Origin of the sequence: Synechococcus elongatus PCC 11801 (assembly GCF_003846445.2) — a bacterium.
GTDB classification, from domain to species: Bacteria; Cyanobacteriota; Cyanobacteriia; order Synechococcales; family Synechococcaceae; genus Synechococcus; species Synechococcus elongatus_A.
This window is the reverse complement of sequence record NZ_CP030139.2, coordinates 1308383-1364248: the sequence shown is the minus strand read 5'-3', so window position 1 is coordinate 1364248 and position 55866 is coordinate 1308383. Positions and strand designations below refer to the sequence as shown.

At 53.5% G+C, this 55866-nt stretch carries 55 protein-coding genes (2 of these 55 only partly in view); 30 read left to right on the top strand and 25 right to left on the bottom strand.

Features of this window, described 5'->3' with window-relative positions; all coding sequences use genetic code 11:
- Positions 1-2: a 2-nt sliver of a lipid kinase gene (locus tag DOP62_RS06530; RefSeq protein ID WP_338440836.1), read on the top strand. It extends 949 nt beyond the left edge of the window; a 2-nt sliver of its 951-nt coding sequence is all that appears in the window; its start codon lies off the left edge, out of view; the stop codon is cut by the window's left edge — 2 of its three bases fall inside, at positions 1-2.
- Between the two features lie 49 nt (positions 3-51).
- Positions 52-396: a phage holin family protein gene (locus DOP62_RS06525; protein ID WP_208676270.1), complete on the top strand. Its 345-nt coding sequence runs from the start codon at positions 52-54 to the stop codon at positions 394-396.
- 18 nt (positions 397-414) lie between these two features.
- Here the strand turns inward: DOP62_RS06525 and DOP62_RS06520 are convergent, their stop codons facing one another.
- Entirely contained in the window at positions 415-1287 is an 873-nt protein-coding gene (locus DOP62_RS06520) for a branched-chain amino acid ABC transporter permease (RefSeq protein WP_338440835.1), read from the bottom strand.
- Positions 1288-1350: 63 nt separating this feature from the next.
- Here DOP62_RS06520 and DOP62_RS06515 point away from each other — a divergent pair, with 63 nt between their 5' ends.
- Entirely contained in the window at positions 1351-2496 is a 1146-nt protein-coding gene (locus DOP62_RS06515; RefSeq protein WP_338440834.1) for an NAD(P)/FAD-dependent oxidoreductase, read from the top strand.
- A 140-nt stretch (positions 2497-2636) separates the two neighbouring features.
- Positions 2637-3710, top strand: a complete 1074-nt coding sequence (locus DOP62_RS06510) for a Fe(3+) ABC transporter substrate-binding protein (RefSeq protein ID WP_208676274.1) — start codon at positions 2637-2639, stop codon at positions 3708-3710.
- Positions 3711-3807: 97 nt separating this feature from the next.
- Here the strand turns inward: DOP62_RS06510 and DOP62_RS06505 are convergent, their stop codons facing one another.
- The 3 genes from DOP62_RS06505 to DOP62_RS06495 form a co-directional block, all read right to left on the bottom strand.
- Positions 3808-4434 carry a Crp/Fnr family transcriptional regulator gene (locus DOP62_RS06505; RefSeq protein ID WP_208676276.1) on the bottom strand — a complete coding sequence of 209 codons (627 nt, stop codon included), beginning with the start codon at positions 4432-4434 and terminating at the stop codon, positions 3808-3810.
- A 101-nt stretch (positions 4435-4535) separates the two neighbouring features.
- On the bottom strand, positions 4536-5093 hold the full coding sequence (locus DOP62_RS06500; RefSeq protein ID WP_208676278.1) for a (2Fe-2S) ferredoxin domain-containing protein: 558 nt from the start codon (positions 5091-5093) through the stop codon (positions 4536-4538).
- Positions 5090-5350: an Asr1405/Asl0597 family protein gene (locus DOP62_RS06495; protein ID WP_208676280.1), complete on the bottom strand. Its 261-nt coding sequence runs from the start codon at positions 5348-5350 to the stop codon at positions 5090-5092. The genes DOP62_RS06500 and DOP62_RS06495 overlap by 4 nt, the downstream gene beginning before the upstream one ends.
- Before the next feature lie 234 nt (positions 5351-5584).
- Between DOP62_RS06495 and DOP62_RS06490 the strand changes: the two genes are divergently transcribed.
- Complete coding sequence (locus DOP62_RS06490) at positions 5585-6115, top strand: Dps family protein (RefSeq protein WP_208676282.1); 531 nt, start codon at positions 5585-5587, stop codon at positions 6113-6115.
- A gap of 180 nt (positions 6116-6295) precedes the next feature.
- Here the strand turns inward: DOP62_RS06490 and DOP62_RS06485 are convergent, their stop codons facing one another.
- The gene (locus DOP62_RS06485) at positions 6296-6769 is read right to left on the bottom strand and encodes a Fur family transcriptional regulator (RefSeq protein ID WP_208676284.1); all 474 of its coding nucleotides are present in this window, start codon (positions 6767-6769) and stop codon (positions 6296-6298) included.
- 100 nt (positions 6770-6869) lie between these two features.
- Between DOP62_RS06485 and DOP62_RS06480 the strand changes: the two genes are divergently transcribed.
- On the top strand, positions 6870-7196 hold the full coding sequence (locus DOP62_RS06480) for a hypothetical protein (RefSeq protein WP_261790025.1): 327 nt from the start codon (positions 6870-6872) through the stop codon (positions 7194-7196).
- 78 nt (positions 7197-7274) lie between these two features.
- On the opposite strand, the gene pcrA is transcribed toward DOP62_RS06480, so the two are convergent.
- A complete protein-coding gene (pcrA, locus tag DOP62_RS06475; RefSeq protein ID WP_208676288.1) occupies positions 7275-9659 on the bottom strand; it encodes a DNA helicase PcrA in 2385 nt (794 codons plus the stop codon).
- A gap of 210 nt (positions 9660-9869) precedes the next feature.
- Between pcrA and DOP62_RS06470 the strand changes: the two genes are divergently transcribed.
- From DOP62_RS06470 to DOP62_RS06460, 3 genes are all read left to right on the top strand, one after another.
- Entirely contained in the window at positions 9870-10322 is a 453-nt protein-coding gene (locus DOP62_RS06470; protein ID WP_208676290.1) for a hypothetical protein, read from the top strand.
- Positions 10323-10487: 165 nt separating this feature from the next.
- Positions 10488-10859, top strand: a complete 372-nt coding sequence (locus tag DOP62_RS06465; RefSeq protein ID WP_208676292.1) for a hypothetical protein — start codon at positions 10488-10490, stop codon at positions 10857-10859.
- 100 nt (positions 10860-10959) lie between these two features.
- A complete protein-coding gene (locus DOP62_RS06460) occupies positions 10960-11367 on the top strand; it encodes a hypothetical protein (protein ID WP_261790026.1) in 408 nt (135 codons plus the stop codon).
- Here the strand turns inward: DOP62_RS06460 and DOP62_RS06455 are convergent.
- On the bottom strand, positions 11364-12749 hold the full coding sequence (locus DOP62_RS06455; RefSeq protein ID WP_208676294.1) for an aromatic ring-hydroxylating dioxygenase subunit alpha: 1386 nt from the start codon (positions 12747-12749) through the stop codon (positions 11364-11366). The genes DOP62_RS06460 and DOP62_RS06455 overlap by 4 nt on opposite strands.
- A gap of 77 nt (positions 12750-12826) precedes the next feature.
- On the bottom strand, positions 12827-13315 hold the full coding sequence (locus DOP62_RS06450) for a hypothetical protein (protein WP_208676296.1): 489 nt from the start codon (positions 13313-13315) through the stop codon (positions 12827-12829).
- Between the two features lie 101 nt (positions 13316-13416).
- On the opposite strand from DOP62_RS06450, the gene DOP62_RS06445 reads away from it, so the two are divergent.
- Positions 13417-13626, top strand: coding sequence for a hypothetical protein (locus DOP62_RS06445; protein WP_208676298.1), 210 nt, complete (start codon positions 13417-13419; stop codon positions 13624-13626).
- On the opposite strand, the gene DOP62_RS06440 is transcribed toward DOP62_RS06445, so the two are convergent.
- The 4 genes from DOP62_RS06440 to apcB all read right to left on the bottom strand — a co-directional run bounded on the left by DOP62_RS06440 (position 13623) and on the right by apcB (position 17215).
- Positions 13623-14333 (bottom strand): class I SAM-dependent methyltransferase, encoded by a 711-nt coding sequence (locus DOP62_RS06440; RefSeq protein WP_261790027.1) that lies wholly within the window; start codon positions 14331-14333, stop codon positions 13623-13625. The genes DOP62_RS06445 and DOP62_RS06440 overlap by 4 nt on opposite strands.
- 147 nt (positions 14334-14480) lie before the next feature.
- Positions 14481-15635, bottom strand: a complete 1155-nt coding sequence (locus DOP62_RS06435; RefSeq protein ID WP_208676300.1) for a pyridoxal-phosphate-dependent aminotransferase family protein — start codon at positions 15633-15635, stop codon at positions 14481-14483.
- Positions 15636-15696: 61 nt separating this feature from the next.
- Positions 15697-16629, bottom strand: a complete 933-nt coding sequence (locus DOP62_RS06430) for an alpha/beta fold hydrolase (RefSeq protein ID WP_208676302.1) — start codon at positions 16627-16629, stop codon at positions 15697-15699.
- 76 nt (positions 16630-16705) lie between these two features.
- On the bottom strand, positions 16706-17215 hold the full coding sequence (apcB, locus tag DOP62_RS06425) for an allophycocyanin subunit beta (RefSeq protein ID WP_208676304.1): 510 nt from the start codon (positions 17213-17215) through the stop codon (positions 16706-16708).
- 395 nt (positions 17216-17610) lie between these two features.
- On the opposite strand from apcB, the gene glnA reads away from it, so the two are divergent.
- The 3 genes from glnA to DOP62_RS06410 all read left to right on the top strand — a co-directional run bounded on the left by glnA (position 17611) and on the right by DOP62_RS06410 (position 19850).
- Positions 17611-19032 (top strand): type I glutamate--ammonia ligase, encoded by a 1422-nt coding sequence (gene glnA / locus DOP62_RS06420; protein WP_338431743.1) that lies wholly within the window; start codon positions 17611-17613, stop codon positions 19030-19032.
- A gap of 220 nt (positions 19033-19252) precedes the next feature.
- Complete coding sequence (locus DOP62_RS06415) at positions 19253-19627, top strand: hypothetical protein (protein ID WP_261790029.1); 375 nt, start codon at positions 19253-19255, stop codon at positions 19625-19627.
- A gap of 19 nt (positions 19628-19646) precedes the next feature.
- Positions 19647-19850, top strand: coding sequence for a hypothetical protein (locus DOP62_RS06410; RefSeq protein ID WP_208676306.1), 204 nt, complete (start codon positions 19647-19649; stop codon positions 19848-19850).
- A gap of 86 nt (positions 19851-19936) precedes the next feature.
- On the opposite strand, the gene DOP62_RS06405 is transcribed toward DOP62_RS06410, so the two are convergent.
- Positions 19937-20362 (bottom strand): hypothetical protein, encoded by a 426-nt coding sequence (locus DOP62_RS06405; RefSeq protein ID WP_208676308.1) that lies wholly within the window; start codon positions 20360-20362, stop codon positions 19937-19939.
- A 421-nt stretch (positions 20363-20783) separates the two neighbouring features.
- On the opposite strand from DOP62_RS06405, the gene DOP62_RS06400 reads away from it, so the two are divergent.
- Together DOP62_RS06400 and DOP62_RS06395 are read left to right on the top strand one after the other, a co-directional pair.
- Complete coding sequence (locus DOP62_RS06400; protein WP_261790030.1) at positions 20784-21914, top strand: HlyD family secretion protein; 1131 nt, start codon at positions 20784-20786, stop codon at positions 21912-21914.
- A 37-nt stretch (positions 21915-21951) separates the two neighbouring features.
- Positions 21952-24165, top strand: coding sequence for a glycosyltransferase family 2 protein (locus tag DOP62_RS06395; RefSeq protein ID WP_208676310.1), 2214 nt, complete (start codon positions 21952-21954; stop codon positions 24163-24165).
- Between the two features lie 72 nt (positions 24166-24237).
- Here the strand turns inward: DOP62_RS06395 and DOP62_RS06390 are convergent, their stop codons facing one another.
- Together DOP62_RS06390 and hisF are read right to left on the bottom strand one after the other, a co-directional pair.
- Positions 24238-24555: a hypothetical protein gene (locus DOP62_RS06390; protein WP_208676312.1), complete on the bottom strand. Its 318-nt coding sequence runs from the start codon at positions 24553-24555 to the stop codon at positions 24238-24240.
- Positions 24556-24639: 84 nt separating this feature from the next.
- Positions 24640-25407 carry an imidazole glycerol phosphate synthase subunit HisF gene (gene hisF / locus DOP62_RS06385; protein WP_208676314.1) on the bottom strand — a complete coding sequence of 256 codons (768 nt, stop codon included), beginning with the start codon at positions 25405-25407 and terminating at the stop codon, positions 24640-24642.
- A gap of 164 nt (positions 25408-25571) precedes the next feature.
- On the opposite strand from hisF, the gene petP reads away from it, so the two are divergent.
- The 3 genes from petP to chlG are packed head-to-tail and all read left to right on the top strand — an operon-like array spanning position 25572 to position 27897.
- A complete protein-coding gene (petP, locus tag DOP62_RS06380; RefSeq protein WP_011244317.1) occupies positions 25572-25772 on the top strand; it encodes a cytochrome b6f subunit PetP in 201 nt (66 codons plus the stop codon).
- A gap of 31 nt (positions 25773-25803) precedes the next feature.
- A complete protein-coding gene (locus DOP62_RS06375; RefSeq protein ID WP_208676316.1) occupies positions 25804-26877 on the top strand; it encodes a Get3/ArsA fold putative tail anchor-mediating ATPase NosAFP in 1074 nt (357 codons plus the stop codon).
- Between the two features lie 15 nt (positions 26878-26892).
- Entirely contained in the window at positions 26893-27897 is a 1005-nt protein-coding gene (gene chlG / locus DOP62_RS06370) for a chlorophyll synthase ChlG (protein WP_208676318.1), read from the top strand.
- Between the two features lie 51 nt (positions 27898-27948).
- Here chlG and DOP62_RS06365 read toward each other — a convergent pair whose 3' ends face one another.
- Positions 27949-28620 carry a MarC family protein gene (locus DOP62_RS06365; protein WP_208676320.1) on the bottom strand — a complete coding sequence of 224 codons (672 nt, stop codon included), beginning with the start codon at positions 28618-28620 and terminating at the stop codon, positions 27949-27951.
- Positions 28621-29016: 396 nt separating this feature from the next.
- On the opposite strand from DOP62_RS06365, the gene DOP62_RS06360 reads away from it, so the two are divergent.
- On the top strand, positions 29017-31002 hold the full coding sequence (locus DOP62_RS06360; RefSeq protein WP_208676322.1) for an elongation factor G: 1986 nt from the start codon (positions 29017-29019) through the stop codon (positions 31000-31002).
- Positions 31003-31087: 85 nt separating this feature from the next.
- Positions 31088-32035: a glycosyltransferase family 2 protein gene (locus DOP62_RS06355; RefSeq protein ID WP_425336535.1), complete on the top strand. Its 948-nt coding sequence runs from the start codon at positions 31088-31090 to the stop codon at positions 32033-32035.
- 128 nt (positions 32036-32163) lie between these two features.
- Here the strand turns inward: DOP62_RS06355 and DOP62_RS06350 are convergent, their stop codons facing one another.
- Positions 32164-34554, bottom strand: coding sequence for a phosphoketolase family protein (locus DOP62_RS06350; protein ID WP_208676326.1), 2391 nt, complete (start codon positions 34552-34554; stop codon positions 32164-32166).
- 286 nt (positions 34555-34840) lie between these two features.
- On the opposite strand from DOP62_RS06350, the gene DOP62_RS06345 reads away from it, so the two are divergent.
- Positions 34841-36025 carry an acetate/propionate family kinase gene (locus DOP62_RS06345; protein ID WP_208676328.1) on the top strand — a complete coding sequence of 395 codons (1185 nt, stop codon included), beginning with the start codon at positions 34841-34843 and terminating at the stop codon, positions 36023-36025.
- An 8-nt stretch (positions 36026-36033) separates the two neighbouring features.
- Positions 36034-36672 carry a histidine phosphatase family protein gene (locus DOP62_RS06340; RefSeq protein ID WP_338431725.1) on the top strand — a complete coding sequence of 213 codons (639 nt, stop codon included), beginning with the start codon at positions 36034-36036 and terminating at the stop codon, positions 36670-36672.
- On the opposite strand, the gene DOP62_RS06335 is transcribed toward DOP62_RS06340, so the two are convergent.
- The 7 genes from DOP62_RS06335 to grpE form a co-directional block, all read right to left on the bottom strand.
- On the bottom strand, positions 36669-39380 hold the full coding sequence (locus tag DOP62_RS06335) for a bifunctional acetate--CoA ligase family protein/GNAT family N-acetyltransferase (RefSeq protein WP_208676330.1): 2712 nt from the start codon (positions 39378-39380) through the stop codon (positions 36669-36671). The two genes, DOP62_RS06340 and DOP62_RS06335, sit on opposite strands and share 4 nt — an antisense overlap.
- A 70-nt stretch (positions 39381-39450) precedes the next feature.
- Positions 39451-39873 (bottom strand): thiol-disulfide oxidoreductase DCC family protein, encoded by a 423-nt coding sequence (locus DOP62_RS06330; protein WP_208676332.1) that lies wholly within the window; start codon positions 39871-39873, stop codon positions 39451-39453.
- Positions 39874-39940: 67 nt separating this feature from the next.
- A complete protein-coding gene (gene rsgA / locus DOP62_RS06325) occupies positions 39941-40993 on the bottom strand; it encodes a small ribosomal subunit biogenesis GTPase RsgA (RefSeq protein WP_208676334.1) in 1053 nt (350 codons plus the stop codon).
- Complete coding sequence (locus DOP62_RS06320) at positions 40990-41241, bottom strand: sulfurtransferase TusA family protein (RefSeq protein WP_208676336.1); 252 nt, start codon at positions 41239-41241, stop codon at positions 40990-40992. The genes rsgA and DOP62_RS06320 overlap by 4 nt, the downstream gene beginning before the upstream one ends.
- Positions 41238-42368, bottom strand: coding sequence for a molecular chaperone DnaJ (gene dnaJ / locus DOP62_RS06315; RefSeq protein ID WP_208676339.1), 1131 nt, complete (start codon positions 42366-42368; stop codon positions 41238-41240). Before dnaJ ends, DOP62_RS06320 begins: the two co-directional genes overlap by 4 nt.
- Positions 42369-42514: 146 nt before the next feature.
- On the bottom strand, positions 42515-44482 hold the full coding sequence (gene dnaK, locus DOP62_RS06310; protein WP_208676341.1) for a molecular chaperone DnaK: 1968 nt from the start codon (positions 44480-44482) through the stop codon (positions 42515-42517).
- 105 nt (positions 44483-44587) lie between these two features.
- Positions 44588-45211, bottom strand: coding sequence for a nucleotide exchange factor GrpE (gene grpE, locus DOP62_RS06305; protein ID WP_338462949.1), 624 nt, complete (start codon positions 45209-45211; stop codon positions 44588-44590).
- A gap of 285 nt (positions 45212-45496) precedes the next feature.
- Between grpE and DOP62_RS06300 the strand changes: the two genes are divergently transcribed.
- The 4 genes from DOP62_RS06300 to DOP62_RS06285 all read left to right on the top strand — a co-directional run bounded on the left by DOP62_RS06300 (position 45497) and on the right by DOP62_RS06285 (position 50475).
- A complete protein-coding gene (locus tag DOP62_RS06300) occupies positions 45497-47497 on the top strand; it encodes a GspE/PulE family protein (protein ID WP_208676343.1) in 2001 nt (666 codons plus the stop codon).
- Between the two features lie 71 nt (positions 47498-47568).
- On the top strand, positions 47569-48657 hold the full coding sequence (locus tag DOP62_RS06295) for a type IV pilus twitching motility protein PilT (protein ID WP_208676345.1): 1089 nt from the start codon (positions 47569-47571) through the stop codon (positions 48655-48657).
- A 23-nt stretch (positions 48658-48680) separates the two neighbouring features.
- Entirely contained in the window at positions 48681-49913 is a 1233-nt protein-coding gene (locus DOP62_RS06290; protein WP_208676347.1) for a type II secretion system F family protein, read from the top strand.
- A 4-nt stretch (positions 49914-49917) separates the two neighbouring features.
- Complete coding sequence (locus DOP62_RS06285) at positions 49918-50475, top strand: hypothetical protein (protein WP_208676349.1); 558 nt, start codon at positions 49918-49920, stop codon at positions 50473-50475.
- Here DOP62_RS06285 and DOP62_RS06280 read toward each other — a convergent pair.
- Positions 50455-51687, bottom strand: a complete 1233-nt coding sequence (locus DOP62_RS06280; RefSeq protein ID WP_208676351.1) for an NAD(P)/FAD-dependent oxidoreductase — start codon at positions 51685-51687, stop codon at positions 50455-50457. The genes DOP62_RS06285 and DOP62_RS06280 overlap by 21 nt on opposite strands.
- 26 nt (positions 51688-51713) lie before the next feature.
- On the opposite strand from DOP62_RS06280, the gene dusA reads away from it, so the two are divergent.
- From dusA to DOP62_RS06260, 4 genes are all read left to right on the top strand, one after another.
- The gene (gene dusA, locus DOP62_RS06275) at positions 51714-52727 is read left to right on the top strand and encodes a tRNA dihydrouridine(20/20a) synthase DusA (protein WP_208676897.1); all 1014 of its coding nucleotides are present in this window, start codon (positions 51714-51716) and stop codon (positions 52725-52727) included.
- Positions 52728-53253: 526 nt separating this feature from the next.
- Positions 53254-53805: a dTDP-4-dehydrorhamnose 3,5-epimerase gene (gene rfbC, locus DOP62_RS06270; protein ID WP_208676353.1), complete on the top strand. Its 552-nt coding sequence runs from the start codon at positions 53254-53256 to the stop codon at positions 53803-53805.
- 416 nt (positions 53806-54221) lie between these two features.
- Positions 54222-55655: a hypothetical protein gene (locus DOP62_RS06265; protein WP_208676355.1), complete on the top strand. Its 1434-nt coding sequence runs from the start codon at positions 54222-54224 to the stop codon at positions 55653-55655.
- Between the two features lie 2 nt (positions 55656-55657).
- Positions 55658-55866, top strand: the 5' end (the start) of a protein-coding gene (locus tag DOP62_RS06260) for a PilW family protein (RefSeq protein WP_208676357.1). It continues 319 nt past the right edge of the window; only the first 209 of its 528 coding nucleotides appear in the window; it begins with the start codon at positions 55658-55660; the stop codon falls past the right edge of the window.

Genomic DNA, 55866 nt, shown 5'->3' with positions numbered 1-55866 from the left:
AACGGTTTTCAGCAATTCGCTACTCTGAATCCAGCAGTGAGACATTCCATCATGGATTTACTGGTGACTTGGCTGGTGACGGCCTTTGCCTTGCTGATTGTGGCTTGGCTGCCCACGGGGGTTGAAATTGAGGGTTTTGGCAAGGCCCTGATCGCAGCCTTAGTCTTTGGGCTGTTGAATGCTTTGGTCAAGCCGGTGCTCCAAATCTTGGCGCTGCCTTTCAACATCCTGACCCTGGGCCTCTTTAGCTTTGTCGTCAACGCGATCGTGTTTGCTTTGGCGGCAACCTTGGTGAGTGGCTTCAACCTGCGTAATGGCTTTTGGTCCGCATTGCTGGGCTCGATCGCCCTCAGCTTGGTGTCGCGCCTACTGGGTTTGCTGCTGCCGAGTTCTTAAACAGCGATCGCCTGTTCTTCAGCGAGCAAACAGTCCTTGGGGTTTGATCAGCAGCACGGCAATCAAAATCACAAAAGCCACAGCCAGCTTGTATTCCGCAGGTAGCCAGTAGGTGCTGAGTTCCTGCGCCAAGCCAAGAATCAAGCCCCCTGCGATCGCCCCATAGGGACTACCAATCCCGCCGAGGATGGCGCTGGCAAATAGCGGCAGGATCAAATTCCAGCCCATGGTCGGTCGCACAGCAGTAATCAGGCCATACAGTCCGCCCGCGATCGCAGTTAAGCCACCGGCAATCACCCAAGTCCAACGAATTACTGTTTCAACGGGAACGCCGCTGACTCGTGCCAGATCTGGATCATCAGCGATCGCTCGCATGCCCTTGCCGATCGCGGTGTGCTGCAGAACCAAATGGAGCAGAATCAAGGCTGCGGCTGCTCCAAGAATGACCAGCAGACTATTGAGGGTGATCCGCAACCCCAGCATGGTTAACGCTGGCTGAACGGCGAGCCGATAGGCTTGGTTGCCAGCGCCCCAAATCAAAATCACTAGATTGCGCAGCAACAGCGATAGACCAATCGTCAGGATGATCAATGTGGTGTTGTTCACCCGTTGCCGTCGCAGCGGTTCCCAGAGGATCGACTCTCCTAGTAAACAAAGAGCGATTGTGGCGATCGCCCCTAACGGCATGGCGACCCAAAGACTCAATCCGGTGCTGTTCGCGACAAGTGTGAAATAAGCACCGAGGGTTAAAAATTCGCCTTGGGCAAAGTTGGTCAGCCGCAAAATGCCATAGATCAACGTCAGTCCGGTGGCTGCAAGCGCCAGTAAGCTGCCGTTAGCCAGACCATTCACGGTGAGTTGAGCCAATTGGGCGAGGTCTGGGCTGGCCATCCCACGGTCAGGTGAAACGTCCTCCAAGTTTTATCATCAAGGCGCAGACAGAGGCAGCAGTCGATGGATTGGCTCGTCATTGGGGGTGGCTTGACGGGCGTGGCAATCGCCTATGAATTGCAGCGGCAAGGATCTCAGGTTCACCTCGTTGATCCGCAATTACCCGAGACGGCTGCCACTCGCTTTAGCTATGGCGGCGCACCCTTTTGGGCTGCCACCAGTCCAGCGCTCGCGGATGTCTTTACTGAGAGTCGGCGGATCTATGCCGAACTGAGTGCTGCGACGGGGCTGACCTTGTGCAGCGATCGCCAAATCCTGTTGACCTGCAGTGAGGGTGATCAAATTGCGATCGCGCAATCGCTGTTTGCCAACCTTGCCCAACCGCCGCAATTACTCGATCGCGCTGAAGCGATCGCCCAAGAACCATTACTCGCTGATGGCGAGACTGTGGCAGCCTTTGTCAGCCCGCATCCTATCTACGACCCAGAAACGGTTGTGCTGGCTTATCGCCAAGCCTTTCTGGCGATCGGCGGACAAATCAGCTGCGATCGCATTGAAGCCATTCAGCCTCAAGTTCAAGGCAGTCAGCGTACATATACCGCCGATCGCCTTGTGATTGCTGCCGGAGCTAGCAGTATCGCTTGGGCGCGATCGCTGGGTTATCGCTGGCCGCTCTATTTCAGCCATGCAGAAATTCTGGAAACGCCGCCGCTGGATTTGCGGCTCCGCGCGATCGTCATGCCTGCATTACAGCAACGATTCTCGCTGGAACGGCAAGCAGATCAATGGGACTGGGACAGTCCAGAAGTACCAGCAGAATTTGCCAGCATTCTGGATGCAGGAGCCGTGCAACTGAGCGATCGCCGCTATCGGTTGGGGCAAATCAGTCGCCTTGCAACCTGTCCAGAGGATTACTGCTCAGCAACTGAAAGTGAGCAGCAGATTCGTGTGGCTCTAGCCTCCGTTTTGCCAGCTGTTAGTGTTTTACCTGCCACTCGCCATCACTGCTATGTCAGCTTTAGCGCTGATGGCCTGCCCGTCGCGGGTCATACCCTCGAACATCCACAGGTCTATTGGTTCACAGGCTTTAGCGGCCCCTTTGCTTGGGTGCCCGGATTGGCCCGTCACCTCGCTTCAGTGTGGTCACAGTCACTAACGATCGATTCACTAGCCTGCCAAGTCTCTCCTCAGCGCTGGTCAATGGTCTGAGCGATCGCACTTTTTCCTCAGGTTTTAAGACGACAAGCATTGATAAAAGCAACAGTTCTTCGATACCAAGGGTGTGCCAGCACACCTAGGTCTGGCTGAGGTTTTTTTAGTGTAAAAACATCAAGTTTTTACGGCCCTTTATGCCTGAATCACTGTTCACCCGTCGAGACTTTTTACTGGGTGGTACAGCCCTCGCTGGTACCTTGTTGTTCGATAGCTTGGGCGACTGGCGTCGTCGCGCAGAAGCTGCCGAGACTGAAGTTAACTTGTATTCTGGTCGGCACTACAATACCGACAGCCAGATCTATCGAGAATTTACCCAAAAAACTGGAATCAAAGTGAATTTGATTGAGGGTGAAGCAGATGCTCTATTAGCGCGGATCAAGAGCGAAGGCAGCCGTAGCCCTGCTGATGTTTTCATAACGGTGGATGCTGGTCGGCTGTGGCAGGCAACCCAAGCGAATTTGCTCAGGCCATTGAGTCAATCGCAAGCGCCCAAACTGTATCAAGCCGTTCCCGCCAACCTTCGCGATCCACAAGGTCGTTGGTTTGCACTTTCCAAGCGGGCACGGGTGATTATGTATAACCGCGATCGCGTCAGTGCTAGCCAACTCTCAACTTATGAAAATCTAGTCAATCCTCGCTGGCGCGATCAAATCCTCGTACGGAGTTCTAGCAATATCTACAACCTTTCTTGGGTTGGAGAGATGATTGCAGCAGACGGTGCCGCTAAAACAGAGGCTTGGGCTCGTGGCCTCGTGCAGAATTTTGCTCGTCAACCCCAGGGTAATGACACGGCTCAAATTCTAGCTTGTGCGGCTGGGATTGGTTCATTGGCGATCGCAAACACCTACTATTTAGTCCGACTCTTCAAGTCAAGAAAGCCAGAAGAACGAGAAGCAGCTAAAAAAATTCGGGTTTTCTTCCCCAATCAAAAAGGTCGTGGCACCCATGTCAATATTAGTGGTGCTGGTATTCTCCGTACGGCACCCAATCCACGAGCTGCGCAACTCCTACTTGAGTTCCTGCTCAGTAGTCAAGCTCAGGCAATTTTTGCCCGAGGGAATGGAGAATATCCAGTTCTAAGAGGTGTTTCTCTGGACCCCATCTTGGCTGGCTTTGGCCGATTTAAAGAATCTACAATCAGCGCTGCTGTCTTTGGTGCTAATAATGCCCAAGCGCTGCAATTGATGGATCGTGCAGGCTGGAAATAAGGCACTGCCTGATCATGAAACCTCCTCCCAGCAACCCTGTGTAGGTCAACGATGGGAGGAGGTTTTTCAATGGTTAGTTTTAAGGGAAATCGCTTACTTAGATCTCAACAGGATCGATTGGTAAGAGTTGCGTGAGATCAGGGACTAATAAGCGTTGCCCACTAAGACGAATTAATCGTCCCTCTGCTTCAAACTGATTGATTAGTTTGGTAATCGTCACCCTAGTGCTGCCGATAATATCTGCCAGAACTTGATGGGTGAGGTGCAAGTCCAACATCCAACCATGCTCAGCTTGCAGACCAAAACGCAGGGTGAGCCAGTGCAGTAGGCGCAGCAGTCGACTGGGAACTCGACGCAGTCGGATGATGCTCAGGAGTTCCTCTACCTGCTGCAGTTGTAAAACGAGAGTACTGTCGAGGTTGTCGAGCGGATCGGCGATCGCGGTTGCAGTGACCGGCGTCAGACATTGCAACTCGTAGGGTTGCAGGCGTGAAAGCGAGCCGCCAATCCAGTCACCGGGACCCCAAATCCCTAACGTGATCAGCTCGCCAGCTTCATCCCAAGTGAGGCTGCGAACAAAGCCTGTTTGAATGCACCATGTCGATTGGGTTGGCAAAGAGGTATTGCGACTCCAGACTTGGATGCCGGCAGTAGCGGATCGCAATGGGACAACCTTGCTATTGGCGATCGCGGCTTTTTTCGGAGTGAGATGGCTGGCAATCATGATGAAAATTATTTTCCCAACAGCGGCTTGAGCGAAAAATTAGTCAGGTGAAACTTGAACAGAACTGAGAATTTGAGCAGACATGTGCAGGATGTAAAGACTCAGCTAACTGCCGCGATCGCAGCCGTGGCAATGCGCCAAGGAGCTAATAATTCAGAAGCTTCTTGGGGAGAAAGCTGCGACAGGATTTTGTTATCTGAGCTGCAACGGACATTGATGCCCTGCTTGCAGCGCCCTAAGCAACCGCTGGCGCGAACTTCAACAGCGCAGGTTTGTGCTTCAGCCTTGAGGCGATCGCACAACTCCAGCGCCCCACGGCGCCGACAGGTTCCCTTCGTGCAGACCTCTAAAACAGGGACTTGGCGCTGAGTGTTGGACTGAACAGAAGCTAGTGCGGGTAAACCAGCAGGGTCAAAGAGCACCCGTTCAGCCTTGAGCTTCGGAGGCAGTCCGAGTCCTTGAAAAGATTGCTGGCCTTCAATTCGCAGCGGCTGACCCATCGCGAGTTTCTGCCAAGGCAAACGGCGGAGTGGCTTGGCAAGCTTGAGGGTATAGCGATTACCACCCCCACTTTGGACTTCAATCAAGCGCACTTCGACTGTATCGGTCGGATCTGTTAGGCCCAGAAAGTAGCCTTCAAGATAGAACGGCAATTTCATCGTTGTTGCTCCTGATAGACCGGTAGTTGCCAACAACTCTCCAAAAAGCTGGATAGGCTAGGGCGATCGCGTTGAATCCATTGGCAAATGCTCCAGACTTGGATCGCTTGCAGTGGTGTTTCGATCTGAATTCGCAGGGGATGACAAGGAGTGCAGTAGCAGTCAAGCGCTAACTCACAACAGCGGTGATAGCAGTCCCAGCGAGTCGTGCTATCGAGATCGAGTTGAATCCAGTACAAAGGCTGACGAGAGTCCACAGTCTTGCCCCAATCACAATTTGTGAATCTAGAAATTGAAACTATTCAGCAATTAGCCAAATGAACAGTCCTGTCGATTGCCGAGGTAATTCAGGAATACTGCGCGATTGAAAGGGAAGGCCTCAAGGCACATCGATTCAATAGTTGAGAATGGGTTTCGCTCAGTGCCCAAAGCTTCTTTCCTAGCCTGTTTACAATGGCGCTATGCCCTGTTGAGACGAGAGTAGATCTGCCATGACAAACACAGGTTTGGTGCAATCTTTTAGCCAAATTGAGCCCAATGTCTTGGGTCTGGAAACGTCGGTAACGAGTCAGATTTGTGAAGGCCTGAACCGTGCCTTGGCCAGTTTTCAACTGCTTTATTTGCAGTATCAAAAGCACCACTTCACGGTGCAAGGTGCTGAGTTTTACTCGCTCCATGAGTTTTTTGAAGAAAGCTATGGTGCGGTGAAAGATCATGCTCACGACTTGGGTGAACGCTTGAATGGCTTGGGCAGCGTTCCAGTTGCCCATCCGCTCAAGTTGGTTGAGCTGTCCTGTTTTGCGATCGAAGACGACGGCGTCTTTAATTGCCGGACGATGCTGGAGCATGACTTGGCAGCGGAGCAGGCCATTTTGACGTTGCTGCGGCGCTTGACAGCTCAAGCAGAAAGTTTGGGCGATCGCGCTACCCGCTACCTGCTGGAAGGAATCTTGCTGAAGTCCGAAGAACGGGCCTATCACATTGCTCACTTCTTGGCTCCTGACAGTCTCAAGCTCGCCTAAGTCGCCATCAACTGAATAACTCTCAAGAACGGCAGCAAGCTTCGGCAAGCTGCTGTTTTTGTGGAGGTTACGGCTGTCAACAGGCTGGAAGGACATCCGCGATTCCACAGTTGAGAATTAATCCTAAGTTTTTGACTTAAGGGAGACTTTAACACGTTTTTTCAGTAGTGCAACTTATTCTCAATAAGCAGGCGCTAAGTTGCGACAAGCGGGGCAAATGCCAGCAATCAGCAGCTGACCATTCAGTAATTGAAAGCCGTGGCGAGCGCTAATGCCTTGGCTGAGCTGGACAATGCGATCGTCAAAAAACTCAGTCACCGCCTGGCAATGGAGGCAGGTGAGGTGGTGATGAATGCCCTCGCGATTCAGCTCATAGCAACGCTGTTTGCGATCGAGGGTAATGCAGCGGAGCCACCCAGCTTGGCAGAAGTTGTCGAGACTGCGGTAAACCGTTGATTTTGATAAGGGTTGCTGGCGATCGCGAAGACAGTGTTGCAAATCGAGGGCACTGAGATGTTCGCCCTGAGCCAGTTCCTCAAAGATTTCAGCAATCCAGTAGCGCTGCGGCGTGAGGCGATAGCCCACCTGCTCTAGGGCCTTGCGCAGTGCGGCTGCCCGGACGGCTGTGAGTGAGGAAACGGTCACTGCTGACATCAGTTGAAAGTTAGTTGCAACTAAAGCAGCGCCAACCTAAGATAAACAGAGTTAGATGTCAATAACAGCTGTCAGTAATTCTCAAGTCCAAGAGGTCTGCATGACTGTGTTGCCCAAGATCTCTCACTTCGGCGGTAATGCTCCGGTGCTGAACTGTGAGGCAGGGATTCGCCTAACGATCGCGCCGCTTCATTGCACGCTCTCGGTGCTGGAGTTGCCTTCGGCCATACGAGAAGCACTGCAGTTAAGACCGCATCAGCAGATCCAAGTTGAGGCGCGATCGCCCTTGGGATCTGTACTGGTGCGCATCCTGCCCGATCGCCTCATTTCACTCGGGCCCGATTGGGCTGCTGCGATCGCCGTACAAAGTCCTGAGTCGTCGATGAGTCTCAGTACAAGTGCTAGCCAGAAAAGTTCGATGAGCTGACCGGAGAGACAGAGATGCTCAGCTCACTGACTCATGCATCGCAACTTTCACGCGGATTGAAGGGTGAAACGGATTGGCTTAGCCGAGCGGTTCAATCGGTGCTAAGCGCGGATCCAGAATGCGCTGCCCCGTTGCACCACTGAACTGAACCACAATCGACTGGCGATCGCCCGCCCCAAAAATTCGGGTGACGCGACCAACGCCAAACTGACGATGTTGGAGGCGATCGCCCACTTGCCACTGGCGAGCAGGCTGTTGTGACTGGGCAACTGTGGCGGCATTTGCTGCGACGCGATCGCGCAAACTCGTGCGTCGTTCAGTCGTGGCTTGGGGGCTGATGCTGGGAATGGGTTGGTGGCGACTACGCGGCGACTGACCAACAATCAGTTCAGCCGGCAACTCGCTCAAAAAATTGGAGGGAATTGCAGGTTCGCGGCCGCCACCCCAAAGCCGACGAGCACTGGCATGGGTCAAAAACAGTCGCTCTTGAGCGCGAGTGATCCCGACATAGCAGAGGCGTCGCTCTTCTTCGACAGCGCGCGGATCGTCGAGTGAGCGGAAACTAGGGAAGAGTCCCTGTTCTAAACCAACTAGGAAGACAACAGGGAACTCCAGCCCTTTCGAGGCGTGAAGTGTCATCAAAGAGACTTGCTGATTCGCCTCTTTGCTGTCGGCATCTGAAGCTAGTGAAGCTGTTCCCAGAAAGCCAATCAGACTGGGATCGTCGTTTTCTTCTTCATATTGAATCGCTGCATTGACTAACTCTTCCAAGTTGCGGCGACGATCTTCATCTTCATCAGTGCCACTGCGTTGGAGCTCAGCAATATAGCCCGATTGTTCTAAGAGTTGGCGAATCAGTTCAGAAGGTCGGAGTTCATCGGCTTGGTTTTGAAACTGCTGAATTAAAGTTGCGAATTCAAGTAACCCTCTAGCTGATCGCCCTGCGAGGTTTTGCACTGTTTCTGCATCGCGCAAAATTTCCCAGAGAGGGACATTTAACTCCTGCGCAGCATCAACGAGTCGACCAATGGTAGTTTTGCCGACGCCCCGTTTGGGAACGTTGACAACTCGTAGCAGGCTAACCGCATCAAAGGGATTAGCGATCGCCCTTAGATAAGCCAAGATATCTTTGACTTCGCGGCGATCGTAGAAGCGCAAGCCCCCGATCACGGTGTAGGGAACATTCCAACGGACTAATGACTCCTCAAAGGCTCGTGATTGAGCATTAGTGCGGTAGAGAATCGCAAAGTCGCCCCAATTTAATTCAGGATTCTGTTGCTCAAGCTGACGAATTTGCTGAACCACATATTCGGCTTCCGCAATTTCATCATCGGCCCGATAGCAGGCGATCGCTTCACCACTGCCTCGGGTGGGTCGCAAAACCTTATCGATTCGCTCAGTATTGTTGCGAATTAGCTCATTGGCAGCCTGAAGAATGTTTTCAGTCGAACGATAGTTCTCTTCGAGTTTGACCATCGTGCGGGTGTCATCATCCGGCAGGCGATCGCCAAAGTCATCCTGAAAGCCCATCAGAATCGTGAAGTCAGCCGCACGGAAGGAATAGATCGATTGATCAGCGTCCCCGACCACGAAGACTGAGCGATGCTGCCACTGATCGAAATCTCTTGTTTCAGCACCGTTGGTCGTCAGCAGTCGAATTAAGTCGTACTGGGTGCGGTTGGTGTCTTGATACTCATCAACCAAAACATGGCGAAAGCGTTGGTGCCAGTAGGCTAGAACTTGCTCATTTTGTCGAAAGAGTTGAACTGGAATCAGCAATAAATCATCGAAGTCAAGAGCATTATTGGCAGCGAGCTGATCTAAGTAGCGGCGATAAACTTCCCCGATCACACGGCCGCGATAGTTCGGCTGCTGTCGTTCAAATTCATCGGGTGACCAACCATTGTTCTTTGCTGAGCTAATCGTGTAGCGAACAGACTTCGGTTCAAATCTCTTGGTGTCTAGATTGAGTTGATTACCAACAATCTCTTTGATTAAGCCTTGGACATCATTTTCATCAAAGATTGAGAACTGCTTCGTCCAACGACGGCCATTCGGATCACAATACTTGTCGATATCAAAGCGAAGAATCCGCGCACAAACTGCGTGAAATGTACCAATCCACAAATCTTTTGTGACTTCGCGATAGACGCGCGATCGCAGTTGGGTTTGCTCAATCTCCCGTAGCGTTGTGAAGGGTTGGCCATACTGCAATTCCGCCAGTTGTTGCGCGAACAGCCGTTCCAGCCGCTCCTTCATTTCCTTTGCGGCTTTGTTGGTGAAGGTCACCGCCAAAATATTTTCTGGATCGACGCGATGCTGCCGCAGCAGATGGGCAATCCGAAAGGTCAGTGCCCGGGTTTTGCCAGACCCAGCCCCGGCAACCACCAGCAGCGGACCGCTGTAGTGTTCGACGGCTCGACGTTGAGAAGTATTGAGCTGGCTAAGGAAGTCGCTGGACATTGCGCTCGCGAACAGGGCTGTTCCTCAGCCTATCGCCTCTGGTCATCGCTCCGCTTTCTGACTCGGGAGCGATCGCTCTGTGAGGGAGGTTGCGCCCTGTGATCAAAATCACAGCCATCACTGATTTCAGTCACGGCGAACGCTTAATGCTGCCGCGAGAGTGAGGACAACCTCTCTTGAGGTCTCGTTCCTTCGACTCCCTCAACAGCCATGACTTTGACTCCGAACGCCCCTTTCCCTGCTGTTGCTCAACTGGCTGCGATCGCGATCGGTCTGACGGGCGTGATGCTGCCTGTTCAGGCCTATCCAGCTTGGACCACGCAAGATGACTACGAATTTGTCCGCAGTTTCACGACTTCTTTTCAAGCGCAGATGGGTTATGCCCCCAGCGATAGCTTGGTGGCTTGGAGTTTGAACTGCGTTAAAACCAGCTACACCCAGTCCGTGGTGAGCGGCGTCAATCCCAATGTTGCGGTGAATACTGCGATCGCGGACTGCGGCCGTGCCCTCCAGAGTGTGGTGGGTAATGGCAACGGCGGCAACAGTCGGGGCAGCACCCTCTACAACTCCTCGGGGGATTCCAGCCTCTCGAGCGATTCCAATGGCTGCCTCTACTTCTCATCAGGATCCTTTTCCAGCTCTACCTCCTACTCGACCTGCTGATTACTAGATCCATCCCGTCATTCCACCCAGTTTTGGGGGTTCAAGACTGCTCTGGCAGTCCCTCTCGACTAGGCGTGATCAAAATCACAGCGGTGACTGATCTGGCTCACGGCGATCGCAAAGCCGACGCCCGACAGTAAGGTCAGTCGCCCGGAAGTCCCTTAAATGAAAGCCTCTGTAACCCCTGACTCGCGCATCACTCACTGGCTCAGCCAAGCTGCTGCGATCGCTCTCACAACAACTTTTGGGGTTTTGAATGGAGCCGCGATCGCCACCGCTTCAACCCCTTGGACCACTCAACAAGCCCAGGTATTTGCGACTGACTACACCGCAGCTTTTCAAGCCAGCCAAGGCTACCGCCCCAGTGCCACGTTGGTACAAGACACTCTTAATTGCATCCAGCAAGCCTACGATCGGCAGATTCTAAAGGGTCGAACCAGCAATGAGTCGCTAGACTATGCCACTGAGCAATGTCATCGCTATCTGCGCTATCTCGGCACGGATTTTGCCGGTGAAAGCGATCGCGCGGCTGACTAAGTCGATTTCATTTCAGGCTAGTGATGTCCTGCAAGTCTTCTGAGAAGACCAACAGTTGCCTGAGGCTAAAGGCAGCCTACTCTAGTCCTGCTCACGACCCTTGAAGATTGAGGTTTTGCTTCTAGCCATGGGTGCAGCACTGTATATCGTTCTTGAGCGTGACCTACCCACAGGCTACGCCGCGATGGATGGCAAAGCCCTTGCTCGCCATGCCGATCGCCTTGCAGAACTGGCGCAACAAGCAGGTGTACCGGACCTGATGACGTTCTGCAGCTTCGATGCGGATGATGACCTGTTTGAAGAGTTTGATATCGAGCCAGAACCGACGGTTTGGCATCCTGCCTCGGCGGGGCTGACAACGATTCGGGCGCTCCTGACTGCGATCGCTGCTGCTGGTCTAGAACCCGAACAAGCGCAGTGGGTCCAAGAGGATTTACAGGTCGCGCAAATCATTCTGGAGCAGGCGGAGCAACTCGGGATCCAATGGTATTTAGCCGTTGATTTTTAGGCTTTTTGGTTACGGCGCACTTGCCGAGGCCCTTGCTCAAAGCGTCGTTGTAACTGTTTCAAGCCCCAAGCGATCGCGGCGGCACCAAACCCCAAGCTAGCTAAGAGGATGACGGCGATCGCAGAAACACCAGCCACCGCCAAGATCGGAGCCAGCGTCCAACTGAGCGCTGCGATCGCGATCGCAGCGGTTTGTCCTTGTTTCGATCGTCGCCAAGCGGCGGCACAACTGCGACAGTGTAGCGTGTGGCTTTGATAGCGCTCTAGCAGTTCAGGAATGGAGAGACTCGTCGGGAGCGGTTCGTTTGGGAAAGGAACCCCAGCGTAGCGATCGACCCAGCGATGCAGCGCCAGCACAAAGCGATCGGCGGGTGTAGGGAGATAACACTGGCGGCTGTAGGTCGCGCTGCCGCCCTGCTGCTGAATTCGTCGTTCTTGGTGATGCAGAAAGATTTGGTCTTCTTCCAGCACCGTATTTTGCCCCAAATGCTGAAACCAAGTCGGCGTGATCCGCAGGAAAAAGCGAGGGATGGCGGACTTGAAGCGGAACGGGAAGCGCGCAAAAATCCGACATGCACCGGCGCGAATCGGCGTGGCATAAACCACGGTCATGGCTCGCCCGAGGCTGTCAGCTTCTAGGTCATGCCACATCAAGCTCGGCGCAATGAAAGTGGTGGATTGGGTACCGAGTTTGCCGCGTCGCGGTCCCTCGGGCCAAATGCCTTGAAAGCCATGGCGATCGCTCGCCACAATTTTCAGATCAGTCATCGGCCCGGCATTGGCGCGATTCCCAACGGAGCCATGGTGCGTAAAGGGTAGGTGGCTGGGATCGAGGACGTTTTCTAGCAGCGTCAACGCATCGTAGGGCAAGTCCCGAAAGGTATCGATGCAAACCCAGTTCTGATCTGTTCCCCACGGCTCGACCAAGGGCAACGGCACGCGATCGGCTCGTTCTGCGCTACCCGCATAGACAAACAGCAGTCCTTGAGCGGTTGCGGTCGGTAGCGTTTTGGCACAAGCGCGATCGCTGGTGTGGGCTTGCCCAGTCGTTGCTTGCTGGGGAATAACGGCGCAGTCTCCTGTCCCCGTAAAGGCCCAGCCATGATACGGACATTCCAGCCGGCCCTCGGCATCCAAGCGTCCTTCCGACAGGCGCACTTGTCGATGGGGGCAGGCATCCTCGAAAGCCCGCCATTGCTCAGCTGTCCGATCCCACCAGATCACCAGCTCGCGCCCCAACAACGTGAACGCTGTAGGGCGATCGCGATCCAGATCCCGTAGGTAATGGACGGGATACCAGGCTTCAGCCCAATCAAAGCGATCGCTGGCAGGCCCACCGGCGGGTAAGACCTGAGCATCGGCTAAACGCACGTCAGCAGTCATAGCGATCGCGGATCCGCTTATTGTTAAAACTTGTAACGGATCCTAGCAACTAAGCTCAGGCAGTTGTGGATAGCCAGCTAGTTGCAGCCAAACACCGTCAGGCTGTAGTCACTGCCGATTGCCCGTTCGCCCCCAACCACAACATTGACTTGATAGGGCGATTCGTAGGGACGACTGAACAGTTGAATATCGAAGGGAATACCTTGGGGCAGCTCGATCGATTGGTCGAATAATTTATCAGTGTTGCTTTCGTCGTACTTCAGATAAGCCCGAATGGTGTAGAGCTCCTGTCCGGCTGAGTCGCGGGTGCCTGAACCGACGGTTTTGGAGGTCAAGCTGACTAAAAACTGGCTGTAGCGACTGTCGGGCGGCACAAAAAAGTCGGTGTTCCAATTGTCGCGCACAAAGAAGACCGTATTGGGCGAAACTCGCTTGCTGACAATCGAACCCTCGCTGCCCACTGCTTTGAGCGGTACACATTGGGGTGCTGTTTGGGCGATCGCTAGCGACGGCCAGCCGAAACACAGCACGCCAGCAAGGGGGGCAAGGCGGGAGAACAAAGCCATAGCCAGAGTGAAGCAAGCGTCGCTATGAGGATACAGCACCTCCGCAACCCTGCTGCTGATGGCATACTGCTGGACGATTCTGATTCTGCGATCGCGATCTGATGTCTAAGCAGTTTGCTCCTCCTCGATCGGGCTGGCGATCGCACCGTCTGTGGCAGATCATTTTGTTTCTGCAAGTGATTAGCTGCCTTGCTTTGGCCTATCGCTACCAAGCCCTGCAAAAGGCGATCGCAACCCAACAGCAACAGATCCAATGTCTCGAAGCACGATCGCTCGATACCCGCGCCGATCTCAGTCTTTGCCGCCGCTAGGTTTTCTGGATTTGCTTAAGAGCTTCTCCGACGCGATGACAATAGGTAAACGTTGGTAGAAAATCAAAGCGCTCAACAATCAACCGATCTTCAACAAAAGCATTGAATAAGAGATCTAGCTCAGCGTTGTTGGTATCGTCCCAAATCATCAGAGATCCATGTTTAGCCAAGCTGTGACAGTTCATGAAATCAGTCGTTGCTGCTTGGTAATTGTGAGAGCCATCAATATGGAGGAGATCAAAATAGACTGCTGGATGTTCCAGCCGAAAGAGAGGGACAGTTGTGTTAGAGTCCCCCGGGATTAAGTCAATCCGATTGGCAAAGCGATCGGCTAAGACAGCAAAGCATCCTTCAGTGTAGCGATGCTCACAAATATCAAATGCCAGCAGCTTAGAGTCAGGATTCGCTAGCAGCATTAACGCTGCACTGTGGCCAGCGTTGAAGCCAATTTCTAGTATTTCTTGAGCTTCTGTGGCTGCGGAAAATAAGTTTATTCGCTTGTTTTCTAGCAGTACAGATGCTTTAAGGCTGAGGTGGTAGTAAAAACAATTACCTTCTAAAGGCTCGCCAGATTCAACAACTACATGATCAAGCGCTTTGAAGAGTTTTTCTTCCTCAGTGATAACAGTTCGATAGCGATTGATTGTTTGAGAGTCTAAGGATTGCTGTTCTGCTTTTGCTGCTTGTTTGCGATCGCACCAGAGCATGAGCTGGTGGGCAGCATCATAGTCTGGGATTTGCTTGATCAGGAACTGAGCAAAGTTCCTGCAAGCCTCAAGACCAAAGTCAGGACTTTGACTTAAGACTTGCAGAATTTGATCTAAGTCGAGACTGTCAGACACTAGTAGGACCGATTAAGAGCGGGGGAGAACATCCGCCAGAATGCTCAGCAAGCGATCGACATTCTCGCGGCGGCTGTTGTAGCCCATCAGGCCAATCCGCCAGACCTTGCCAGCCAATTCGCCGAGGCCACCACCCATTTCAATGCCGTGCTCATCCAGCAGTTGACGGCTGACGGCTTTGCCATCGACGCCCTCAGGTATCCGCACCGTGGTCAGGGTCGGTAGCCGATTTTCGACCGGAACGTGACAGGTCAGGCCCAGATCTTCCAAGCCTGCCCAGAGATATTCAGCGTTGTCGCGGTGACGCTTCCAGACTGTTTCGATACCTTCATCGGCAATCAGACGCAGCGCCTCACGGATGCCGAAGTTCATGTTCACCGGCGCGGTGTGGTGGTAAACGCGATCGCTGCCCCAGTACTGGTTGAGCAACGACATATCCAAATACCAGTTGGCAACTTTGCCCTTGCGGCGCGCCAGTTTTTCTTCAGCGCGAGGCCCCATGGTGAACGGCGACACGCCTGGCGGACAGCTCAGCCCTTTTTGACTGCAGCTGTAGGCCAGATCAACGCCCCATTCATCCAGCAGGGTCGGCACAGCGCCCAAGCTGGTAACAGTGTCGATCAGTAAGAGGCAGTCAAACTCGCGGCAGAGATCGCCAACGCCAGCCAGCGGTTGCTCAGCACCCGTTGAGGTCTCGGCATGAACGAGAGCAAGGATTTGTGGCCGGTGCTCTTCCAAGGCTTGCCGCAGTTCCACCAAGCTAAAGACATCACCCCAAGGCTTGTGAATGGTGCGAACATCAGCTCCGTAGCGACCCGCCATATCAACGAGGCGGTTGCCAAAATAGCCCATCACGCCGACCAGGACGACATCGCCCGGTTCAACGCTGTTAGCGATCGTGGCTTCCATGGCAGCACTGCCGGTGCCGCTGACCGGAATGGTCAGGCGGTTATCGGTTTGCCAGATGTAGCGCAGCAATTCCTGCACTTCGGTCATCAACTCAAGAAATTTGGGGTCAAGGTGACCGATGGGAGGCCGACTGATCGCTTCGAGGACTGCCGGATGGGCATTCGAAGGGCCAGGCCCGAGCAGCAAACGCTCCGGTAAGTCCAGCGGCTGGAGACGGACGCGGTGTTTTTCGCTAACGCTCGGAAGAGTGACGGTCATCGGGCAACCCTGCGGCAGATGAGAGAAATGCTTAGAGTCATTAAAGCTTGTTACAGGGTCACTACTGCACTGCGTCGTTGAACTGTTGCGCAGTGAAATAGTTGCCGCAAAAGTCATTCAGGGCTGCAATGAAATCTGCTGTCGATTCGTAGGGCAGGACGTTGCGCCCCTTCAAAATCTGGCCTTGATTGCAGGGCATCACCTCAGCGTAGGCCTGCAGGCGATCGCGGGCATCTTCAGTGCGGCCATCACGGCTGATGCTACTTGCACCCTCACCAAAGAGTAGGAGCGTTGGCTGAGGAATTTTGGCAAGGCGATCGCCCCAACCCTGTTGCCAGTTGCGACTCAGGAAGGCATAGACCGCATGACGTGAGGCTTGTTTGCGGCTGCCTTCCGCCAAAAGCTGCATCCATTCACGATCGATCTGCTCTGCTTGGGCAAACAGTTGCCGCCGCGAGAAGCGCCGTAGGAAAAAGGGCGATCGCGCGTATTGAAAAAAGAGCCAGCCCAAGGGCGAGCAAAATAAACGCCAGAGCCGCCGCTGCTGCTTGGCAGTTTGTTTCCGCTCAATGACGCGCCAAGCCGGTGGCCCCGAGAATACCAAGCCCTGTACCCAGTCTGGAGCGGTTTCAACAAGGGCAACTGCGGCGGGCATCAAAGCACCTTGGGCAACCACGATCGAGGGCTGCTGAATTTCGACGCGGAGGAGATGTGAGAGCTGGGCTGCCCAATCTTGGGGACTGTAGGGACGCCGTGCCATGTCGCTATCGCCGCAGCCTAGGAGATCGGGGACAACGAGCGGGCGATCGCTTTGAGCGCACCAAGCCAAACAGAAGCGCTGCCAAAAACGCCGCCATAAGCCGACGCCAACCGGATGAATCAGTAACAGTGGTGTTTGACCGGTCGTCAAATCGCCCCAGATTTCATAGCTGTAGCGATCGCCGCTGGGCAACTGTCCATAACGAACTTGAGGCGTGATAGCAGTCGTGGTCATCAATCCGCTCTAACGCTAGCAGGGCAAGCGATCGCCTGCCCTGCTAGTTTCTATCAATCCGTTCTAACGCCGTGGCTTAGATGTCTTGCTCAGCCAAGTTGCGGCTGAGGTGGTCGAAGGGAACATCGACAAAACTCGCCGAAGCGATGCCGGCTTGTTCAACCAGTTCCCGCACGCGATCGCGCAAAATCGTGATGCCGCGAACCGTCGGGCCGCTAGGAACACCCAAAGAGGTATAGGTTTCCCGCAAACCTTGGAGGACGCGCTCATCAAGGACTTCAGTGTTGCCCGCTACGAGTGCATAGGTGGCATAGCGGAGGTAGTAGTCGAGGTCGCGCAGGCAAGCCGAGTAGCGACGGGTGGTGTAAGCATTGCCACCGGGACGCAGCAGTTCGGGGACTTCTTCAAACAATTGAGCACTGGCTTGACGCACAAGGTCAGCAGCATTGGCGTTAATGATTTCTGCTGCTCGCACGCGGGCGTTGCCTTCGGCAAAATAAGCCCGGAGACTATCGACCGCATTGCGATCTAAATACTTACCAGCTAAGTCGTAGCCGGCAATCAGACTGCTAACCGCATCCCGCATGAATTGCGCTCCCGAGTGCTGACAAAACGATTCTGATGTCGCTCGAATCGAGCCAGGGAATTTCAGAAAAAAGCCTATCACGCAGCCTTTACAGGGCCACTACTCAGGCCGGTGCAGGCCGCTTGCCTGCAAGATTTCGTTACCAAACTTCACAGATTGGCACTTTCCAAGCCGGATCTGATCAGGGCCATTTTTTGTGTAACAGCGGTTACAAAAGTGCCTTGGTGGGCTACCTAGGATGTGGGTGGTCAGCAACATTGATTGCCAGTTCCCGGTTGTGATCAGGCTGCGATCGCAAGAACGCCGTTGCCACGGTTTGGCATTGAGCCTTTCCAACCCTAGGGTCTGCTTCGCTGAGCCGTACTATCCAGAGCCTTGACAAGGAGTTGTCGCTCATGCCTGAGACCGCTCAAGAGGTCCTTCAACTGATCCAAGAGAAGGGGATCCAGCTTGTCGATTTGAAGTTTATCGACATGCCGGGAATTTGGCAGCACTTGACGCTGCACGTTAGCCAAATCGATGAAAACAGCTTTGTCGAGGGCGTGCCCTTCGACGGCTCCAGTATTCGTGGCTGGAAAGCGATCAACGAGTCGGACATGGCGATGGTGCCCGATCCGACCACGGCCTGGATCGATCCGTTTATGAAAGAGCCGACGCTCAGCATGATTTGTACGATCATCGAGCCTCGGACAGGCGAATTGTACGAGCGCTGCCCGCGCGCGATTGCTCAAAAAGCGGTGGACTACCTCAAAGCCAGCAACATCGGTGACACGGCTTACTTTGGTCCTGAAGCAGAATTCTTCATCTTCGACGACGTCCGCTTCGACCAAGCAGAAAACAAGAGCTACTACTACGTCGATTCGATCGAAGGCCGATGGAACTCGGGCCGCGAAGAAGAAGGCGGCAACCTCGGCTACAAACCTCGCTACAAAGAGGGCTACTTCCCGGTTGCTCCGACCGACACCAGCCAAGACATGCGTAGCGAAATGCTGCTGACTATGGCTGAGTGCGGCGTGCCGATCGAAAAACACCACCACGAAGTGGCGACCGGCGGTCAGTGCGAGCTGGGCTTCCGCTTTGGCAAGTTGATCGAAGCTGCTGACTGGCTGATGACCTACAAATACGTGATTAAAAACGTCGGTCGTCGCTACGGCAAAACGATCACCTTCATGCCCAAACCGCTGTTCAACGACAACGGCTCTGGCATGCACACCCACCAGTCGATCTGGAACGAGGGTCAGCCCCTGTTCGCAGGTGACCAATACGCTGGCCTAAGCCAAATGGCGCTCTGGTACATTGGCGGTATCCTCAAGCACGCTCCAGCACTGTTAGCCTTCACCAACCCAACCACCAACTCCTACAAGCGCCTCGTACCTGGCTTTGAAGCGCCGGTCAACTTGGCCTACTCCCAAGGCAACCGCTCGGCTTCCGTGCGGATTCCGCTCTCGGGCACCAACCCGAAAGCGAAGCGCTTGGAATTCCGTTGCCCTGATGCAACTTCGAACCCCTACTTGGCGTTTGCAGCCATGCTCTGCGCCGGTATCGACGGGATCAAGAATCAAATCGATCCGGGTGAGCCGCTGGATGTCGACATCTACGACCTCAGCCCTGAAGAGCTGGCTAAAATCCCCAGCACTCCGGGTTCACTAAAAGATGCACTCAAAGCGCTGGAAGCCGATCATGACTTCCTGACTGTGGGCGGTGTCTTTACGGAAGACTTCATCCAAAACTGGATTGAGTACAAGCTCGATAACGAAGTCATCCCCATCAGCCTGCGTCCGCACCCCTACGAATTCGCGCTCTACTACGACTGCTAATTCGTTGATTGGCGCGATCGCGCTTTAGCCTGATGACAGTAAGGGCTGTTCCTTGGGGAATGGCCCTTCTTCATGGGTAGCAATCGAACCAATCCTTATCCCAACAGAGGGATTAGGAAATCAACAGAGTTTCAGACCAGCGATCGCAGAATTTTCGCTACCCCGTCACAGAGAGGGACTCGCCTTCTACAATCGTTAGCAACTCTTTTCGGCTGTCTCTATGTTCCGCGCCTGCCTCTGCTTGCTTTTGCTGCTTGGGTTACTTTTTCCCCGTCCTGCAGCGGCGGCAGAAGTGCTGAGTGTGCGCCAAGGGGGATTGCTTCGGATTGGCGATAGCAATCGTAGTTACACCGTGCAGATCGACTGTGTGCAACCGATTGCGGGTCAAGAAGTCGCGCTGCGCGATCGCCTACAGGCTTTGCTTCCTCGTCGCACGCGCGTGAACCTACGCCCCAATGGTTTAGATCAGGAAGGCCGCGTGGTTGCTACCGTTTATCGGTTGCCAGATGGCCTGAATGTGGGTGAGCAATTACAACAGGAACAGCTAGCTACCCTATCAGACCAGTGTGCAAGTGCCACGGTTAGCCAACGCTAGGAGTTGAACAACAAAAACGATGGCTAAGAATACCTACGCTCGCATTATTACGGGCGTACCACTTCTGGTTGGCACGATCGCATTTACCGCAGGAGGTATTGCAGCTCTACGATCGGAAGCTACATCTTCAGAAGTGGGGGCGATCGGCTTGATTATTGCTGGGTTGTTAGCGATCGCCACAATAGGAGTCTGGCGTCAGTCAGATGACTCAGCTGCGGATTGAAGCCAGCAGGTAGTGCTTATAGAGCCTCGTGTTCTATTTCGTTGTTTCCCCTATTAAGGGTTGCTCTATCTAGCATCTAAAGTTAGCTAGTGTAGTTGGGCTTTGGAAGAAGAGTTGAGGATGTGAATGACTTGCTCTGCATATCGACGGACATAGGCTTTTTCAGAAGTCAAAGCTGCGATCGCTGCAGCGTGCATTCGCTTTGGATCGAGTCGGATTGCCATCGACAGTTGATCGATAAATTGCTCTGAGAATCGTCCATCAATGAGACGTTGGATAACGGCATCGATCATCTGGTCACAGTTTTCGCGTGCCGGAGGGTGGTTTTTGAAGTGTCTGCATAGTTTGGCTCGCGCACGATTGTGCCATAGTCCAAAGCTTTCATGAGCGACGAAAAGAGTCGCCTTCGCTATTGCATCACTATTGCCGGCCTTGACTTCTTCAATCAGTTGATAAAGGTCAATTTTTGTCAGCTTGCTGAGCCATAAGTTATTTCTTGAGGCTTGCATCATCAAAGTGCATTCAGAATGGTACTGACATTGCTCACTAACCAGTGCTGTGGCTCCGCAATCTCTGTAGTTAAATCTTGTGATGACTCTAAGCACTTAGCAATACAGTTAATGGTATGTATTTTTACCTATAACTCAAGTGATGTGGATGCCTGCTCACTACAGCACTATGCTTCATAAATTGAAAACATCACAAAGAAATATAAATTGTATTCAATGTTTCTTGCATTCTAAAGGCGACCTCACTAGTTTAGGATTGTCTGTTTTTAAAAATTTCATTTAAATTGTGTCTGAATCTACAATCGAGCCTCAAAAATCTAAGAGTGTCCTAACACCCCGGCTACCTTCCTCACTAGATCGGCGAACCTTTTTTCGTTATGCACGGATTGCTCTTGGTGTAGGTCTTATCTCATTAGCTGCTTATGTGCTTTGGTTGAGAAATAGTAGTGTTTCGAGTCGAGTTGGCTATATCAATGGCACAGTCATTAATCTATACGCCCCTATTCCTGGAATTGCTCAACTCGATCCTTTAGAGCCAGGTCAAGCCTTACAAAAGGGGCAAGTGCTCGGTGCCATTACCAACGATCGCAATCCACAATTAGAGACTGATCGCCAAAATTTAGTCACTCGACTGGCGCAAGCAGAGGCAGAACGTACCGCCCTTGATATGCAAATTGCTAGCCGCGAAGCAGTGCGGTCGCAACTTCTCAGCAAAGCCAGCAGTCAGCAACAACTCGAAGAACAATTTTTTCAGCAAGGGTCTGAACGCACTCGTAATGAACTGCGTCAAGCACAAGAGAGCCTAGCCTTCGCCAAAATTGAAGCCGATCGCTATCAAAGTCTGGTCGAAAGCGGTGCTGTTTCCCAACAACTTGCAGACGCCGCAATTTCACGAGCACGGGAGGCGCAAGCTGTTGTAGCAGCCAAACAAAATGAGTTACAGCGTCAACAAACAGCTTTAGCAGCCATGCGTCAAGGGTTGCAGTTAGACGCTGCAAGGACACTCAGTATTCCTGAAATACGACGTCTGGATCTTGAAAGCGAACTGGTTGACCTCACCCTCAAACGTCAGACGGTGAGTGCAACAATCCAAGAGATTCAGCAAGAAATTAAGAATCTTCAGCAGCAGCTAGAACTCCAGAAGAAAGCATTGATTAAAGCCCCGATTGAGGGGGTTGTTTGGTCGATTACCAATCGTACGGGTCTTCTGGGTATCCCACTGACTGCAGGTGATCCACTCTTAGAAATGGTGACTTGTGCAGATACGTGGGTAACAGCGCTAGTTTCAGAACGCGATCGTGGACGGCTCCGAATCGGCCAACAGGCAGAGATTCAATTACTTGATGGCACCAATACCAATATTTCTGGCAGGATTCGCTCCATTCGGGGTGGCCCCGGCAAAGTAACAGCAGGAACCGATGTTGCGGTTCCTCCACCTGATCTTGTCCGGAATGAAGTAGAAGTCCAAGTCAGTCTTTTAGAAAAACCTTCTGTACTGGCTGCTGGTAACTTCTGTGGCATTGGCCAAAGTGCCACTGTGAATTTCTTGCCTTAATGCTTCATGCCTATTGCTGCTCTAATCAGGGTGTCTCATGCAATTAAAACGGCTCCAGAAACTGGCTCCGGAAAGTACATTTTTGCTATTGGCGCTTTTGGCACTTCTGATTGTTCTGCTATTGCAAGCAGATTGGCAGAACTGGCTTGCGAATCTCATTGGCCTTTGGTATGCGGGACAAGCCGAGTTCAAGCCAGAAGGAACAACACTCGAAAACCTGCTTTATCCAGCGTTTGTTTGGCTAGGGATTACCTTCCTACTCAAAGAACTCTCCCCCAAACCCACCTTCTGGCCTCGGCTGATTACGAGTGTTGGTATTGCCATCCTCGGAATTCGCTATGAGCTTTGGCGCTTCTTTGGCAGCCTGAATCTTGATGATCCACTCAATGGAACACTGTCAGTTCTGCTCTTCTTCGCTGAATTATTGACTGTCATTAATACGATCGCATTTTTTCTCCACACAATATTTAGCCTCGATCGCTCACAAGAGGCCGATATCCTTAGCCAGGCTGTCATTAGCCAAGCCTATCAACCTAGTGTTGACGTGATTCTACCGACCTATAACGAAGGGGTTGATATTCTGCGGCGATCGGTCATTGCCTGTCAGGCAATGGACTATGCCAACAAAAAAGTCTTTCTCCTTGATGACACTCGTCGTCCGGAAGTCCGTGCCCTCGCTGTAGAGCTCGGTTGTGGCTATTTCGATCGCCCGGACAACAAACATGCCAAGGCTGGCAATATTAACCATGCACTTCCTTCCTTATCCGGAGAACTGTTGGTTGTCTTTGATGCTGATTTTGTCCCTAGCAAAAACTTCCTCATTCGGACCGTTGGCTTCTTTCAGGACCCCAAGACAGGGTTGCTACAGACTCCCCAGCACTTTTTTAACGAAGATCCAATTTCAATCAATTTGGGCTTAGAAGGAGTCCTTAACAACGAGCAGACTTTATTTTTTCGGTTTATCCAGCCTAGTCGAGACTACTTTAATTCGGTTGTCTGCTGCGGTACCTGTTTTGTGATCCGACGATCGGCACTGGATGAGATTGGAGGGATCCCAACTGAGAGTATTACGGAAGACTACTTCACCTCCATTAAGCTGCAAACCCATGGCTATCGAGTCAAGTATCTGAATGAAGCACTAGCAGCAGGTCTAGCACCAGAAACGATTAGTGCTTATATCAATCAACGTCTGCGCTGGGGACAAGGAACACTTCAGTCTTTATTTACAGATTCTAACTTTCTCAAAGTTCCCGGTTTGAAGTGGCAAGAGCGACTATCTCAGTCCCTCAGTATTATCTATTGGTTCTTATCGATCCCCAGAATGATCTTTCTTATCATTCCTCTTGCCTTTCTCCTGTTTGGCTTAGCTCCCTTGCGAGCCACAGTCAATGAGATCCTCTATTTCTTCCTACCGTACTATGTGGCGAATATTATGGCTTTCTCTTGGCTGACGGAAGGACGGAGATCGGCATTTTGGTCTGATGTCTATGAAACAATTATTTGTGTGCCGATGTCGATTACGATTCTGCGAACTTTAATCAGCCCAACGGGGAAGCCCTTTAAGGTGACACCAAAAGGGGATACAAACTCTGATGGAATCACCATCAACTGGGCACTGATTACGCCACTATTAACCGTTATGCTTCTCTCAGTAGTTGGAATTCTGCTACGAAGCTCAAGGTTGCAAGAAACTAATGTTAATCCTGACAGTTTGGCGATCAACCTTGTTTGGGCTGTTTATAACCTCTCGCTCTTATTGATTTGCATTTTGGTTGCGATTGATGTGCCCCAACGTCGCCATACTCGCTTTCTCCGCGCAGAACCCTGTGAGTTATGTTTAGGTGCAGTTGTTTTTTCTGGTGTGACTGAAGATCTTTCAGAAGAGGGTGGGCGAATCTTGCTCACACGTTTTGAGGGCTTGGTAAATGAAGAAAGTGAAGCACCTCAAACAACTTTGGAAGGGCTATTTCGCTTGCGATCGCCCAGTCCACTGGCTGATATGCCAATTCATGCAGAAGTCCGCTGGCACGATCGCCGAGCCTTAGCTGCTTTGCGCTATGAAGCTGCAGTAACGGAAGTGGAGGTGCGCCTCTATTTCTCGAATCTCACCCTTCCTGAGCAACGCCGTTTGATTCCTTATCTCTACTGCCAGCTTGGGCAATGGCAAGACTTACAAGTCCCTGAATTTAAGACAGCTTGGGCGATGCTAAGCTCTGTGTTTCGGCTGCATCCACTTGCTAATAGTCGTTGAAATTAGTGCTTAAGAGACAATGGGTGCATTTTTCTGGATCGGTAATAATGCAACCCTAAGTTTCTAGAGAGCTTACTGAGCCGTGCTAAGCAGAGGCTCTTGCCAAAACTTGGTTTGTGCAGAGCCGTCTAAGCTGGTCGGCTGGTTCAACTCTGTCAGCCAGCCTAGGGATTCATCGCTCCAATCCGGCGCGATCGCCTGTTGTCCGGAATAGCCGAGATAACCCATGTAGCTGTTCATCAACATGTAGACCGCGACCAAGGCTGCGGCTGCTGAAGAGACGAGAAACCCTGCCAACATCAGTGAGAATTCACGGCGATCGATCGCTTGCCGCATCAGCTGCAAGGCCCACATTACAAGGGCAATGACAATCAGCAGGATCAAGAACATTCGGCCACAGGGGGCAAAGGGGCTGGGTTCGCTGTTAACTATTGTAAAGTTTTTCCCAGATTTGGGCCCTTTTCTGGCTTTTTCTTAAGGTCTTGTGGGGATTTGAACTGATCGCAGGTGATCCTTAATTTCAGCAATGGTGAGCTGGCCGTAGTGCAGCAGCGAGGCTAGGAGTGCGGCTTCAGCATGGCCGGTCCGAAAGGCTTCAGCGATGTCTTTACAAGTACCCGCACCACCAGAGGCAATCACAGGAATTTCAACGCGATCAGCGATCGCACGGGTCAATTCCAAGTCATAGCCTGCCTGAGTACCGTCGGCATCCATGCTGGTGACGAGCAGTTCCCCTGCACCGTTACGAGCGACGGTCTCCGCCCAAGTCAGGGCATCAATTCCAGTGTTTTCACGACCCCCCCGCACATAGACATCCCAGCCCGGATTGTTGGGGTCTGTGCGACGGCGGGCATCGATCGCCACCACAATGCATTGACTGCCGAAGCGATCGCTGGCGCGACGGATGAGATCGGGGTCCCGCACAGCGGCAGAGTTGATGCTGACCTTGTCGGCACCAGCCCGTAACAGTTGCCGGATCGTCTCTAGGTCATTGATGCCGCCACCCACCGTTAAGGGGATAAAGACCTGTTCAGCCGTGCGATAGACGACATCCACCAGAATTTGGCGTTCCTCGTGAGTCGCGGCGATGTCGAGAAAGACCAGCTCGTCTGCGCCAGCCGCATCGTAGGCCTGCGCTAGTTCGACCGGATCGCCAGCATCGCGCAAATCGACAAAGTTGACCCCTTTGACAACACGCCCCGCTTTGACATCGAGGCAGGGCAAAATGCGCTTGGCAAGCATGGGGTCCGACTACAGGAGCAACTTCTTTCCACTCTACGGTTTGTGCTTGCGACTGCGATCGCTCGGCTGTGGGTCGATGACGAGCGGGGAGTCCTCACAACCAGCCGTGTCGGGGGAAACAGGCTGATAGACTGAAAAGCGGCCTATGTACAGACGACTCAACCATGGAGATTGGACAAAAAGTTCGGGTTCGCCGCATCCGCGATCGCGTGCCTGCAGAATTGGTGAGCCGTTTGCAGCAATCTCCGGTCGGCGTAATCAAGGCATTCAAAATCGTCGATGGCAAAGGTCTGGGCGTGATCGTTCAGTTTGGCAACGACTTCAGCACTTGGTTCTTTGAAGACGAAGTCCAACTCGAAGCCTAGGGGCTAAGGCGCAAGGTCTGAGCAGACCAGCATGACTCAAATTCTTTCCTTTCTGGGTAAGGGCGGTAGCGGCAGAACGACAGCGGCGATCGCCCTTGCTCGTCAGTCTGCTGCAGGTGGTGCTCGGACTCTAGTGTTGAGTCTAGGCAGCGATCCCTCACCGGATATGCTGCTTGCGCAGGACTTAGCTGCAACCCCAACCGCGATCGCTCCGAATCTAGAAGCCGTGCGAATGCCGGCAACTGCGGCGATCAATCGGGGCTGGGAAGAATTACAAACGCTGGAAGCGCAGTATCTCAAGACGCCGTTTCTGCGCAATATCTACAGCTCAGAGCTGGCCTTACTGCCGGGTTTTGAGCCTCTGCTGTTGCTGACTGAACTGCGGCGTTGGCTGGACCAGGGCTACGACCGAATTTGTCTGGATGGCCTCTCGAGTCCAGAACTGCTCCGCCTTTGGGGTGTGCCTGAAAGTTTGGATTGGTATGTGCGGCGGTTTCGCGGTGCGATCGCCGATTCCGAGTTTGGCCGCAACCTGGGCCCCTTTTTGCCAGCTCTATCTGCCGCTGTCTTTAGCGTTGGCCTGAGCATTGATGATTGGGGCCCGGCAGCCCGACTGTTGGAAACAGCTTTAGAACAGGGGCGATCGCTCTTGGCAGACCCACTTAAAGCGATGGCCATTTTGACGACGCGCAGCGATCGCGTCTCGCAAGCGGTGGCCTTGCAGTGGTGGGGAGCTGCTCAACCAATTGGTTTGCGTGTCGGGGCCGTACTGGCTAGCGAGACTCCTGTGCTGGACGATCTGAAACGAGACTTTGCGCCCTTGCCAGTCTTTGCGCTCAGTTCAGCCGCGGCAGATTCGGTGTTGCCCAGCTTTGATGTGTTGAATCGTGCTCCTGATCCCCTCACCATTGATTTGCAGGCGCGCCAGATTAAGCTTTTCCTGCCTGGCCTAGCGAAAGAGTCTGTCAAACTATCGCAGTCAGGCCCGGAGATTACGATTGAAGCCGGCGATCAGCGGCGCAATCTGCGATTGCCGGTCGCTTTACAGGGACGGGCCGTTGCGTCGGCTCGCTTCCAAGAGCAATCTTTGATCCTGTCCTTTTAGTAATTAGCGGTCACGATGTCTGAGCAACCTGTTACGCCACCCGTCGCTGAAGACGTTGATAGTGGCGCCAAGGCGCGCCAGCTGCTCGGCATGAAAGGTGCCCAAGCTGGTGAAACGTCCGTTTGGAAGATTCGGCTGCAATTGATGAAGCCGATCACCTGGATTCCCTTGATTTGGGGGGTGGTCTGTGGTGCGGCGGCTTCCGGCGGCTATGAATGGCGCTTCGATCACGTCTTGATTTCAGCCGCTTGCATGTTGATGTCGGGGCCGCTGCTGACGGGCTACACCCAGACGATTAACGACTACTACGATCGCGAGATTGACGCGATCAACGAGCCCTATCGACCGATTCCGTCTGGGGCGATTTCTCTCGGTCAGGTGCAAGCCCAAATCTGGGTGCTGTTGCTGGCCGGCATTGCGATCGCCTTTGGTCTCGATCGCTGGGCAAATCACGACTTTCCGATCATCACGGCACTCGCGATCGGTGGATCGTTTGTTTCCTACATCTATTCCGCCCCACCGCTGAAACTTAAGCAGAATGGCTGGCTGGGCAACTATGCATTGGGCGCGAGTTATATCGCGCTGCCTTGGTGGGCGGGGCAAGCCCTATTTGGCCAACTGAACTGGACGATTGTGGTCGTCACTTTGGTCTATAGCTTGGCCGGACTCGGGATTGCGGTGGTCAACGACTTCAAAAGTGTGGAAGGCGATCGCGCCTTAGGTCTGAAGTCTTTGCCAGTTTCCTTTGGGATTCAAACCGCCTCTTGGATTTGTGTGCTGATGATCGATCTCTTCCAGTTGGCTGCAGCTGGCTATCTGGTTGCGATTGGGCAGAATCTTTACGCAGCCATTTTGGTCCTGCTGATCATCCCTCAAATCACGTTCCAAGACATGTATTTCCTGCGCGACCCGCTAGCGAATGACGTCAAATACCAAGCCAGCGCTCAGCCGTTCTTAGTCCTCGGCATGCTGGTTACGGCTTTGGCGATTGGTCACAGCACGATCACCACGATCTTCTAGTCCTCGTTTCTGCCTGAATCAGTGAATTGAGTCCCTGGGTGCGTCATGCATTCAGGGACTATTGATAATGGCGCGATTGATGAGGCCGATAGTGGCTTCGCTAAGGCCATTCAAGATGAACTGAACCCCGATCGCAGCTAGCATTAACCCCAATAGACGAGAGGTAATCTCTAAACCGAGATTGCCGAGAATTCGCTCAAACCAATTGGCAACGGCCAGCGTCAACCAACTCAGAATGCAGATCGCAATTACTGCCATAATTAAGCCCAAGTTGGTCGGAAGGTTATTGGCTAAGTTGCCATAGAGGATAGCTGTGCTAATAGAAGCTGGCCCCACAAAAATGGGAATTCCTAAAGGGATAAAAAAGGATTGATAGGCTGTTTCAGCACGACGAAAAGCACTCTTGCTGCTAACGTCCGCCAGTTTTTGATGTGCTTTCGTGCGTTCGCCTTGAATCATATTGATGCCAATTAACAGCAACAGAATTCCACCTGCAATCCGAAAGGCAGCTAAGGAGATCCCAAAGAAACGGAGAATTGCTGTGCCGCTGAGCAGAAAAACCAGTTGAGAAACAAAAACTGTGAGCACCAAAAAGAGTGCTAGTAGGCGTTGAACTGATGGCTTTTCCTTGCCAACGTAGCTGATGAAAATGGGGAGATTGCCCAGGGGGTTGGTGACTGCAAAGAGTGCGACTGCAAAATTCAGCACTAAGGGCCAATTCATAGCAGCTTTGGCGGGGGTGATAGGTTCAAGCGCTGTAAGACTCCGATCGCAAACTGCAGTGTGGGAAGCGAGGCAGTCGCATCACTTCCTGTTCTACTCTGCCATCAATCCCTCAATGGGTTTCTGCAGAGCCTTGATGCACCGCGATCGCTCGGCCTAGCTGTTCTGATTGCCCAATAATCCTGTTCCGGACAGCACAGTTCCCGCCTGAGCGAAGAACAGAAGAAAAGCTTTCAGTCACGTTTAGGGCGTAGCGATCGCCCTACAGTGCTATCAGAGCGCGAGCCCTCAGGTGCGCTCCCGGATGCTGATTTGCCCATCTGCACGCTTCCTTGGCCGGAGGTCGAGCCACCTGCACTCTGATGATGGCTGCTAGCACAGCAGCAGGGGAGCTCTATGCAAGATCACAAGCTGGGTCGCCGCAACATTGCGATCGTGGGGCCCTACGGCTCTGGTAAAACCAGTCTTTTAGAAAGTTTGTTGGCGGACCTTGGGGCGATTAATCGGCCCGGCCGCGTCGAAGCTGGCAATACGGTCGGGGATAGTTCGCCGGAAGCGCGATCGCGGCAAATGACCGTTGAGATCAACGTGGCGTCCACCGCCAGCCTGACGTTTTTGGACTGTCCTGGCTCCGTGGAGTTTCAACAGGAAACCTGGAACGCCTTGATTGGAGTTGATGGGGCGATTGTTGTCTGCGAGGCTGATCCCGATCGTGCCTTAACCCTCGCGCCGATCTTTCACTTTCTCGACAGTTGGGAAATCCCCCACTGCGTCTTTATCAACAAGCTCGAACGAGCGACGGAAGCGCGTTGGCAAGCCACCCTCGATAGCCTGCGTAGCTGCTGTAGTCGGCCACTGGTGGCGCAGCAGTATCCCTTGTTCCAAGGCGATCGCGCCGTCGGTTTTGTCGATTTGATTTCTGAGCAGTCCTGTTCCTTTGGTGAAGCCCTTAACTTGCCGCTGTCGATGGCGGAGACCGCAGCCCGCAACACGCTGCTAGAAACCTTGGCCAACTACGACGATCACCTACTCGAAGAATTGCTCGAGGAAATTGAGCCGCCCGTTGAGGAAATCTTGGACGACTTGCGCCAAGACGTCAGCGCCGATTTGATCGTGCCGGTGTTGACGGGAAGCGCTCAGTTGCACTGGGGAATCTCAGCACTATTAGCAGCGCTGCAGCAGGAAATGCCCACGCCGGCTGAGACGGTGCAGCATCGCCGCCTGATTCCTTGCGATCGCCCAGTGGCGCAAGTCCTGAAAACCTTCTTCCATCCCCAGGCAGGCAAACTCTCCCTCGTCCGCCTCTGGCAGGGGGAACTGCAAGAGGGCGACACCTTAGACGGCGATCGCCCCAGTGGCATCTACCGACTGATGGGTGATCAGTTGCAATCGGTGCAACAGGCTCACTGTGGGGAAATTGTCGCCTTGGGCCGGATGGAATCAGCCCTGACGGGCGACAGCCTCGGCTTGGATGCCGTCGATAGTCCGCTGCCACGGGTTGCGATCCAGACGCCTGTCTATGCACTCGCGCTTACCCCCGAGCGGCGCAGTGATGAAGTCAAACTCGGCCAATGTCTGCGCCGCCTCCAAGAAGAAGATCCCTCGCTGCAATGGGAACAGCACGGCGACACCCACGAAGTCATCCTTTGGGGGCAGGGGGAAATTCATCTGCAAGTAGCCCTCAATCGCCTGCGCCGCAAGTACAACCTGCCGATGACCACCCATCTCCCGCAGGTGCCGTTCCGCGAAACGATTCGCAGTGCGGTCAGTGGCGTCCATGGCCGCTACAAACATCAAACCGGCGGCCATGGCCAGTTTGGCGATGTCTATCTCGACATCCAACCGCTCCCGCGTGGTGAAGGCTTCCGCTTCCAAGAAACCGTTGTTGGCGGTGTGGTGCCCCGCCAGTACATTCCTGGCGTCGAATCAGGAGTGCGCGAGTTCCTAGAACGCGGTCCGCTAGGTTTCCCCCTGGTGGACGTGGAAGTGACGCTGACCCATGGGTCTTACCACAGCGTTGATAGCTCTGAGCAAGCTTTCCGGCAGGCAGCCCGCTTGGCGATGCAGTCCGGAATTCCGGCAGCAGAACCGCTGCTGTTGGAACCAATCTTGCAGGTGGAACTATTTGCACCAGCTGTATTCACGTCCGCCATGCTGCGGTTGCTCAGTGGTCATCGTGGTCAAATCCTTGGCTATGAGTCCTGCGAGAATCGCGAAGGCTGGGATCAGGTCAGTGCCTACCTGCCTCAAGCAGAAATGCAAGCCCTTGGCATTGAGTTGCGATCGGTGACTCAGGGCGTGGGCTTCTTCCACTGGCGGCATAGCCATCTCGCGGAGGTTCCAGAGCGGTTGCAGCAACAGTTACTGAGCGATCGCAGCTAGCAGACAATTCAGCGATCGCCCCGAAGAGCGACCCGGCTGCCTCACGCCTCGGCGATAATAGGCAGGAAAAGCCGGGCGCTCTATGGTGTTTTTTAGCGTCGTTATCCCCACCTATAACCGTCGTCCCATTCTGGAAAAATGTCTGCGCGCCCTTGAGCAGCAGCAAATTCCGGCTGAGACAGCGATCGCGGGCTATGAAGTCGTGGTGGTTGATGACGGATCCACGGATGGCACGGTGGACTGGCTGAAAGCGCAAGCGGCGGAGTTTCCCCACGTCCGTCTGTTTGAACAAGATCATCAAGGCCCTGCCCGAGCGCGCAATCTGGGTGTTCAGCAAGCCCAAGGCGACACGATCATCTTTATCGATAGCGACTTGGTGGTGACGCCGCCCTTCTTGCAGGCCCACGCCACCGGACTGGAGAAGGGGCGACAGCGGCTCGGCAGCGATCGCTGCTTTACTTACGGCGCGGTGATCAATACTTGCAACTTTGATAATCCGACTGCGGAACCCTTCAAGGTCACGGACTTTTCTAACGCCTACTTTGCAACGGGCAACGTCGCGATCGCCCGTCACTGGCTAGAAACTGCCGGTCTGTTTGACACTGCATTTCAGCTCTATGGCTGGGAGGATCTGGAGTTAGGCGTTCGCCTCAAAAACCTAGGGCTGAAGCTGATTCGTTGCCCAGAAGCTGTGGGTTACCACTGGCATCCACCCTTCAGCTTGGAGCAAATTCCCAAGCTGATCGACCAAGAAGCCCAGCGCGGCCGCATGGGAGTGCTCTTCTACCAGAAGCACCCGACCTGGGAAGTGCGGCTAATGATTCAGATGACCTGGCTGCACCGCCTGCTCTGGGGCACGCTTTCGCTTGGTGGCCTCTTGAATGAACGGACGCTGCGACCGCTGTTGGCCTGGTTGCTGAAGCGCGATCGCCCGCAACTGGCACTGGAAATCGCCCGCATTTTCTTGAACTGGTACAACGTCCGCAGTGTTTACGCTGCCTATCGGGAATCCCAAGGTTTAGCTTCTTCCTAAGCCGCGATTGCGCCTGATTTTTACTGGAATACGGTTGCTATCAGCACCATCAAAAAAGCCCTAGCTTTCCTCTCAATTGAAGTGAGCTAGGGCTGTTACTTTGAATCGCTATCGAGAAGGACAGCTACCTAGAAAGGCCATTGCCACTGGTTGATTTCAGGGCGATCGATCCCTTCTTGATAGGCGTATTGGATGTGGTCGTGGATTTGATCCTTCAGCCACTCTTTGACATGAGCACCGCGATCACGCAGGTGCGGCACGCGATCGATCACATCAATCGCAATGTTAAAGCGATCGACTTGGTTGCGAATTGCTAGCTCCAACGGCGTGTTGATGTTGCCAACTTCCTTGTAGCCGCGCACGTGCAGATTGTTGTGATTGCGACGACGATAGGCCAATTTGTGGATTAGCCATGGGTAGCCGTGGAAGTTAAAGATAATTGGCTTATCGACCGTAAATAGGCTATCGAAATCACGATCGCTGAGGCCATGGGGATGTTCCGTGTCCGGTTGAAGACGGAATAGGTCGACCACGTTGACAAAACGGATTTTGAGATCAGGGAAATGCTCGCGCAGCAAGGCAGTTGCCGCTAGAGCTTCGAGGGTGACGACATCGCCACAACTAGCGATCACGACATCGGGAACAGAACCTTGATCATTGCTTGCCCAATCCCAAATACCAATTCCTTTAGCACAGTGGCGGGCAGCAGCTTCAGCATCAAGATACTGAAGGTGACTTTGTTTATCCGCCACAATCACATTGATATAGTCAGTGCTGCGCAAACAGTGATCAGCCACTGAGAGTAGACAGTTTGCATCGGGTGGTAGATAGATGCGGGTAACTCGTGCACTCTTATTCGTAACCAGATCGATAAAGCCCGGATCCTGATGGCTGAAGCCATTGTGGTCCTGCCGCCAAACTGTTGAAGACAGCAAGATATTCAAGGAAGAAACAGGAGCGCGCCAAGAGACTTCGCGCTTGCTGACATCCAACCATTTCGCATGCTGATTGACCATCGAATCAATTACATGAGCAAAGGCTTCGTAGGTGGCAAAAAAGCCGTGGCGACCCGTGAGCAAGTAGGCTTCGAGCCAACCTTCGAGGGTGTGTTCACTCAGAATTTCCATGACCCGGCCGTGATCGCTCAGATGGCCACCATCTTCATCCTCGGGAATGCGATCGCCCAGCCACACTTTCGAGGTGACTTCATAGACTGCATCTAGCCGGTTCGAGGCTGTTTCATCAGGTCCGAAAAGGCGGAAGTTATCGGGATTGTGGCGAATCACTTCGCGCAGGAATTGACCGAGCGGGCGCGTCGAATCTGCGCGGCTTTTGCCCGGTGCAGGCACAGCCACTGCTTGATCGTGGAAATCTGGCAGGGTCAAAGCACGCCGTAGCAACCCGCCATTGGTCACCGGGTTAGCGCTCATGCGCCGATCGCCCAGTGGCGCGATCGCTTGCAGCTCGGCTGCCGGTGCCCCCGTGGCATCAAACAGCTCTTCGGGGCGGTAGCTGCGGAGCCAGTCTTCCAGCAGCTTGAGATGCTCGGGATTGGTGAGGACATCGGACATCGGCACTTGGTGCGATCGCCAAGATCCTTCAACCACATGGCCCTTAATCGTGGCGGGACCCGTCCAGCCCTTGGGTGTGCGCAGCACAATCATTGGCCACATCGGGCGATCGCTACTCTGACCCGATCGCGCCGCTGCTTGGATCGCCTGAATCTTTTGCACGCAGGTGGCGAGGGTGCTGGCCATCACGCCATGCAGAACGGCGGGATCATTGCCTTCCACGAAAAATGGTTCGTAGCCGTAGCCGACGAACAGGCTGCGCAGCTCCTCATGGGAAATGCGCGACAGTAAGGTCGGGTTGGCAATTTTGTAGCCGTTGAGGTGCAGGATCGGCAGCACTGCCCCATCCTGAGCCGGATTCAGAAATTTGTTGGAATGCCAAGAAGTGGCCAGCGGGCCGGTTTCGGCTTCTCCATCGCCAATCACGCAAGCCACAATCAGGTCGGGATTGTCCAACGCGGCACCGAAGGCATGGGAGAGGCTGTAGCCCAGCTCGCCGCCTTCATGGATCGATCCCGGTGTTTCCGGTGTGCAATGGCTGCCAATGCCACCGGGGAAAGAAAACTGCTTGAAAAACTGCTGGAGTCCGGCGACCGACTGCTGGCAGTTGGGATAGACCTCGCTGTAAGTCCCCTCGAGCCAAGCATTCGCGAGTAGAGCGGGTGCGCCGTGTCCTGGCCCTGTGACGTAGATCAGGTTGAGATCCAAGAGGCGGATCAAGCGGTTGAGGTGAACGTAGACAAAGCTCAAGCCGGGATCGCTACCCCAGTGCCCTAACAAACGCTGTTTGATGTGTTCGGGCCGCAGCGGTTCTTGCAGCAGCGGATTATCGCGCAGGTAAATCTGACCGACGGACAGGTAGTTGGCGGCTCGCCACCAAGCATCGATCGCGGCCTGTTCCTGCGGACTGAGCGTGGCAATATCCGTTGCTGGCAAGGTACTAGTCATCACTGACTCAACCAGAATGAATGCTATCGCGATCCCGAATTATTGATTTCTTTTGACTGCGATCGCGGCAGAATTCTGCAGTGTCGCTCAATCAAATCGGGACGGACTGTTAAAACCCTATCGCAAAAATAAAAATAGCAGCGATCGCTGAAAGTAGCTGATTTATCAGCATTTTCAAGGATTATCAAAACTGAAATTTTTTAGTGATCATTGAAGATTAATGTGATTCAGCGAACATGCTGTTGTTGCCTTTGACTGTTGAAATTTCTGCAAGGAGTACTGACGATTGCAACTACTAACCTTCAATGCGGGTTCCAGTAGCTACAAATTGTCAGGGTTTGAGATCACGACGGCAGCAGAGCCGATTGATCCCTTCTGGCAGGTGCAAATTGACTGGCAGGTCGATCAGACCGCAACGCTCACTCAGTCGGATGGTTCCGTTCAGGTTCTAGGGTCGAGCGATCGCACGGCTTGGCTTGAAACAGCGTTAGAGACCTTGCCCGATCGCAGCGCGATCGCGGCGGTGGTGCATCGAGTGGTCCATGGGGGGCAGCAACTGCAAGCTCCGATTTTGGTCACGTCTGCGGTCAAGGCAGCGATCGCCCAAGCTGCAGACCTCGCCCCTTTGCACAATCCTCTCAACTTGGCGGGAATCGAGTTGATGGAGCAGGTGTTTGGCTCAGCGATGCCCCAGATTGCTGTGTTTGATACGGCCTTTCATCAGCAAATGCCGGTGGCTGCGGCCATCTATGGCGGTCCTTATGCCTGGTGGGAGCAGGGGTATCGCCGCTATGGCTTCCACGGCATCAGTCATCAATACTTAGCGGAACGCTGTGCCCAGTTGAGCGATCGCCCTCTCTTGGATCTGCAATTGGTGACCGCGCATTTAGGCAATGGGTGCTCGTTGGCAGCAATTCGCAACGGACACAGTGTCGATACCAGCATGGGCTTTTCACCCTTAGAAGGGCTGGTGATGGGCAGTCGTAGCGGCAGCGTTGATCCGGGTTTACTGCTGCAGCTCTTACAGCAGCCGGATTGTAGTCCTCATCAGCTCAGCACGGTCTTGAACCAACAGTCGGGGCTGCTGGGCTTGAGTGGTCGCTCCAACGATGTGCGGGAGTTGGCGATCGCGGCGGAAGCCGGGGATCAGCGATCGCAGTTAGCGTTAGCGGCGTTTACCCACAGTCTGCGGCGACATCTTGGGGCGATGTTGGCCAGTCTGGAGCGGCTGGATGCGCTGGTGTTTGCCGGTGGAATAGGCGAAAACTATCGGGCATTGTGGCCGGTGGTCTGCGAGCACTTTGCGGGCTTGCCGATTCAGCTCGATCCCCAAGCCATGGCCGCCACAGGCGATCGCTGCATCAGTAGTCCAGACTCCGCGATCGCGGTCTGGGTGATTCATAGTCGCGAGGATTGGCAGATGGTGCAGTTGACCTTGCCTTTGCTGCGATCCCCACAGTCTTTCACTTGAGGTTTGGCATGGTTTTGAGACTCTACCTAGTTCGTCACGGCGAGACGGCTGCCAGCCGCGAAGGTGGCTACAGTGGCAGCGGCAATCCGCCCCTGACAGAAGCGGGGCAACAGATGGCTCAGGCTTTAGCGGACACCTATGCCGATTTGGATTGGCAGGCTGCCTACGTTAGTCCGATGCTGCGGGCTCAGGAAACGGCTCAGCCGCTCTGTCAGCAAGCCAAGCTTTCAATGCGGATTCGGGATGGGCTGCGCGAAATCGACTTCGGTGTTTGGGAAGATCGCACTCCCGATGAGGTGATGGCCAGCCACCAGCAAGACTATCTGCATTGGCTGGCGGAACCGGCCTGGAATCCACCCACGGGTGGCGAAAGTGCGGTGGTGGTTGCCAGTCGGGTCAGCCTCGTGATTCAAGAAATTACTGAGACGATCGCGGATGGCAACGTTCTGGTTGTCTCCCACAAAGCGACGCTGCGAATTCTGCTCTGCAACCTACTGGGGATTGATCTGGGGCGCTACCGCGATCGCATTGCCATGCCGGTGGCCTCGCTCTCGATTTTGTCGTTTGATCAGCACGGCCCCTGTCTGGAACGCTTGGGCGATCGCAGTCATTTGCCGCCGGAGTTACGCGATCGCGCTGGCACCTAAGCGACTGGCACAGGATCCTGCAGTGGTAGTTGTACCTCCACCATCTCCTCACGATCGCGGCTGAGGCTAAAGCCAAGCTGCTCGGCGAGGTGAATCATGGCGCGATTACTCTGCAGAATCCAGCCGATCAGGCGATCGCACCTTTCTGCTCGGCCAATGGCGATCAGGTGGCTCAAGATCTGCCGACCTAACCCTTGATCCTGATAGGCATCGCTGATTGTGATCGCAAACTCGCGATCGCGACTGCCATGAATGGCACTGAGGCGACCGATGCCGATAATCTGCGGCTGGCCGTTCTGTTCTCGCTCGGCCACGATCGCCATCTCTTGGTCGTAGTCGACAAAGCAAACTCGGGTCAGACGCGTATGACGGATGCGGTGATCCAGCTTGATCAAATGAGCGTAGCGACGATAGACCGTTTCCTCGGAAAGGCTGCGATGAAAGTCCACCACTAATGGTTCATCTTCCGGTCGAATTGGCCGCAGTTGGACAGTCTGGCCATCCTTGAGCTGTACGCGGGTTTGGTAGTGGCTGGGATAGGGCCGAATCGCCGCCCGTGGTAAGTCAGCGCGATCGCAGCTCGCTGGATGTAAGACAACACGGGCATCCAGGGCCAGTAAGCCGCCACCCGGTGTCGCCAGCAGAGGATTGATTTCAATTTCGCGAATGCGGGGTTGTTCTAAAACGAGACGACTGAAGCGGACGAGCAGAGCCTTCAGCGCCTCAAAATCCACCGCTGCTTGTCCCCGTACGCCTTGTAGCGCCGTCCAAATCCGCGTTTTTTCCATCAGCCGTTCGGCCAAGGTCGTATTCAGCGGCGGCAGCCCTAAGGCTCGATCTTCATAGACTTCCACCAGTCGCCCACCGCTACCAAACAGCAGCACCGGCCCAAACTGAGGATCGAGGGAAGCGCCGACAATTAGCTCATAGCCTTGCTGCGCGATTTGGGGTTGGATGCATACCCCCAGAAAATCCGCTTCGGGCACACGGCTCTGAATCGCTGCAAAGGCTTGCTCCACCGCGATCGCATTTTGCAGATTGAGCTGCACCCCGCCGACATCGCTCTTGTGGGTAATGGTGTGGGAATGCAGCTTGGCAACGACGGGATAGCCATAGTCTGCAGCGATCGCTACGGCTTCTGCAGGAGTGGTTGCAATCACCCCCGGAATGGTCGGAATGCCGTAGGCCGCAAGAATCTGCTTGGATTCCAGTTCTGATAGCAGCGTGCGATCGCTGGCAAGGGCGGCTTCTAAAATTGCCTCCACTCGCGCTGGATCCTGCTCGGGATCGGGCACGAGTGTCGGAGTTTCATACAAGCTGTTGAGGTTGTCGCTGTACTGCCAGAGCAGATTGAAAGTCCGAGCGGCTGCATCGGGATAGGCAAACGTGGAAATATGAGCGCGATTGAGCAAGGCTTCCCCTGCAGCCACGCGATCGCCCCCCATCCAGCTCGCCAAAATCGGCTTGGCAGACTGGGCAGTGTAGTCGGCCAGGGTCTGGGCGATCGCCGAAGGATCGGTCATGGCTTGGGGCGTCAGAATGACCAGCAGACCATCGCTGTTAGGGTCCCCAGCAGCAATTTGAATCGCCTCACCGTAGCGATCGGCAGTGGCATCGCCCAAAACATCGATCGGATTACCATGGCTCCAATGGACTGGGAGCACGCGATCGAGCGCTGCGATCGTCTCAGGAGCTAAGGGCGCTAAGCTGCCACCGCCTTGAATCAGCGCATCGGTTGCCAGCACACCCGGGCCACCGGCATTGGTCAAAATTGTCAGGCGTCGCCCTTTTGGTCGCGGTTGCTTGGCTAGCACCTCCGACATGCTGAACAGTTCATCAATGCTGTCGACTCGCAGGACGCCGCAGCGCTGAAAGGCCGCATCAAGGACTGCATCACTGCCAGCGAGGGCACCCGTATGAGAGGCAGCTGCTTGGGCTGCCGCCGCCGTCCGTCCTGCTTTGATCACGATGATCGGCTTGCTGAGGGCGACTTCGCGCGCCGCAGAGAGAAACGATCGCGCCTGCCCGATCGACTCCATGTAGAGCACGATGCTCTGGGTATGGGGATCGTCGCCGAAGTAATAGATCAAGTCGCCCCAGCTGACATCTAGCATCGAACCGATCGAGACAAAGGCGCTGAAGCCAACATTTTCGCGGCGGCTCCAATCCAAAATCGAGGTGCAGAGTGCTCCGCTCTGGCTGATGAAGGCAAGATTCCCTGGCTGGGCAGCACCATCGGCAAAGGTCGCGTTCAATCCTGTCAGCGGATTCATCAGCCCTAAACAGTTAGGGCCAATCAACCGCAAGTTGCCTTGCCGTGCCAGTTGTTGAATCTCAGCTTCGAGGGCTTGGCCGGCGGGGCCAATTTCTTTAAAGCCAGCCGAAAGCACGATCGCGCCACGAATCCCCAAAGCCACACAGTCGGCAATGATCGCCGGCACCTTGGGAGCTGGAATGGCAATCACCACCAAGTCCACGGGTTCTGGCAGAGCGCGCAGGTTGGGATAAGCCTGAATGCCGAGAATGCTCTCCCGTCTTGGATTGACTGGGTAGACGGTGCCCCCAAACGGTGACTGGATCAGGTTCCAGAGGAGTGTGCGCCCGACACTTCCGGGTTTTTCGCTGGCCCCAACAACTGCTACTCGACGAGGTCGGAAAATGGCATCGAGCGGATGGGGCTGGTGGCCAAGAACATCGTGAAAGGCCATGACGACTCCCGTACTCTGTTCCCAGCCTAGGCAAGGAAATGCCTGAATGCAGTATTCACGACGGCTTCTGCTAACTGGAGACTCGACAGCGATCGCTACACTGACGGTTCGCAGCCAAGGTGGCCAAATCAGGTCGGCCAGTCAATGCCAGACGGCGTTCGGCCCAGAGACTGTAGACCCAATCAATTAGCGATCGCAGTAGTGGCCAGCGTGTCGGTGCGTAGATCCAGCCCAGTCCGATCGCGGCATAGAGCTGTCGGAATACTTCTACATCCTGCAGAATCGCACCGTCATTTCGAATGGCATGGATGCGTCCCATCGCTTGCTCGTAGCTGATCCCCGCATAGCGCTCGGGGTCATAATCCGGCGCATCAATATCGACAAACTGGATGCGGTTCTGGCGATCGCGCCGCTGCAAAAAGCGCACCTCGCGCAGACAGAGCGGACAGCCACCGTCGTAGAGCAAGGTGTACTGCCAAGTCGAGCCAGTCATGCCGCGCCAGGAATCGAAAGGATGGCGCGATCCTAACGAATCTTCAGACTTCGCCTTGATCGGTTACTCAGTCTTCTAGCTCGGCGTTATGGAGCGCTTCGGCGACAGTCTGATGCTGTGATCGCCGCGAATCTCGTCGATAGCGCCGACTTTGCAGCTTGGGTTCATAGCGGAGCTTGCCCCCATCGGCACTTTTGCGCTTGAAGCCAATCTCCTCTTGATTACTACGGTTTTGTTGCTGGGTTTGGGCAATCGCTTCTTCCAGCAGGCTTTGGTAGTGGACATAACGCTCCCAATCGCCACGGATGCAGCAACCGGGTTCTTCCAAATGGCGGCAGTCTTGGAATTGACAGCTGACTTCGGCCAAGCGCTGGCGAATTTCTGGGAAATACTGTGCCAACTCGCGATCGCTACAGGTCAAATCCGGCTGGTTAAAGCCCGGACTATCAGCGAGCAGTCCGCCTTGGGGCAACTCAAACAGCTCAACATGTCGTGTCGTGTGGCGACCTCGTCCCAGCTTGCCTGAGACCTTAGCGGTACGCAGTTCGAGATCGGGAATCAATCGATTGATCAAGCTCGACTTCCCAACCCCTGAGGGACCCGCCACCACGGTGGTGCGTCCTGTGAGCTGCGCCAAAAGCGATGGCCAGCGCTCTGGTTGATTTTGGCTGAGCCAAAGCGGTTGGTAGCCCCACTGATCTAGGCGACTTTGCCACTGGGCGATCGCTTCAGAGGTCACCAAGTCACATTTGCTCAGACAGAGCTGAACCTGAATACCAGTGCTTTCCGCCGTAATCAAAAAACGACTGAGTTGCAACGGATCCAGATCCGGTTCAGCAACTGCAAACACCAGCAAAATCTGATCGACATTGGCGATCGCCGGGCGATCCAGTTCACTCCTCCGGGGTTCAATCGCCGCGATCGCACCTCGTTGCCCCTGCCAGTCGGGTTCTTCTACCCAAACGCGATCGCCCACCATGACCCGCTGTCCTGTTTTCAGCAGGCGACTACGGCGGGTGCAGAGCAACAGCGCAGGGTGATCAGCCGGAGGGTGGTGAAGTTGTACGCGATAGAAGTTCGCTTGAACAGCCACCACTGTTCCGGCGAGAGCAGCAGTCATGCGATCGGTTGCTCCGGCGATCGCACCCAGAGCCGCCGATGAGGCTGTTCCGTTTCAGGGGGCAGCAATTCGACTCCGTAGCCTTCTAGTCGCAGACTATCGGGCACTTGCTCTACGGGTTCGCCTGCATCCAACCAGACTTCCAGCAAGCTACCAGCGGGCATTTGTTCTAGCTTCAGCTTGGTGCGAACAAAGTTGATCGGGCAGACAATACCGCGCAGATCGAGTCGATCGTCAGGCTGACTCATCCGCCAAATACTCCCTTAAAGAAGCCTTCGATTCCCCCTTTCCCCGCGCGATCGCCGCGAATTTGCACCACTTTCTCCAGCAGCTCGCGCTCTTCGGCGCTAATTTTGGTGGGAATTTCAACCTTAATCGTGACCAATAGGTTGCCCCGTGCCACGGGGTTGCCGAGACGAGGAACGCCTTTGCCTTCGACGGTCAGCACGGCATTGGGTTGTGTACCTGGCGGAATGATCAGCTCAGTCGGGCCATCGACTGTTTGCACTTCCAAACTGCAGCCCAAAATGGCTTGTAGGTAGCTGATTGATACGGTCGAAAAGAGATTGATCCCCTCCCGACGAAACTGCGTATCGTCGCTGACGAACAGGTAGACATAGAGATCTCCCGGCGGCCCGCCCCGCATCCCCGCATCCCCTTCGTTGGCTACGCGCAGCCGAGTGCCGCTATCCACGCCAGCTGGGATATTAATTTTGAGTTTCTTTGGTCGCCGCAGTCGTCCTGCTCCGCCACAATCGTCGCACTTGTCGACAATCATCTGACCGCTCCCTTCGCAGGTCGGACAGACCGAGACTTGGGTAAAACTCCCGAAAGGGGTGCGTGTGGCACGACGCACTTGGCCACTGCCACCACAGGTTGTGCAGGTTTGGGGCCGAGTGCCAGCCTTAGCGCCACTGCCTTGGCAGGTACTGCAAGTCTCTTCGTGGGTGACCCGAATTTCTTTTTCGCCGCCAAAGATGGCATCGCGGAATTCGAGCTTGAGATCTAGTCGTAGATCCTCACCTCGGGTTGGTCCCCGGCGACGGGTTGCAGCCTGTTGCCCACCCATGCCACCGAAACCACTAAAGAAGGTTTCGAAGATATCGGCGAATCCACCCATATCGCCAAAGTCTTGGAAGCCAGCAGCCCCTGCACCCGAGACGCCAGCCTCACCAAATTGGTCGTAGCGAGCACGGGTTTCGGGCTCCGACAGCACCTCGTAGGCGCGGTTGATCTCTTTAAATTTGTCTTCAGCGCCCGGCTCTTTATTGACATCTGGATGGTACTTGCGAGCCAAACGCCGATAAGCACGCTTAATTTCGTCCTTGTCTGCGTCGCGAGCAACGCCAAGCAGTTGATAGTAGTCAGCAGCCATGGGCTGAATGGGGTCGAGCGAAGTGAGCAGATTTTCCTAGGATAAGCCGATCGCTCTCTCCACAGTGCCGATGCGCTTGAATTGACGACCTGCTCAGCCCTTAATGTATGCCACTCATCCCAGCTTGGTCGCAACGGGCGATCGCTCTACTCAATCGCCTCGTAATCCGCTGTCACCGTTGCTTCAGCGTCGTTGGGACTGATGGCTACGGTCTCATTGGCATCGTCACCAGCATCGCCAATGAGATCCGCAAAGGTGGGTTGCCCAGGCACACTGGCAACTGTGACGCCTTGACGATAAGCGGCTGCCCCGATCGCATAGAGCTGTTGTTTGAGGGCATCGAGTTGTTGGCGCAGCTGATTTAGCTCTGCCTCGTTGGTCGCAGACTCGAGATTGGTCACCAATTCTGCAAGCGCAGTTTCAATCGGCTCCTGCTGCTCAGCAGTCAGTAACTCGCGGTTATTCTGTAGCGTTGATTCAAAGCTGTAGCGCAGGTTCTCAAATTGAGTCCGCAGCTCAATTAATTGCAGGTTGATTTGATCTGCTTCTTGATAGAGTTCGGCATCACGACGCATCGCCTCAATTTCATCGGATGTTAGACCGCCGGTACTGGTGATGCGAATCCCCTGTGCCCGTCCCGTCCCGCGATCGCGAGCCGAGACATTGAGAATACCGTCGGCATCAATATCAAAAGCCAACTCGATTTGGGGAACACCCCGTGGCGCAGGAGGAATCCCTGTCAACTGAAAGCGCCCCAAGCTCTTGTTATCTTTAACCAGTGCCCGCTCCCCTTGCAGGACATGAACCTCCACCATGACCTGGCCGTCGGTTGCTGTGGTGAAAACCTGGGTGCGACTAGTGGGGATCGTGGTATTGCGCTCGATGATTTTGGTGAAGACACCGCCCAGCGTTTCTAGCCCCAAGGAAAGCGGGATCACATCCAAGAGCAAGACATCTTGGACTTCGCCGCCCAAGACGCCTGCTTGAATGGCTGCTCCTAAAGCGATCGCTTCATCGGGGTTAATCGTCAGATCTGGCGCTTTGCCCCCAAAAAACTGTTGCACTGCCTGCTGAATAGCCGGAATGCGGCTAGAACCACCGACCAGCAAAATGCGGTCGATTTGATCTAGGGTCAGATGACTGTCTTTTAGGGCCTGCTTGATCGGCTCGATGGTGGCCTGAACAAGATGGGTGGCCAGTGCTTCAAATTGCTCGCGATGCAGCTCAACTTCAATATGCTTAGGCTCTGGTGCTCCATCAACGGTTGCTGTCGCGATAAAGGGCAGATTGATGGTTGTTGTTGGCAGGGTCGACAGATCAATTTTGGCTTGTTCAGAGGCTTCGCGCAGCCGCTGAATCGCCATTTTGTCTTGGCGTAGATCAATCCCTTCGGCTTTCAGAAAGTTATCGGCAAGCCAATCGACAATTACAGCATCGAAATCATCGCCACCGAGGTGATTATTGCCAGCGGTTGCTTTAACTTCAAAAACCCCGTCACCGAGCTGCAGGATAGAGACGTCGAGTGTCCCACCCCCCAAGTCAAACACCAAAATGCGGCTATTCTCATCAAGCTTATCCAAGCCGTAGGAGAGAGCTGCCGCTGTCGGTTCATTGACAATTCGCAGGACTTCTAAGCCCGCGATCGCTCCCGAATCCTTGGTGGCTTGACGCTGAGCATCAGTGAAATAGGCGGGAACTGTGATGACGGCTTGGGTGATCGGTTCCCCGAGAAAAGCTTCTGCGTCTTGGCGTAGTTTTTGCAGCACCATGGCCGAGACTTCCTGGGGCGTACAAACACGATCGCGGATCATCACGTTGACCGTGTCGTCCTTTCCCGGCACACAGGTGTAGGTCACCCGGCTGCGTTCGGCTTCAGTATCTTCCCAACGGCGTCCGATAAAGCGTTTGATGCTGTAAACCGTATTTTCAGCATTGGTGACGGCCTGCCGCTTTGCCATTCGGCCAACAATCCGATCCCCTTTACGGCCCACTGCCACAATACTGGGGGTTGTGCGATCGCCCTCTCGGTTCGTCACGATGATGGGTTTACCACCTTCGAGCACTGCAACACAGCTATTGGTTGTTCCGAGGTCGATGCCGATAACCTTGCCCATAAATATTGTGCAGGTAATTACCTGAAGTGATCCTTTATTGTGAATTGAGTAGACGCCTACTCCAGTCCTAAGCCTAGAGCAAGCGTCCAGTAAGAGCGATCGAGATTATTCCGCCGCTGAATCAGAATTCCCCTCCCCAGCGATCGAAACCTTGACGAGTGCATGTCTCAGGACTAAATCCCCCAGTAGGTAGCCCCGCTGGAGTTCCTCCAACACCGTGCCATCGGGATGATCAGTCGACTCTTCCCGCAGCACTGCGTCGTGGTAAGCCGGGTCAAAGGGCTGACCCTCGGCGCGCATCGGCGAGACACCAATCCGCTTTAAGCAATCAACCAACTGCTTGTAAAGGCCTTGATAACTTTTGTGAATTGCTTCTGCTTCTTCTCCCTGGGGTTTGAGCTGAGCCCGCGCCCGTTCAAAATTGTCGATGACGGGGAGCAATTCAGTGATGGTGACCCGCTTGCTTTGCAGCTCTAGCTCTTCGCGTTCCTTTATCGATCGGCGCCGGAAGTTATCAAAATCGGCAGCCAGCCGTAGATACGAGCTATTTTGCTCATCGAGCTCGGCCTTGAGGCGATCGTGTTCCGCAGTTACCAGAGCCAGTTGCGCAGCGAGTTCTGCTGCCTCCTGCTGTGGAGCAGCTGTGACATCAGGCTCGGGAGCTGCTTCTGCTGTGTCTTCACTGGCCACAATCAGCTCTTCCTCAGGAGGGGTCTGATGTTCGCTCATGACGATTGAGAGTCCTACCACAACAAGCTAACGACTACTCAGCCCAGTTTGGAACTCAACAGAACAAACGATCGTCTGCATCGTCTGCGGCGGCGATCGTCTTTGCAGGCACCAGAAACTGAGTTAGGTAGTTTCTTTAGCGATTTGAACCGCTATCTTCAGAGCATAATTCCCAGAGACTCCAGAAAGACAGCCCAGTCTGTTAAACGTTGCTTGCAGATTAGGGCACGCTGGGGCTAGTCATCGGGACTCCTTGAGATTTTTTCCTCTCAGCCACTGCCACCCATGCCAGACCAACCGATTTCCCCCCGCCACGCTCTGATTGCACTCAATCAGTTCTCATCGTTTGGTAACAAGCTGGTCCAAGCAGGCTACGTCGACTCAGAGCAACTGCAGACAGCTTTAGTGGAAAGTCGGCGAAGTGGCCAGTCTCTGCCGCAAGTCATTTCAGCGCTGACTGGTCAGTCCTTACCGCCAGAGCTGATGCAGCAGTTCCGCCGGCAGCAGTTATTCGAGCTGAAGATTCTGCACGGTGTCGAATCCCTGAATCCTGAACAAAGTCAGTATTCCGAAGAGTTAATTCATGAGCTGATTGCAGATCTCGTCCCAATCGAAACCTGCCGTCGACACCAGCTCTTGCCCTTGGAACGACATGAGGCTCCCCCACGGGCGGTAATCGCCATGGTGGACCCTAATAACCTCGATGCACTGGATGAACTTAATCGCCTGTTGCGCCCCAGAGGCTACGCGCTGCAGCGATTGGTGATCACACTGGAAGACTACGAACGACTCGTTGCGGGCTATCTCGATCAACAAGTCGAGCGTCAGCAGGCTGCCCAAGCCCAGCAGTTGGGCGATTTTTCCGAAGAACTCGCCAATCTGGAAAGCTTCGATCTGACAGAAATTTCTGAACAGGAAGAAGATCTTGCCAAGGCGCTCCAGGAAGCAGATGACGCCCCAATCGTCAGCCTTGCAAACAAGATTCTGCTGAAAGCCTTGACTGAAGGTGCCTCGGATATTCACGTAGAACCGCAGGAGGAAGGGCTGCGGGTCAGGCTACGCCGAGATGGGGTGCTACACCAAGAATTTGGAATGCTCCCGAAAAAAATTCAAGCAGCCTTGATTTCCCGCTTGAAGATCATGGCCAATCTTGATATCGCCGAGCGTCGTGTTCCCCAAGACGGCCGAATCCGGCGCATGTTTCAGGGCCGCAAGATTGACTTTCGGGTTAATAGTCTGCCTAGCCATTTCGGCGAAAAAATTTGTATGCGGCTGTTGGACAACTCAGCAACACAGCTGGGTTTAGATCAGTTGATTACCGATCCAGATGCCCTCGCTCTGGTTCGTGACATGGGAAGTCGTCCCTATGGCTTGATTTTGGTGACTGGCCCAACAGGGTCTGGTAAGTCCACAAGCTTGTATTCCTTGTTGGCAGAGCGCAATGATCCCGCCATCAACATCAACACCGCTGAAGATCCAATTGAATACACATTGCCCGGTCTGACCCAAGTGCAGGTGCTCCGAGAGAAGGGCATGAATTTCGCCTCGATCCTGAGGGCTTTTATGCGTCAGGATCCCGATGTGATTCTGGTGGGTGAGACACGAGATTTAGAAACAGCTCGCACAGCGATTGAAGCTGCCTTGACAGGGCACTTGGTCTTGACGACTCTACATGCCAACGATGCGCCCAGCGCGATTGCCCGTCTAAGTGAGATGGGGGTAGAACCTTATCTCGTCTCTGGTTCGCTGATTGGGGTTGTTTCACAACGCTTAATGCGCCGAGTCTGTCCTGATTGCCGCATTCCCTATACGCCCAGCCCAGAAGAACTAGGTCGCTATGGTCTCTCAGCCAGCCAGGAACTTGATGTCACATTTTATAAGGCCAGAACACTAATGGCTGACGAGCTCGCACAGGCGCGATCGCAAGGGCAGGTGTGCAGAACCTGTCGGGGGACAGGCTACAAGGGACGTGTAGGTGTCTATGAGGTGATGCGGGTTAATGAGGTCCTCCAAGTCGCGATTAACCAGGGGCTACCCACAGAACGCCTCAAGGAAATTGCTGTGGAGCAGGGCATGAAGACGCTGCTCTCTTACAGCTTGGAACTGGTTCGCCAGGGTTACACCACCTTTGAAGAAGTCGATCGCGTCACCTTTACCGATTCTGGTGTGGAGGCTGAGCTCAAAGCAAAGCGTAAAATTGGTCTCACTTGCCATACCTGTGGGGCAGGGCTGCAACCGGAATGGCTGGACTGCCCTTATTGCCTAACGCCCCGTTTTGGGAATTAAGGATTAGCAGCGATCGCGCTAAATCGATCTGAATCAAGCACAAATTCTCATTACTTTCTAGGAGACCCAACATGGAACTAATGATCGAAGACCTAATGGAAAAGCTCGTGGAGATGGGAGGATCTGACCTCCATCTTTCTGTTGGCTTACCTCCTTATTTTCGAATCAGTGGAAAACTTACCCCCATCGGGGATGAACCAATGGGTGAGGAACAGTGTCAGCGCTTGATCTTCAGTATGTTGAACAACACGCAACGCAAAATGCTGGAGCAAAATTGGGAGCTTGATTGTTCCTATGGGATTCGTGGACTCGCTCGTTTCCGGGTCAATGTTTACAAAGATAAAGGAACCTATGCCGCTTGCTTACGGGCTTTGAGTGCCAAGGTGCCGGAGTTTAACGACCTAGGGCTACCTCAAGTGGTGCGCGAGATGAGCGAAAAACCAAGGGGGCTCATTCTCGTCACTGGCCCTACAGGGTCTGGAAAAACAACAACGTTGGCAGCCATTATTGATTTGATTAATCGCAGCCGTGCTGAACATATCATTACGGTTGAAGACCCCATTGAATTTGTCTATCAACCGGCAAAAAGCATCATTCACCAGCGGCAGCTTGGAGAAGATACGAAGAGTTTTGCTAATGCCCTGCGAGCAGCGCTTCGAGAAGATCCTGACATCATCCTTGTGGGTGAGATGCGAGACTTGGAAACGATTCAGTTAGCTATCACTGCTGCAGAAACTGGTCACCTCGTTTTTGGTACTTTGCACACCAGCTCCGCTGCTCAAACCGTTGACCGGATTATCGATGTCTTTCCTGCTGAAAAACAGACGCAGGTAAGGGTTCAGTTGTCGAATTCACTAGTTGCGGTCTTCAGTCAAACCCTTGTCCCCAAACGCAACGCTCGACCTGGTAGCTTTGGTCGTGTCCTTGCCCAAGAGATCATGATTGTTACACCAGCAGTGTCCAACTTAATTCGCGAAGGAAAAACCGCACAAATTTACTCTCAAATTCAGACGGGCGGAAAACTAGGCATGCAGACCCTAGAGAAAGCTTTGGCTGATCTTTATAAGGCAGGTGAAATCACTTTTGAAGCAGCTGCCTCTAAAACATCTAGGCCCGATGAGATGCAACGGTTGATTGGCAATGTTTCAATTGCTGCCTAGATTTATTGTAGGAGAATTTTGTTATGCCAACTTTTGTTGCTCAAGTTCGTGACAGCCATGGTGCTGTCCGTGAACTGCGCATTCGATCTGGAAACGTTCGTCAAGCGCGTGTTGAGCTGCGCCAGATGGGCTTGGTTATCCAAACCATTGATGAGTCAGTCGGATTCTCTCTCGCTAATCTCAGTAGCTTCAATTTGGAAGAGGCGACAAGTAAAGTTACGGTAAAAGATATGGCTTTGTTTTCTCGCCAGCTATCTTCACTGGTAGACGCAGGTGTTCCGATCGTCAGAGCCTTAGGGCTGCTAACAGAGCAAACCCGTAACCCTAAGCTTAGAAAAGCACTCAGACAGATTAATCTTGATGTCCAAGAAGGTCTGAATCTTTCAGATTCAATGCGTAAGTTCCCTAATATCTTTGATGGTTTATACGTTGCTATGATTCAAGCTGGCGAAACGGGGGGGGTGTTGGATGATGTTTTAAACCGGCTTTCTAAACTACTGGAAGATATGTCTCGGCTTCGCAACCAGATGAAATCGGCGATGACCTATCCAATGGCAGTTTTTGTTATTGCCATTCTTGTTTTTCTAGGTATGACAATTTTTATCATTCCTACATTCGCAGGAATTTTTGAAGATCAAGGTGCAGAGCTTCCAGGCTTTACATTATTTCTATTATCGATTAGTGAGACGTTAAGGACACCAATTTTTTGGGGACTGTTCCTGGTCTTTTTATTTGGTTCTATTTTTGTCTTTAAACAGTATTATGCAACTCCACTTGGGTGTCTCAGTGTAGACAGTATGATTTTGCGTCTGCCTATCTTGGGAGAAATGATTCAGAAGGCAGCAACAGCTCGCTTTTGTCGAACTTTTGGCTCGCTGACACGGGCAGGGGTTCCTATCATGACTGCGCTCGAAATTGTACGAGATACCGCAGGTAATCAAGCGATCGCCCAATCAATTGATGCTGCCCGAATGGAAGTGCAAACTGGTGGGATGATGAGCGTGGCTCTAGCACGCTATCGAATCTTTCCAATGATGGCCTTGAGTATGATTACGATTGGAGAGGAGACGGGTGAGCTAGACACAATGGTCAATAAAGTTGCCGACTTTTATGAAGATGAGGTCGAGCAAGCTGTTAAGGGTCTGACAAGTCTGTTGGAGCCAATTATGATTGTTCTAGTCGGCGGTATTGTTGGCTCAATCTTGCTCGCGATGTATTTGCCAATGTTTAGCATCTTTGATCAGATCAAAGGGTAATAAAATGAGCGGTCCTGAAACTGTTGACCGCTGTTTGGCTGCTTGCTGCGATCGCGCCATCAGTGTGGCGTTATTGCAGCAGCACCGCCCTTATTGGGAGTTGCTCCCGAGCTTGCGACGACCTGCTGAAAGTCTTCTGCCGTTGCCGTTACCGTTAGTGCGTCGTCGAGAGCGGCTAGTCAGCGATCGCGGCGTTGAGACTGTGGTGCAACTGACGCCTGTTCCTTGTGAGTTGGTTTTCCTGCTCTGTGATCCAGAGTGGAAAGTCAAAGTTGGACCGGATATCTGTCTTCTGATTCATCGGCCGGAAGAGAGTTTCAACGACTTGCTCGATCGCTGGCGCAAGACTCAAATTTGTCTGAGTCAACCCTATGAGTGGCATCTAGAAGAAACTCAGAAACAGTTTCAGGCGGAAGCCGGTGAGGCCGTATTGCCGCTGTTTCTTCTTCAGCCCGACGGTCCAGAGCTAATTCGTAAGGCACTAACAACCGTTGGTCTGCCTTGGGTGACGCTGCCGCTGGAACTGCCGGAGGTCAATAATCTAGTGCCCGCGATCAGCTAAGGCTTGGCCCGCAATCCAGCCACTCGTCCAAGCATTTTGGAAGTTAAAGCCGCCGGTGATGCCATCAACGTCGAGCAATTCGCCTGCGAAGAACAGCCCTGGGCAATGCTTGCTCTCCATGCGTTTGCTGTTGAGACTGCCCAGTGGGACACCGCCAGCTGTAACAAATTCTTCTTTGAAGACTCCCTTGCCCGCGATCGCATAAGTCCCAGCCGTGAACGCCTGCCAAAGGGCTGTTAGCTGTTTTTTAGAGACCTCACTCCAGCGGCGATCGCTCGGAATAGCTGCCCGTTGCAGGAGATACAACCAAAGTCGTTGGGGTAAGTCGTTAAACCGCCAATTACCCAGCTGACGCTTGCTAGTTGTTGCTCGTGTCGCTTGGAGATCAAGCCGAACTTGCTCGGGTGAGCGATCGGGCAGCCAGTTAATCCGCAGTTCTGCCTGATAGCGCCGCTGATGCAGTAGCCGTGCTCCAAAAGCGGAGAGCTTGAGAATGACGGGGCCACTCAGCCCCCAATGGGTCACTAATAAGGGTCCTGTTTCAGATAAGCGATCGCCTTCCACCTGAAGACTGGCCTGCACGCGATCGCAACTGACGCCGGCAAGATTTCGCAATGCAGGATCCAGCACCGTAAAGGTAAAGAGCGAAGGTACGGGTGGAATCAACTCATGCCCGAGAGCAGTCGCCAGCCGATAGCCACTGGGGCTACTGCCGGTTGCTAACAAGAGGCGATCGACTTCTACGCTGTCTTGTCGGAGCTGGAGTCGAAATCCTGTGGCTTGGCGCTCTACCCCAACGATTGGCTCTCTTAATCGCAACTGAATTCCTAAGCGTTCCGCCTCATCAAGCAAGCAGTTGATGATGCTACTGGAGCGATCGCTGACAGGAAACATTCGTCCATCTGCTTCCGTTTTCAGGCGAACGCCCCGTGACTCAAACCAAGCAATCGTGTCTTGAGGTTGAAAGCGACTGAAAGGCCCCAATAGCGCTCTGCCGCCGCGAGGATAGGCCTGAATCAGACGGCGGGGATCGGTGCAGTGATGCGTGACATTGCAGCGTCCGCCACCTGAGATCCGCACTTTACTCAGGGGTTCTGGCCCCGCCTCATAAATCGTGATTCGGGCCTGAGGATTGGCTTCGGCACAGGCGATCGCAGCAAAAAAGCCCGCAGCGCCGCCCCCAACAATGGCAATCTGAAGAGAGTCTTCCATGCTCTCTATTGTCGGTTGTTGTTGCGATGCTCACGGTGCCGGAACTCCTCGATCGGACAGATGTAGTCCGCAGTCATCGTCTGAGTGTGGCCCCCATGCTCGATCGCACCGATCGCCATTGCCGTTATTTTCTGCGCCAGATCAGTCGCCACACATTGCTCTACACCGAGATGATTGTGGCGCAGGCGATTCAGTACGGCGATCGCGCCCGCCTGTTGGACTACGACCCGCAAGAGCATCCTGTGGCGCTGCAGGTCGGTGGAGACAATCCGCAGTGGCTGGCGGACTGTGCCCGCATTGCTGAAGACTGGGGCTACGACGAAATCAATCTCAACGTTGGTTGTCCGAGCGATCGCGTCCAAAAAGGTCAGTTTGGCGCTTGCTTGATGGCGCGACCGGAACAGGTGGCGCGTTGCATAGAAGCGATGCGATCAGCTTCCTCGATTCCCGTGACAGTCAAGCACCGGATTGGAATTGACGATCGCGACAGTTATGACGAGTTAAAAGACTTTGTCCGGGTTGTGGCTGAGAGTGGTTGCGATCGCTTCAGCGTCCACGCCCGCAAGGCTTGGCTGCAAGGATTAGACCCGAAGCAAAACCGCACAATTCCACCGTTGCGCTACGACGTGGTTTATCAACTCAAGCAGGATTTTCCGCAGTTGGTGATTGAAATCAATGGCGGCATTCTCGACCTCAACCAAGCGACTCAGCACTTACAACAAGTTGATGCCGTGATGATTGGCCGCGCTATCTATGACAATCCCTATTTACTAGCTGAGGCTGATGCCCAAATCTATGCCGATCGTAGTGCAGTGCGATCGCGATCGGAAGTTGTGATGGCAATGCTGCCCTACATCGAACAACAGCTCAGCCAAGGAGTTCGGCTCCACAGCATCACCCGCCACATGCTGCAGCTTTTTCATGGCTGCCCCGGCAGTCGCGCTTGGAAGCGCGTGCTCACGGAGCAAGGCTGCAAAGCGGGTGCGAGGCCAGACGTTTTGTTAGCTGCTCTTACGCAAGTTTCCGAGTTGAGTAGCTGAGCTAATCGAAGACCGATCAAAAAGCAAAGACCCAGCTTTGTATCAACATATGGCTGTCAGACAAAAGGTTAGCAGTTACTCCAAAGAGTAACGCATTATTGTTTGGAAATTGTGCAGTCATGTTTTGGTATAGCTCGGCACTCTCGAACAGTCATTTGTGATAGTTCAAGAGTCAATGAGCCATGTTTAAGAGTCGTTCAGTCATATCTAAATGAACTCACTACTCTTCAAGTATCGGGAGTGAATGTTTGAGATCGCCCAATTACTCTTTGATTAGAGTATGAGAGCTTCTCACCAGCGGTGACTCATGATTGAGGATATTCGCTAGGGCTTACTGGCTGGTGGATTCGCTGAAAGTCGTGTCCATTGCAGGGCTAGAAGAATCAGGCGATCGCAGTTAAAGTTGGCAACTCAATGATGAGAGCCATTTGCTGCTGCCGCTAACTGGCCAAGTCTAGTCTGCCAGCACTCTGAGGATGAGTGGAAGGAGTGGTATAGTCGCCAACGATCGCGCCGAAAGGAAACAATGCAGATTTACCCCACTGCGCTGACTGATGTGTGCCTTCTGGAGCCCAAGGTCTTTGGGGACGATCGCGGTTTTTTCCTAGAAAGCTTCAACGCACAAACGTTTACTGCATTGACTGGGCTGGATGTGACTTTTGTGCAGGACAATCATTCGCGATCGCAGCAAGGGGTGTTGCGAGGGCTGCACTATCAGATTCAGCAAGCTCAAGGAAAGCTTGTGCGCTGTGTAGTTGGTGAGATTTTTGATGTCGCTGTTGACCTGCGCCGCAGCTCACCCCAATTTGGTCAGTGGGTGGGGGAGAAACTCTCAGCTGAGAATCAACGACAGCTTTGGGTACCACCTGGATTTGCCCATGGTTTTCTGGTGCTATCACCGGTAGCAGAAGTGCTTTACAAAACCACGGATTACTACGCACCAACGTACGAGCGATCGCTGCGCTGGGATGATCCGGCGATCGCAATTGATTGGCCGCTGGCAGCCGGTCAGCAACCCCAACTATCCACAAAGGATGCGGCTGCAGTGAACTTGGCAGAGGCTGAGGTATTTCCCTAATGACTGCTCTGGCTAGCAAGCCCAGCTAGAGACTCAATGATCAGCATCATTGAAATTAGTGTACTTTGCTGCCATTGCGGTTGTGATTCATTCAATTAAGCCTCCTTTCTAATCCTTCATTTTCCTATCATCATTGAGGGGTTTGTCCTAGTAGTTCACTACATCAGTATTTAAGAAAAGGCAACCACAGTCATCACTCAGATCTTAATCTTGGTCAGCGATCGCAGGTGCCCCGAGAGTTGTGGTGCTTGGGTATGCTAAAAGCATGGACACTAAATGTGCTCATCCTTTAATGTGTTTCTCTGTGCTTTGTGATGCGACAGTTATCAGTTAGGACTCTACTCTTTCAATTCCTTCTGAGGCAACGCTTCCATGCGACAGAGGGAGAGCGGGGCTATGTTCTAGCTCTGTCAGTCGTGATTGGCTTAATCATCTTGACGATTGGGGCGGCGCTGGTTGCCCGATCGCAGGTTGATCAGGTTACAGCAATTTCGCAGCGATCGACCGCACAGGGCGAAGCGGCAGCAGAAGCGGGCCTAGCGCTTTATCAAAATCTCATTACAAATAACCGCGCGATCGCTGCCTATTGTAGTGAAACAACTACGGTGGGGGACGGCTGCCAAGGTACTACCGCATGGACGAATGCGAACAGTTGGAACCGTACCACTACTGGAATTGGAATTTGCAACACCGATGCAACCCCCCTCGGGATTCAGAATGCAGCCGCTCGAACCGACTGGACGAATATTGACGCTAACGATCTGGCCAAAGGTCAATATCGATTCATTGAGTACACGCTACCGAACGCGAATCGAACGACAGGTCGCCTAACTGTTGAGGGTCGCAGTGCAAATGATGCCCAGAGAGCAGGGGTCACACGGCTGCGAGCAGAAATCTCGATTCGGGCTGGGGGTGGTTCTCCTGTACCCGCTCTCTGGCTGCGGCTAAATGGCGGCGTTACTCCTGTGCTCAGTAGCAATCGTTTTAATGGCAATATTCGGCTGAATACAACAACTCCTTGCACAATCCCAAACTGGGTTACAACTAGCAATTTATCGAACCCTGCCACCCAAAGTATTGTGACAGAGCCACAGTCTGGTTTTCCTGATACACCAACAACATTTCCATCAGGGACAGGCTACTACGACCTCAGTAGCAATAGCCAAACGAATAGCAATTCAACACGTGCTAATTCAGATGCTCGCATCTGGGGAACTAGTGCAACAAACAACCCTTCAATCACATTCCCCAGAAGTGGCGATGTTGCAGCGGCAGATGGTCGCTACCATTATCTCATTGATCGTCTTGTGAATCCTGGCAATAGAATCATTAGAATTAGCGACAACACAGAAGTTGTCTTCTATGTCCGTAGTGAAATTAATATCACTGGTACTGTGAGGATTAACTGCGCTGGAACAGGCACAGCTTGTACAGTTCCTACTAGCGGTTCTCCCGGACGATTAACAATTTATGGCAATGTTAATGGCAGGTATGGCACTTGCCTCACTGGGACTATCAGCGTCAGCGGTAATCCAGTTGCACCTTGTGATGGAGCATCTCTGACCAATCGCCAAAATACGAACCAAATTCGAATTAGCAGTACATCCCAAATTCGAGCCTTAATCCTGGCTCCCAATGCAACCGCTAGTATTACAGGAAATAATAGTGATACTGGCTTTGTGACGGGTGGAATGTGGGTCAATAGCTGGAACACATCTGGTGCAATTACTGGTAACAAGATCATGGTTAATTCTGAGGGAAGCTATGGCGATTACCTCAATAATGCGAGCGCTTTTGATTCGCCTGCCATTAGCCCTGTCCGGTCTTGGACTCGTTTACAGGTGCCCTAGCCATGAAAAAACTTGCTTTTCCTTATCTCAAACGCTCCAATAGCCAGTCCGGCGTCACAATCACTGAAGTGCTGGTTGCGGGTGTGGTGACGTTGATTTTGGTGGGAGCTGGCATGCAAACTCTGATCACGGCTTCCTTTTTGCGCTTGCAGGCTCGCCAAAAAGCAGAGGCGATCGCAGTGATTCAGACTGACCTAGAAGAAGTAAAGTT

What these genes read in the sequence shown, in the direction of transcription:
- DOP62_RS06350 (WP_208676326.1), bottom strand. Translation starts at nt 34,554, where the DNA reads ATGACTAGTACCTTGCCAGCAACGGATATTGCCACGCTCAGTCCGCAG.
- DOP62_RS06435 (WP_208676300.1), bottom strand. Translation starts at nt 15,635, where the DNA reads ATGACCGTCACTCTTCCGAGCGTTAGCGAAAAACACCGCGTCCGTCTC.
- DOP62_RS06390 (WP_208676312.1), bottom strand. Translation starts at nt 24,555, where the DNA reads ATGTTCTTGATCCTGCTGATTGTCATTGCCCTTGTAATGTGGGCCTTG.
- glnA (WP_338431743.1), top strand. Translation starts at nt 17,611, where the DNA reads ATGCCTGAGACCGCTCAAGAGGTCCTTCAACTGATCCAAGAGAAGGGG.
- DOP62_RS06335 (WP_208676330.1), bottom strand. Translation starts at nt 39,380, where the DNA reads ATGGCCTTTCACGATGTTCTTGGCCACCAGCCCCATCCGCTCGATGCC.
- grpE (WP_338462949.1), bottom strand. Translation starts at nt 45,211, where the DNA reads ATGAGCGAACATCAGACCCCTCCTGAGGAAGAGCTGATTGTGGCCAGT.
- DOP62_RS06405 (WP_208676308.1), bottom strand. Translation starts at nt 20,362, where the DNA reads ATGATGCAAGCCTCAAGAAATAACTTATGGCTCAGCAAGCTGACAAAA.
- DOP62_RS06515 (WP_338440834.1), top strand. Translation starts at nt 1,351, where the DNA reads ATGGATTGGCTCGTCATTGGGGGTGGCTTGACGGGCGTGGCAATCGCC.
- DOP62_RS06465 (WP_208676292.1), top strand. Translation starts at nt 10,488, where the DNA reads ATGAAAGCCTCTGTAACCCCTGACTCGCGCATCACTCACTGGCTCAGC.
- hisF (WP_208676314.1), bottom strand. Translation starts at nt 25,407, where the DNA reads ATGCTTGCCAAGCGCATTTTGCCCTGCCTCGATGTCAAAGCGGGGCGT.
- DOP62_RS06505 (WP_208676276.1), bottom strand. Translation starts at nt 4,434, where the DNA reads ATGATTGCCAGCCATCTCACTCCGAAAAAAGCCGCGATCGCCAATAGC.
- DOP62_RS06360 (WP_208676322.1), top strand. Translation starts at nt 29,017, where the DNA reads ATGCAAGATCACAAGCTGGGTCGCCGCAACATTGCGATCGTGGGGCCC.
- DOP62_RS06485 (WP_208676284.1), bottom strand. Translation starts at nt 6,769, where the DNA reads ATGTCAGCAGTGACCGTTTCCTCACTCACAGCCGTCCGGGCAGCCGCA.
- DOP62_RS06520 (WP_338440835.1), bottom strand. Translation starts at nt 1,287, where the DNA reads ATGGCCAGCCCAGACCTCGCCCAATTGGCTCAACTCACCGTGAATGGT.
- rfbC (WP_208676353.1), top strand. Translation starts at nt 53,254, where the DNA reads ATGCAGATTTACCCCACTGCGCTGACTGATGTGTGCCTTCTGGAGCCC.
- DOP62_RS06440 (WP_261790027.1), bottom strand. Translation starts at nt 14,333, where the DNA reads ATGCTCTGGTGCGATCGCAAACAAGCAGCAAAAGCAGAACAGCAATCC.
- DOP62_RS06410 (WP_208676306.1), top strand. Translation starts at nt 19,647, where the DNA reads ATGGCTAAGAATACCTACGCTCGCATTATTACGGGCGTACCACTTCTG.
- DOP62_RS06285 (WP_208676349.1), top strand. Translation starts at nt 49,918, where the DNA reads ATGAGCGGTCCTGAAACTGTTGACCGCTGTTTGGCTGCTTGCTGCGAT.
- DOP62_RS06430 (WP_208676302.1), bottom strand. Translation starts at nt 16,629, where the DNA reads ATGACCACGACTGCTATCACGCCTCAAGTTCGTTATGGACAGTTGCCC.
- DOP62_RS06395 (WP_208676310.1), top strand. Translation starts at nt 21,952, where the DNA reads ATGCAATTAAAACGGCTCCAGAAACTGGCTCCGGAAAGTACATTTTTG.
- DOP62_RS06525 (WP_208676270.1), top strand. Translation starts at nt 52, where the DNA reads ATGGATTTACTGGTGACTTGGCTGGTGACGGCCTTTGCCTTGCTGATT.
- DOP62_RS06455 (WP_208676294.1), bottom strand. Translation starts at nt 12,749, where the DNA reads ATGACTGCTGACGTGCGTTTAGCCGATGCTCAGGTCTTACCCGCCGGT.
- DOP62_RS06365 (WP_208676320.1), bottom strand. Translation starts at nt 28,620, where the DNA reads ATGAATTGGCCCTTAGTGCTGAATTTTGCAGTCGCACTCTTTGCAGTC.
- DOP62_RS06480 (WP_261790025.1), top strand. Translation starts at nt 6,870, where the DNA reads ATGACTGTGTTGCCCAAGATCTCTCACTTCGGCGGTAATGCTCCGGTG.
- DOP62_RS06490 (WP_208676282.1), top strand. Translation starts at nt 5,585, where the DNA reads ATGACAAACACAGGTTTGGTGCAATCTTTTAGCCAAATTGAGCCCAAT.
- DOP62_RS06450 (WP_208676296.1), bottom strand. Translation starts at nt 13,315, where the DNA reads ATGGCTTTGTTCTCCCGCCTTGCCCCCCTTGCTGGCGTGCTGTGTTTC.
- petP (WP_011244317.1), top strand. Translation starts at nt 25,572, where the DNA reads ATGGAGATTGGACAAAAAGTTCGGGTTCGCCGCATCCGCGATCGCGTG.
- DOP62_RS06290 (WP_208676347.1), top strand. Translation starts at nt 48,681, where the DNA reads ATGCCAACTTTTGTTGCTCAAGTTCGTGACAGCCATGGTGCTGTCCGT.
- pcrA (WP_208676288.1), bottom strand. Translation starts at nt 9,659, where the DNA reads ATGTCCAGCGACTTCCTTAGCCAGCTCAATACTTCTCAACGTCGAGCC.
- DOP62_RS06500 (WP_208676278.1), bottom strand. Translation starts at nt 5,093, where the DNA reads ATGAAATTGCCGTTCTATCTTGAAGGCTACTTTCTGGGCCTAACAGAT.
- DOP62_RS06375 (WP_208676316.1), top strand. Translation starts at nt 25,804, where the DNA reads ATGACTCAAATTCTTTCCTTTCTGGGTAAGGGCGGTAGCGGCAGAACG.
- dusA (WP_208676897.1), top strand. Translation starts at nt 51,714, where the DNA reads ATGCTCACGGTGCCGGAACTCCTCGATCGGACAGATGTAGTCCGCAGT.
- DOP62_RS06295 (WP_208676345.1), top strand. Translation starts at nt 47,569, where the DNA reads ATGGAACTAATGATCGAAGACCTAATGGAAAAGCTCGTGGAGATGGGA.
- apcB (WP_208676304.1), bottom strand. Translation starts at nt 17,215, where the DNA reads ATGCGGGATGCGGTTAGCAGTCTGATTGCCGGCTACGACTTAGCTGGT.
- dnaK (WP_208676341.1), bottom strand. Translation starts at nt 44,482, where the DNA reads ATGGGCAAGGTTATCGGCATCGACCTCGGAACAACCAATAGCTGTGTT.
- DOP62_RS06445 (WP_208676298.1), top strand. Translation starts at nt 13,417, where the DNA reads ATGTCTAAGCAGTTTGCTCCTCCTCGATCGGGCTGGCGATCGCACCGT.
- DOP62_RS06300 (WP_208676343.1), top strand. Translation starts at nt 45,497, where the DNA reads ATGCCAGACCAACCGATTTCCCCCCGCCACGCTCTGATTGCACTCAAT.
- chlG (WP_208676318.1), top strand. Translation starts at nt 26,893, where the DNA reads ATGTCTGAGCAACCTGTTACGCCACCCGTCGCTGAAGACGTTGATAGT.
- dnaJ (WP_208676339.1), bottom strand. Translation starts at nt 42,368, where the DNA reads ATGGCTGCTGACTACTATCAACTGCTTGGCGTTGCTCGCGACGCAGAC.
- DOP62_RS06320 (WP_208676336.1), bottom strand. Translation starts at nt 41,241, where the DNA reads ATGAGTCAGCCTGACGATCGACTCGATCTGCGCGGTATTGTCTGCCCG.
- DOP62_RS06340 (WP_338431725.1), top strand. Translation starts at nt 36,034, where the DNA reads ATGGTTTTGAGACTCTACCTAGTTCGTCACGGCGAGACGGCTGCCAGC.
- DOP62_RS06280 (WP_208676351.1), bottom strand. Translation starts at nt 51,687, where the DNA reads ATGGAAGACTCTCTTCAGATTGCCATTGTTGGGGGCGGCGCTGCGGGC.
- DOP62_RS06330 (WP_208676332.1), bottom strand. Translation starts at nt 39,873, where the DNA reads ATGACTGGCTCGACTTGGCAGTACACCTTGCTCTACGACGGTGGCTGT.
- DOP62_RS06415 (WP_261790029.1), top strand. Translation starts at nt 19,253, where the DNA reads ATGTTCCGCGCCTGCCTCTGCTTGCTTTTGCTGCTTGGGTTACTTTTT.
- rsgA (WP_208676334.1), bottom strand. Translation starts at nt 40,993, where the DNA reads ATGACTGCTGCTCTCGCCGGAACAGTGGTGGCTGTTCAAGCGAACTTC.
- DOP62_RS06510 (WP_208676274.1), top strand. Translation starts at nt 2,637, where the DNA reads ATGCCTGAATCACTGTTCACCCGTCGAGACTTTTTACTGGGTGGTACA.
- DOP62_RS06470 (WP_208676290.1), top strand. Translation starts at nt 9,870, where the DNA reads ATGACTTTGACTCCGAACGCCCCTTTCCCTGCTGTTGCTCAACTGGCT.